Genomic DNA, 53,725 nt, shown 5'->3' with positions numbered 1-53,725 from the left:
GTCACCTCGGCCAGGGCGAGCGCGGCACGCTCCTGCGGCGTGAACAGTTCGGTGTCGCGCCACGCGGGCAACGTGCCCAGGCGCTGCGCGGTGTCACCGGCCTGAAGAGCGGCCCGGGTGTGCACGTTGAGGCAGTAGGCACACCCGTTGATCTGGGACACCCGAAGATTGACCAGCTCCACCAGCCTGCGGTCCAGCCCGGCCTCCGCCGCCCCCACCCCGGCCGCCTCGGCGGTCGCCCGCAACGCCCGGTAGGCCTGAGGGCTCTGCTTGTCGATGAACACCCGCCGGCGCACCGGGGCCGCGGTCACATCGGTGGTCACATCACTCACGGGAACTCCTCTGGCGGATCAGCAGATTAACGGATCACTCGTGGCCGGCATGTCACCGCACCATCATAGTTGAAAGTGAAACCACTTTGGAAGGCGACCGCCCGGGAGGCCGCAACATGACCGTCATCGAAACCGACCCCGCCGACCCACGAGACCGTCTCCGGATGGGACTTTCGCATGTCACAGGCCCTGTGGTACCTCTGATGATCACCAAATGTCGGTCAAGGGGTGGGAATGGACAAGAAAAAGATTCTGATCGGATGCGGGGCGGTACTCGCCCTCGGTGCCGTCCTCTCGCTGTTCGAGGACAAGCCCGATAAGGCGACTGCCGAAGCGAAGCCGTCCGCGAGCTCCCCGGCGGCCCCGGGTCAGCAACCGGCCGACGAGGCCCCGAAGCCGACGTCCGCGATCCCCTCGCCGGACTCGGCGCAGACCGTCGCCCTGATGGCCGCCCTCAAGGCCGTGGACCCGGGTCTGGTTGCCAAGCAGGACCGCGCCGTCTCCCGAGCCCGTAACACGTGCCTGGACGCGCGCGAGAACAAGGACGCGGCGACGGTTCAGAAGAACACCAAGTCACGGTTCGAGGGCGGCACGGTGCCGTCTCTGACGGACGACCAGGCCGCACAGATCGTCGCCGCGGTGAAGTCGACGTTCTGCGGCTGACCTGTGCCGTACAGGCCCCGTCCAGCACCGGGCGGGGCTCTGCTGCGGCGAGGATTGTCGGATAGATCAGTTCATCATGAGCACCCGGTGATGCCAACGGGCGTTCAGAAACCCCGCCCGGTCACGGCCAGGCGGGGTACGGGCGGCCAGGGGCCGGGGGCGGCGGGGGGTGTCGCCGGTCAGGGGGCCTGGGTGTCGGCTGCGGGTGGGGTGGGCGCGTCGTCGGCGTCGTCGGGCTCGTCGGCCTTGGCGCGGACGTCCTTCGGGGTGGGCGCCACGATGTTCCGTTCCTCCGCGGACCGCTCCCGTACGGTGTCGTCGCCGTCCCGCGAGGCGTCGTGTTCCGCGGGGGTGGTGCCCGTGTCGTGCGTGCTCATGGCGTAGCCCTTCTCATCAGGTCAGTCGGCAGATCCGGTGCGCTCTGGGGGCGGCCTCGCGGGCCCGGTGGTTGCTTCCTGCTCGAACCGGCGGGCCTGGCCGCTCCTCCTCGGGGTTGCCCCGGCGTCTACCCCGAACGCCGGTCGCGACGCGTTCGCACGGCCTCGGAGATCCGGTCGGCGGGCCCTGCCGTTCCTGGCGCCGCTCCGGCCACGACGCCACGACGGGATCCGGACCCGTGCAGGACCCCGGCGCTAAGGAGCCGTCCGGCGGGCGGCCGTGCGCCGCAGCACGATCTGGGGCAGGACGAGCCAGGTGGTGGTGAACCAGAGCAGGACGGCTGCGCTGAGGACCCAGGCGGCGACCGGGTTGCCGGTGGCGGTGCGCAGCAGGAGCAGCAGGGCGGCGGCGATGGTCAGGGCCAGGGTGACGAGGCCGGTGGCGATGAGGTGGCCGGCGACGTGGATGAGTTCGGGTTTCATGCCGCGGCCGGCGAGGAGGCGGTGGAAGGCCACGGGGGCGACGAGCGTGCCGGTGGAGAGGGCGCCGAGGATGACGGTGGCGACGTAGAGGTCCTTGTCGAAGTCGGGCAGGCCGGAGAAGCGCGGGGTGAAGGCCACGCTGATGAGGAAGCCGAAGAGGATCTGCGCGCCGGTCTGGCACACCCGCACCTCCTGGAGCATCTCGCTCCAGAGCCGGTCGGCCCGTTCCTGGGGCGTCTCGTCCCTGCCCCCGCCGGGCGACTTGTCGTCCTTCAGCACGGTTTCGTCTCCCTGTGCGCGGATGCGCGGATGCGCGATGCGGGCAGGTCGGCAGGCCCGCAGGTCGGTGCCGGCCCTTCGGGCCGCCGGGTCAGGGGCGGTCTTCGTGGTGGCCGCAGAGCCAGGCCAGCGCTTGGTAGGCGCCCAGGGCGTACGCGGCGTTCGCGCTGTCGTCCGCGCCGTCGCCCTCACCCGAGGCCGAGGCCAAGGCCAAGGCCGAGACGTCGCGCAGACGGACGGCGGCGGCCTGGCACTCGGCCAGGAGCTGCGCCCGGCACGGCCCGGTGGCGCCGAGCGCGGCGGCAGCGGTGAGGGGCGCCGCGACCTGGGCGCCGGCGGCCCATCGGTAGGCCCCCAGGATCCCGTGGTCGAAACCGGTCCACGGCTGCGGGCGGCCGTTGGCCGCCTCGATCGCGTCGAACACCTCGTCCAGCAGGCGCACCCCTACCGCCGGGATCGTCGTCTCGTCACTGGTCATGCCCGCAACCTACGTCGCCCGGACGCGGCCCGCCCCCGGGCGCCCGGTCCGTCCCGGGGCCGGCCGGACGGACGCTGGGCAATCGGGTGAACCCCACGACGGCCGCCGAGGTGGCGCCGGCGGGTCCGGATCAGGCTCGGAGCGCGGTGCGCAGCGCCGGGACCGGGTGGCGGCGGACCACTCAGTCGCCCGTTGCGGGCAAGGCGATGCGGCGCACCTGTCCGGCTTCCAGCTCGACGACGACGGCCAGCACCGGGCGCAGCCAGCGCACCATCGACCGCGCGCCCGGATGCGGCTTTCGCAGCCGCCCGGCGACGGGCGATCCGAGCTCCGCCCGCTCCTGCCCGGACAGCTCGCGCGTCACCAGCCGCCGACCGTCGACGAGTACCACCAGCAACCGCCCCGGCTCGCCTGGTTTGCACGGTTTGCCCGGTTCGCCGACGGCCCCGACCACCCAGCCCCTCACCGCAGCCCGCCCGGACACCGTTCCAGCGCGGGCGGCACGATCATCGACGGACTCCTTCCGTGCACGAGGTGTGATCACCCGAGCATGGCAGCAGGCCCCGACGGGCGCGATCCATGCGGTCGTCGGTCCCGCCGCTCTTCCAGGCGGGGCCGGGCCGAAACGGGGCAAGGGGTGCTCGCCTCGAAAGGCCCACCCCCGGATGTGGGTCCGCCGGCGATGGCCGAGGCTCGGTGCATGGCATCGATCATCGTGCTCTTCGAGCTGGAGCCCGACGGGGCCATCGGGGCCATCAGCGCGGAAAGTGCGGAAGATGCGGAAGGTGCCGAGCCCGCCGTGATCGCGGTGCACGCCGCCGGGGCCGATCCCGACGTGCCCGAGGACCCGCAGCCGTACACGCTGTGCGGGCTGGAGACCGGCCCGATGGAACACACCCACTACCGGCCGCTCCGGCCCGGCGAGCCCTGGTACCCGCCCACGCTCGCCGACCAGCGGTGCCAGGAGTGCGAGCGCGCCCTGCGTACGCAGTGACCGCAGTGACCGCAGTGCCCGCAGTGCCCGCAGTGCCCGCGTACGGCGCTCACAGCCCGGGCGCGTACGGCGCGATGCCGACGATGAGGATGTCGCGGCGGCCGTCGCCCCCGTCGTCGCCGAGGCGGACCGGGCCGACGTAGTGGCTGACGCGCCGGTCGTGGACGCCGTACCCGTCCAGCGGTTCGGTCAGGACGAAGCGGGTGTGGATGGCGTCGGCGGGCAGCGCGTCGGGTTGTCGGCCGGCGCTCTCCGGGGTGGCGATGACGTTCTCGCCCCCCTCGATGTTCCGGCGGCCGACGAGGTGGGCGAAGGTGAACGTGGCCGGTGAACCGCCGTCCTGGTGAAGGCAGTTCGGCGAGGACACCGCGACCTGGCCCCGGTCCTGCACGCCGAGCGCGATCAGGTGGATGCCGACGTAGACGGGCACGCGGTGCAGGTCCTCCAGCCACAGGGCGTGGTCGAGGTCGGCGCGGACGAGGGCGTCGAGCAGCCGGTTGCCGTGCAGGGCGGGCGGGATGTCGGGCAGCCGGCGGCGCATCCGGGGGTACTCGGGGTTGTGCTCGTCCTGCCAGTACTCGGCGACGGTGCCGAACTCGCCGTCGGGGGCACCGGGGATGTAGGACAGCGCACCGGTCCAGGGCAGGTAGACGGCGTGCGAGTAACGGCGGAACCGGTTGGTCTCCCGCGCGTACGGGTCCGGGGGCAGGTCCCGGTAGGCGTCGGCGAGCCGGGCGAAGTCCTCCGCCAGTGCCTCGGGGTCGACGCCGAGGTCGGCGGCGCTCAGGCGGGCGAAGCCGTCGCGGCGCACCAGGCCGCCCCGTTCGGGGGTGCGGCCGTTCGGGTTCGGGGTGGCGTGCATCGGCTTCCCAAGGGGTTCGCGGGCGGCCGTCGGCGCGGGTCCGTCCCCCGGCCGCTCCCTGCCGGCTCCCTCCAAGCTGGCACGCCCGTCGCGGCCGCGCCGCAGTGGGGTCCGCCAGGCGGGTGACTGCGGCGGGGCGGCGTCCGGGGGGATCATGCAGCTCGCCAGGTCGTCCACCACCGCCGGCAGGCCTCCGGCGCGGTGTGCGGCGCGTTGGCGGTGGGCGCCGCTGCCCCGGGTGGCGAGCCGGTCGACGAAGGCGGTGACCCGTTCCAGGTCCCCCATGTCCTCCAATGCGGCGCCGATGTGCTCCAGCAGCCGCCGTGCGCGTTCCGGGGCGGGCAGCATCCGTCCGGTCAGGGCGTCCGTCCCCCGCCCCGGCCAGCCGTCGCGGGTGGCGTACCAGTAGGCGCCGCGCAGCAGCTCACCGCTCAGCCGGGGGCCCTGGTCGCCGTGCTCCGCCAAACGGGCGGAGGTCACCACCAGTCCCCGGACGACGGCCGCCAGGGCCACGGAGTCGACCGCCTCGGCCGGAACGTCCATGCACCGTACTTCCAGGGTCGGCAGGTTCGGGTGCGGGCGGGTGTCCCAGAACGGCAGCTCGGCGAAGGACATTCCACCGACGTCCGCCATGGCGGTGGCGAAGCGCCGGTAGTCGTCGAAGGATTCGACCCTCGGCGGCGGCCCGAGACCGGGGAACCGCAGGCGCAGCACCGACCGCCAGCTCGCGTACGCGGTGTCCCGTCCGGCGTGGAAGGGCGAGTTGGCGCTCATCTCGACCAGCAGCGACAGCCATGGCCGCAGATGGTTACCGACCAGGGCCGCCACCTCCCGGTCGGGCAGGAACACGTGGACGTGCAGGGCGCAGACGGCGAAGTCATCCATCATCGTCCGGAACAGTTTCACCCCGTCGCGGTACCGGGGGTGATCGCCCACCGGCGCCACGTCGCCGCCGATCACGGGCGTCGCGCTGGGACAGACCTTCAGGTTCTCGGCCGTCGCGCACGCGGCCAGTTCGCGGCGCAGTCGCGTCAGCTCGGCGGACAGGTCCTCCATCGTGCTGCACGGCGGTGTCCGCACCTCGATCTGGAGGTCCGTGAACTCCCCGGACACCAGCTCCCCCAGCACGCCGGCGGCGCGGGCGGCCAGCCCCGGCCCGGCGGGCACCGCGGCGCGGGTGGCGGCGTCCACGAGGAAGTACTCCTCCTCCACCCCCACCGTCGGCGCCGGCTGCCGGCCGCGCCCCGCACCGTCCGGCACGGGCCGCCGGGAGCCTTCCGCGCGTACCGCGTCGCTGCCGTCCACCCCACCAGCGTCACTCCCCCGGCCCGCGCCGTCATCCCGTATCTACCGTCATCCCGTACCTGCCATCGGCCCGGCCGCCGCGGAGGTCCCGAAGGATGTGGCCCCGCGGACGAACGCGACGGCGCCGACCGCCGCCACGCCGGTCGGGGCGCCCACGGGGGCACCGGGGTGCCAGGCCTCACCACGCGTCGCCAAGGCCGTTGGAAGCAGGGTCGGGACCCGTCCGCCGGAGGTGGCCCGGGCTGGTCCGGATGCCACCGAGCGGGTGCGGCGGACCGGCCCAGCAGCGACGTTGAGAAGATGGACATCGTCGTCGTACTTGAGCTAGACATGCCGACCAACGTGCGGCTCCTCGGCCCCGACCACACCCCGGCGGACCCGGAGAGCCCGGTGCGCCGCGTGCACGCCGCCCCCGCGGAAGCCTCGGGCACCTGCGGCCGCCGCACCCTGTGCGGCCTGGACACCGACGGAATGACCCTCGCCCCGCACCGCTACGCCCACCAACCTCCAGCGCACTGGCTCACCTGCAGCACGTGCCAGGCCGCCAGACAGGGCCCCGCACCCGACGCCACCGGAGCAGCCGCCCAGGACCACCACGAGGACGACGCCCACCCGGCGGAAACCGCCGCGCGCTGAGCACCGCACCCACCGCGTCGAGCGTGCGGGCGGCGGCCGACGGCCGGTCGCCTCCTCAGCGCGAGCCGACCGCTTCGGACCGTGTGCGCAGCGCGGCGTCGACGCCCCGCAGGAAGTGTTCGAGGTCGTCGGGGTTGCGCGAGGTCACCAGCCGCCAGCCGTCGGCATCGTCCGTGACCAGAGGTTCGTCCGTCCAGGTGGCACCAGCGTTGGCGAGGTCGGTGCGCACGGAGGGGTAGGAGGTGAGCCGCTTGCCGTACGCGACGCCCGCCTCGGCCGGCAGCCACGGCCCGTGGCAGATGGCGGCGACGGGACGCCCGTCGACGGTGAAGGCGACGGGACGTCCAGCGACGGTGAAGGCGAGCACGGTGTGGACGGCCGCCTGGCGGAGCCGGAGGGTGTCCGCGGTGATGGTGCCGCCCGGGACGAGCAGCAGGTCGTAGCCGGCGGGGCGCCACCTCGTCGAGGGTGTGCACGGAGGTGTGCGGGTCCGGCAGGTGTGCGGGTCCGGCAGGTGTGAACGGCGCCGGTGCGGGAAGCCGCCCGGCATGCTGCTGCTGCGACCACCGGGGGTCTATCCGCCGCAGGGGGACACCGAACTGCTGGCCGCCTGTGTGCGCCGGGAGCCGCTGGACGGCTCCAGCCGGGTGCTCGACCTGTGCACGGGGACGGGCGCCGTCGCGCTCGCGGCCGCGCGCAGCGGGGCACGGGTCACGGCGGTCGACCTGTCCGCCCGTGCCGTCGCGGCCGCCTGGTGCAACTCCCGCCTGCACCACCGCCGGATCCGGCTGCACCGGGGCGACCTGCTGGCCCCGCTCTCCGGTGGCCGCTTCGACCTGGTGACCGCCAATCCCCCGTACCTCCCCACCGACCCCGGCAAGGGGTCTCCTGGCCGCGGCGCGGCCCTGGCCTGGGACGCCGGCCCGGACGGGCGGCTGGTCCTGGACCGGATCTGCCGGACGACTCCCCGCGTGCTGGCCGCCGGCGGCGTGCTGCTGATCGTGCAGTCCGCGCTCGCGGACGTCCCGGAAACCCTGGCGCTCCTGCGCGCGGCCGGGCTGCGCACGAGCGTGGCGGCGCGGCAGCGGCAGCCCTTCGGGCCGGTGCTGACGGCCCGCGCCGCCCTGTTCGAGCGACTCGGGCTGATCGGGCCGGGCGAGCGCGAGGAGGAGCTGGCGGTGGTGCGCGGTGTCCGCGAACGCTGACCGGGACGTCACCCGGGTGGTCGTCGTGCCGGGCGGTCCCCTGCTGGTCGAGGGCCCGGTGGAGGTGGTCCTGCCGGACGGCACCCGGCGGGTCTCCGAGCGCCCGGTGGTGGCCCTGTGCGCCTGCCGGCGCAGCCGGACGTATCCGTTCTGCGACACCAGCCACCGGCGGCACGGCCGCCCGCCGCAAGGCTCGGGAGCACAAGAAGGCTCAGGAGCACGGCACGGCTCAGGAGGAGGAGTCGGCGAGGGGTGAGCGCAGGGAGGTCCGTCCGGCGCGCCAGCAGCCGAGCAGGTGGTCGGCGAAGCGGCGGTCGGCCGTCCCGGCGGCGGCGATGCCGAAGGCGATGTCCGGCGCCGACTCCGGTTCGGCGGCGAGCAGTTCCTCGATGACCCCGCGGCGCACCAGTTGCTCGTGGACGGCGTCGGCCTCGATGTGTTCGCGGTAGAACAGCGTGCCGTCCTGGCCGCCACCCAGGCGTTCCAGCGCGGCGGCCAGGCGGGCCGAGCCGGGGGAGGAGGTGATCTCGATGGCGGCGAACTGCCCGATGGCGGCGCCGCGCAGCACGCGGTGCAGGCCGAACAGCGTCATCAGGTTGACCGTCGCCAGCATGGGCGCGGGGACGACGTCCAGGTAGTGGCCGTACTCGGGGTCGAGGCCGAAGGCGGTCATCATCCGGGCGAACAGCAGGCAGTGCGCCCGCTCCGGGCGTCCGGCGCCGTACTCGTCGTAGGCGATCGCCATCAGCACCGCCTGGGCCGGCCCGTGGATCCTCGGCAGGACCCACAGTTGCGGATCGGCCTCCTTGAGGTGGTAGACGGACCGGTGCACCAGGTACTCCCGGGCGTGGTGGCGCTCGCCCTCGGCCAGCAGGAAGTGCGAGGGCCCGGTACCCTCGGGCGGCTGCGTGAGCAGTTGCTCCAGCACCTCGGGCAACGCCGGTACGGGTTCCGTCTCGGCGCGCACCCTCGCCAGGAACGATCGCTCCAGCTCCCGTCGCAGGGCGAGCAGTTCCGGCTCCCACTCCCAGCCGGGGTGGACGCCCGGCAGGCCCCGGTCGTGGAGCTCGTAGCACAGGTGCAGCGCGAGCTGGTGGTCCTCCCCCCAGGGGTCGTGGAGTGGGCCCGGTGGCGCGAGCAGCCGTCCGGCGCCGGGCGGGCCGGCGGTCACCAGCCCGAGCACCGCCGCCGACAGCGGTCCGCGCGGTCCGGGCAGGCCGGGCGGGCCTGGCAGGCCGCTCATCCGCCGCTCCCCCGGCCATCGGCGCAGGCGCAGAGCACGGCGAAGGCGACCGCGAGGGTCAGCGCCCAGCAGCCCGTGAAGGCCCACAGGACAGGTGGCTCCGCCGTCCGGAGTCCGGCCGCGAGCAGGCCGAGCGACAGCAGAGCGAGCCCGAGAACAGGGCCCGGCCGTACCCCGCGCATCATGTCCCAGGCCCTGCTGCGCAGTCCGAGGCCGAACCTGTGCAGCCGTGCTTCCAGGACGCGGTCGCGGCGCAGCTCCCGTTCGATCCCGAGCAGCGCCTCCTGCTCGCGTCCGTCCATGGTGCGTCCTCCTCGCGGGGTCATCCGTCGTGGTCCGGCGGAGCGGCTACCCGGGAAGCGCGAAGGCTAACGCCGCCGCCGGCAGCGTGGCCTTCCGGAGGAGGGCCGCCCGCCCGCCGAGGAGCACTGCGTGCGGGACCGCCCGCCGTTACATTGAGGCGCAGGGGGCGGCAGAAGGGGCGGGAGATCCCGAACGGGGTGGCTGATGCACTCGATCACCGACTGGCTGGACGGCCTGTCCGGCCCGATCGTGTACGCGGTCGTCGCCGCCCTCGTCTTCGCCGAGGACGCCCTCTTCTTCAGCTTCCTCATCCCCGGCGAGAGCGCCGCCGTCCTCGGCGGTTTCCTCGCCCACCAGGGCAGGGTGTCCATCGGCTGGCTGGTCCTCGCCGTGGTCTGCGCGGCCATCCTGGGGGACTCCGTCGCCTACGAGATCGGCCGCCACATCGGCCCGGCGGTCCTCGACACGCGCATGCTGCGGCGTCATGAGGAGCAGGTCGACAAGGCCCGTGACCTGATCCGCCGACGGGGGCCGGCGGCCGTCTTCTTCGGCCGCTTCGTCGCCTTCTTCCGCCCCGTGGTGCCCACGCTGGCCGGCGTCTCCCGCATGCCGTACCGCCGTTTCCTCCTCTTCAACGCCCTCGGCGGCCTCGCCTGGGGCGTCGGGTTCACCCTCCTCGGCTACTTCGCCGGGGCCGCCTACACCAAGGTCGAGGGCACGGTCGGCGGCGTCGTCGCCGCCCTGCTCGCCGCGGTGGTCGTCATCGCCCTCGTCGTCTGGCGCGTGCGCCGCCACAGGTCCTCAGCCCGTACGCGGTCCCGCCGTACGCAGTCCCGCGAGGCCCGGGACGAGAAGCACTGACGGCCGGACCGCCCAACTGACCTCACCGCGCGCGCAGGGGGCCGGGACCCGTCCCCGCCCCGATCCCGGCCCCGCACGTCGCGGTCGGCAGGGCCCCGTCAGTGCTGGTTCTCGGCCTGGAACATCCAGCTGTGCTTCTCCAACTCGGCCGTGAGTCCGATCAGGAGGTCCTGACTGACGGGATCCGCCGGGCCGGTCTCGTCGATGCGCACCCGCATCCGTTCGATCACGGCGGCGAAGGCCTTCACCAGGTTCTGGACGGCCGTCACATCGGCCGTCCAGCCCTCGGGGAAGTCGGGCAGGTTGCTGGTGGCGGCGATCGTGGCGGCCCGTCCGTCCGGGCTGACCCCGATCGCGGCGGCACGCTCGGCCACCTGGTCGGCGTAGTCGCGCGCGGTGGCGACCACGTCGTCGAGCTGGAGGTGGACGGAGCGGAACCGGGGCCCGTAGAGGTTCCAGTGCGTCTGCTTCGCCACCAGGGACAGGTCCAGCAGGTCGACCAGGGTGCCTTGGAGGGCCTCCCCGGTCGTCTTGCGTTCGCTGTCCGGCAGCGGGCTGCTGATGACGATACCCATCGCTGAGTTCCTTCCGGGTCGGGGGAGCCGTCGGCCGGCCCCCGCGGTGCTGGCGGGCCCTCCACCCGGCGGTTCGGCCTCGACGGGCCGTTCTCGGATTCCGGAGGACGGTGCTCCGAGGCGCCGGGGCGTCCGGGACGAGGACGAACGACCGTCCGGGCAGCGGGACCACGCGGCGGCTGCCCCTTCTCGCCGGACGGAAACCACCCGCCTCGCACCGGGAACCGCGCCGGAGCGGTCCGCACGCGATCGAACACGCCGCGCACGCGGGGTTTCCGGGATCAGGGCCATGAATCGGCCCGGGGCGGGTAGCCGAGCGCTGCCGCCGCCGGCGCTCGGTGCCGCTGCGGGCAACCAGGCGCCACTGCCAGAAACGGAGTCCGTCGCATGACCGTCGTCACCTCCTGGTCCACCGCCGTCACGCTGCCCGAAGGCCCGTTCCCCGATGTGACCGTCGAGGCGCAACTGCGCTTCGACACCTCGCTGCCGTACGCGGTGTGCCTGGTCTTCCCGCCCCTCGGGGGCGGCGGGGAGGCGCGGTGGGTCTTCGCGCGTGACCTGCTGAACGAGGGCCGCCACGCCCCCGCCGGCCACGGGGACGTGACGGTCGCGCCCGGGCGGGCGGGCCGGGTCCTGGTCACCCTGTGCGCCGAGAACGGCCGGGCCGTGATCAGCATCCCCGCGGACGCCGTGACGGCCTTCCTCCTCGACTCCTTCACCCTGGTACCGGCCGGCACCGAATCCGACCATCTCGACATCGACGCCGTCCTCGACCGGATCCGGTCCTGACCCGCCACGGCCGACGGCGGCGACCGCTCGGTGAAGGGCCGGGTGTGCCCGGGGAGGGAACCGAACCCATTCCGCCGCGGGCGGGATGGTTTGCCCGGCCCGCAGAGCGGTACACGCGGATCATGGGCGCGGCCGGAGAAACGACGGCTCCACCACCCCCGGACGGTTCCGGCATCACCATCGAACGGCCGGACCGCCCCTCCTGACAACCGTCCCAGTCACCACATGGGAGGACCTCGTGATCGTCCTCGGCGTCATCCTGCTCATCGTCGGTTTCGTCACCGGGATCTCGATCCTGTGGACCATCGGCATCATCCTGGCCGTCATCGGCCTCGTCCTGTGGATCGCGGGCTCCGTCGGACACGCCGTCGGCGGGCGTCGTCACTACTACTGATCCACTCGTCCTATTTTCTGCACCACCCGCCCCATCCCCTGATCCGCCCGTTCACCGGCTCGTGCGGCTGTCGGCCCCGGCACCACGTAGGTGCCGCCGCCGACAGCCGCACGGCGCCGTCAGCCGCACGGTGCCGCCCACCGTCCTCAACGGCAGAGGCGGCCGGCCCTCAGCGGCGGTGGCGGCCGGCGCTGCGGCCGGGCGCCGGGACCACGCCCGGGGCGGGGAGGAACAGCCGGGCGACCTCGCGGCCCAGGTTCACGCCGATCGCCACCGCCATCGCCGTGGCCGTGGCGCGCCCGACACCGACGAGCCCGATCTCGGGCTCGCCCCGGACGAAGGCGAGCAGCCCGAAGTACAGCAACGAGCCGGGCAGCAGCGGCCCCAGTGCCGCGGTGACGTATGGCAGCGAGGAGCTTCCCCGGTAGCGGGCCATGAGCTGGCCGGACAGGCCCACCAGCCCGGCGGCGAGGCCGGTGGCCATGATGGGCTCGCCGCCGGCGTTGACCAGCACGCCGTACGTCGTCCAGCCGACCCCGCTGTTGAGCAGGACGGCCGGCAGCGTGCCCGGCTCGGTGTTGAGCAGCACCGCGAAGGTCAGGGTGAGCAGGAGCGCCGCCACCAGTTGGAGCGGCGGGTTCGACGCCGCGACCGGGACGGGCCGGGCCGCCAGGTCGGCGCCGTTGTTGACGCCGATGTAGAGCACGGTCATCACCCCGACCACCACGCCGGCCATCATGTAGAGCGTTTCCATCAGGCGTGCGGCCGCGGTGAGGTAGAAGCCCGCGAGGCCGTCCTGCGCCGCCGCCACCATGGGCCATCCGGGCAGGAGCGTGTAGAGCCCTCCGGTGATCACCACCGATCCGCCCAGGTTCAACCCGTTGAAGGACAGCAGGATGCCGATCGCCGCCGCCGGGGTCGCGGCCGTCGCGATCCGGTAGAACTCCGGGAGGTCGTGGCGTCCGACCAGCGCCGCGAGCCGGTCGCCGGCCAGTGCCGCGGCGACGGCGCTGACGAACACCAGCCAGGCCCGGGCGTCGGCCCGGCCGCCGACCAGCAGCGTCGCGGCGCCGGCCAGCAGGCCGGAGGACAGGACCAGGAGCCAGGCGGGGTAGCGGCGGCAGTGCCGGCGCACGGCCCTCAGCCGGTGGTGGGCGTCGTCGACGACGAGTCCGCCGGTCGTGATCTCGGTGACCAGCCGGAAGAGCACGGCCAGCCGCGCGTAGTCCCCGGCCGGGTGGCGCACGGACCGCTCGACCGTCACGGGTGGCTCCGAGGGGCCCGGCTGGTACGAGATCGCCACCCGGGTGAAGGTGACCTGGGGGTCGCAGGGCTGGGCCCGGTAGGCCTGCGCGACGGCGAGCATGGCGGCCTCGACGTCCTCAGCGGCCTCGCCGCAGGCCAGCATCAGCTCGCCCACCAGCAGCGCGAGGTCCAGGACGGCGGCCACCGCGGCCGGCCCCGGGTCGTCCGCGCCGGGTTCGCCGGTCACCAGCGGACGGTCGGTGGTCGGGGTGCGCAGCAGCGGCAGCATCAGGTCCGGCCAGGCCGCCGTGCCGTCGGCATCGGCGGATCCGCTCTCCGCCCCGGGCGGCGCCGGCCGGCCGGGAGCTCGGCCCTCCCCCGGAACTCGACCTTCCCCGGGGGCGGGGGCGGCCCCGGGGGCCCCCTCCGGACTCGACTGGGGCGGGACTCTTCCGGTCCGGCTCGCCGGCCCGTCCGCCTCGGCCCGCACGCCGAACTGCTCGTGTTCCGGCATCGTCGCTCCCTGCAACACCCCCCACCTGATGACCTTTCGCACCCATTCGACTACCCGCAGCCATCATTTCGTGAACGTCTCGACCGGAGCGCGGGGGTCCGTTCACGCCCGCCGTTCGTGGGCCGACCCGCCGCGTCCAGGCCGGGGTCCGGGGAGATTCCGCAGTTCAGCGACCTGACACCGGGGCCTGAGAGGGCGAACGGCCATCGAACCGGGGCCGTCCGGGTGAAGCCCGGGACGGAGGGCGAGCCCCGTCCGGCCGTCCCGCCGCCACGGGATATGGCTATCGGGACACACGATCGGAGCGGACGGGAGGAGCGGCGTGCGGCTGTCGAGGTGGAGGGCGCGGGCCGGGCGGCGGGCGGAGCGGGCCGCCCGGAACACGGCGGTCGCGCTGGACCGGCGGCTGCCGCTGTTCGACGGGGCCAAGGGCCTGCTCCGGAAGGTCTTTCCCGACCACTGGTCCTTCCTGCTCGGCGAGTTGGCGCTCTACACCTTCGTGCTGCTGCTGTTGACCGGCGTCTTCCTGACGTTGTTCTTCACACCGTCCATGGCCGAGATCGTGTACGCCGGAACGTACCCGCCGCTTCGCGGGGTGCGGATGTCCCAGGCGTACGCCTCGACGCTGTCGATCAGTTTCGACGTGCGCGGCGGCCTGCTGATCCGCCAGATCCACCACTGGGCGGCGCTGGTGTTCACCGCCGCGATCTGTGCGCACCTGCTGCGCATCTTCCTCACCGGCGCGTTCCGCCGCCCCAGGGAGGTCAACTGGCTGGTGGGACTGACGCTGTTCCAGCTCGCCCTGCTGGAGGGTTTCGCGGGCTACTCGCTGCCCGACGACCTGCTCTCCGGCACCGGCCTGCGCACGGCCCAGGGCTTCATCCTGTCGGTCCCGCTGGTCGGCACCTACCTGAGCTTCTTCCTCTTCGGCGGGGAGCTTCCCGGGCACGACATCATCCCCCGCCTGTACAGCGCGCACATCCTGCTGCTGCCCGGTCTCCTGCTCGGCCTGATCACCGCGCACCTGATCCTGGTCTTCCACCTCAAGCACACCCAGTGGGCCGGGCCCGGACGCACCGACCGCAACGTCGTCGGGAAGCCCCTCTTCCCGCACTTCAGCGTCCAGACGGCGGGCCTGATGGCGATGGTCTTCGGGGTGCTGGCGCTGGCCGCCGCCCTCGCCCAGGTGAACCCGATCTGGCTGTACGGGCCCTACCGCCCCGACCAGGACTCCACCGACGCGCAGCCGGACTGGTACATGGGGTTCATCGAGGGCGCGCTGCGGCTGATGCCCGGGGCCGAGACGCGGCTGTGGGGCCACACCGTCGCCTGGAACCCGCTGATCCCGGCCGTGCTGTTCCCGCTGCTGTTCTTCGCCGCCCTGTACGGCTATCCGTTCTTCGAGCGCTGGATCACCCCGGGCAGCGGCGAGCAGCACCTGTGCGACCGCCCCCGCAACCGGCAGACCCGGACGGCGCTGGGTGTCGCCGGGACGTGCTTCTACGTCGTCCTGCTGGTCGCCGGCGGCCAGGACGTCGTCGCCCGGGCACTGGACGTGCCGGTGGAGGGCCTGAACCGGTTCCTGCGGGTGGGCCTGTTCGTCGGGCCGGTGGCGGCCTTCTGGATCACCCGGCGCCTGTGCCTGGCCTTGCAGGAGCGGGACCTCGAACGGGTGACGGAGGGCGACGAGACCGGGTTCGTGCACGAGGCCGTCGAGGGCGCCTTCCACGGCGAGCACCGGCCGCTCCCCGCCGGCCTGCGCTACACGCTGGCCCTGCGCGACGCCCTGCTTCCCCTGCCGGCGCCGGGCGAGGGCGCCTCGCGGCGCGCACGGCTGCGGGCCGCCCTGAGCTCCTGGTACTACCGGGACAACGTGGAGACGGCGGTGGACGAGCCGCGGCCGGGGCCGCTCGCGTCCACCGACGCGGGACGCTCCGAGCGGTGACGACCGACCGCTCACCACTCAGCGCTCACCGCCGACCGGCCGGACTCACTGCGCGCGCTGGGCGTGCTGGAAGACGAAGCCCAGGACGCCGGCGCCCGTCACACCCGCTCCGATGAGGAAGAGCCACAAGGCGTACACCAGCCCCAGCCCGGTGACCGCGACGCCGGCCGCGGTGAGCAGCGGGTAGTAGCTGCGCGGTGCGAAGAACTCCAGCGGCCCGGCGCCGGTGACGATCTCGGCGTCGGTGCGGTCCTGCGGCCGACGGCCGCGGCGGGAGTACTGGGTCCGGAAGAAGAACGCGATCAGCGTGGACATCATGAAGGCCACGACCAGCGCCGCCTTGCCGGCCGGCTCCCGGGCGAACCAGCCGTAGATCGAAGCGGCGACGGCGAAGAACAGCGCGACGCCCGCGAACAGGTAGGACTCGGTCTTCACCGCGCGTTCTCCTCGCCTTCGAGCGCCGTGCGCGAATACTCCGGGTGGTGCAGGTCGAAGGCCGGGCCTTCGGAGCGGATGCGGGGCAGGGCGTGGAAGTTGTGGCGCGGCGGCGGGCAGGAGGTCGCCCATTCCAGGGAGCGCCCGTAACCCCACGGGTCGTCCTCGGTGACCCGGACCCCGTACCTGGCGGTGCGCCACACGTTGTACAGGAAGGGCAGGGTCGACGCGCCCAGCAGGAACGCACCGACCGAGGAGACGGTGTTCAGGGTGGTGAAGCCGTCCGAGGGCAGGTAGTCGGCGTAGCGGCGCGGCATGCCCTGGGCCCCGAGCCAGTGCTGCACGAGGAAGGTGATCTGGAACGCGGGCAGCAGCATCCAGAAGTGGATCCTTCCGAGGCGTTCGTCCAGCAGCCGGCCGGTGATCTTGGGCCACCAGAAGTAGAAGCCGGCGAACATCGCGAACACGACCGTCCCGAAGAGGACGTAGTGCAGGTGGGCGACCACGAAGTAGCTGTCGGTGACGTGGAAGTCGATCGGGGGCGCGGCCAGCAGGACGCCGGTCAGCCCGCCGAGGAGGAAGGTCACCAGGAAGCCGAGGGAGAACAGCATGGGTGTCTCGAAGGAGAGCGAGCCGTTCCACAGGGTGCCGATCCAGTTGAAGAACTTCACCCCGGTCGGCACCGCGATGAGCAGCGAGGCCAGGGAGAAGAACGGCAGCAGCACCTGGCCGGTGGCGAACATGTGGTGGGCCCAGACGACCGCGGACAGCGCGGTGATCGCGATCGTGGCACCGATCAGTCCGTAGTAGCCGAAGACCGGCTTGCGGCTGAACACCGGGATGACCTCGGAGATGATGCCGAAGAACGGCAGCGCCACGATGTACACCTCGGGGTGGCCGAAGAACCAGAACAGGTGCTGCCACAGCATCGCCCCGCCGTTGGCCGGGTCGAAGACGTGGGCGCCCAGCTTGCGATCCGCCTCCAGCGCGAACAGCGCCGCGGTCAGCGGGGTGAAGGCGAGCAGCGCGAGGATCGAGGTGAACAGCACGTTCCAGGTGAAGACCGGCATCCGGAACAGCGTCATGCCCGGTGCCCGCAGGCAGACGATGGTGGTGATGAAGTTGACGGCTCCCAGGATCGTGCTCAGACCCGCCACGATCAGCCCCACGGCCCACAGGTCGGCGCCCGTTCCCGGGCTGTGGAGCGGCCCGTTCAGCGGGGCGTAGGCGAACCAGCCGAACGACGCGGCGCCGTCGGTGGTCAGGAAGCCCCCGACCACCATCAGGCCGCCGAACAGGTACACCCAGTACGTGAACGCGTTCAGCCGGGGGAACGCCACGTCCGGGGAACCGATCTGCAGCGGCATCACGGCGTTCGCGAAACCGGCGAACGTCGGTGTGGCGAACAGCAGCATCATGATCGTCCCGTGGATGGTGAACAACTGGTTGTACTGCTCGTTGCTCACCACCTGCAGTCCCGGCCGCATGAGCTCCGCGCGCATGAGCATCGCCAGCAGCCCGGCGAACAGGAAGAACCCGAACGCCGTCGTCAGGTACAGGTTGCCGATGGCCTTGTGGTCGGTCGTGCTCAACCACCGCAGCACCGCCGAGCCTTGACGCCGGCGGGCCACGCCGGGCGCCGGGCGGGCGGCGGCCCGCCGCCGGGTCTGCGCCATCCGCTTCCTCCTCCTGCCGGGGCCCGCCCGTACCCGCAGGGGAAAGACGCGGAGACGCTCGCCGGGACACACGCTGTGTCGCCATGCAATCACCCGCCGTCGCGCGGGCCCCTGAACCGGAGTCGGCGTGGCGGCCCCGACCGGGCGCGGATGACGAAGTCGGCGCACTGGTGCGATCCGGTGGGGCGCCGTCCCAGGTCAGCCACGAGTCAGCCGCAGGTCTGCGGCGGATCAGCCGCGGGTCAGCCGCGGGTCTGCGGCGGGTCTGCGGCGGATCAGCCGCGGGTCAGCCGCGAGGCGTCGAACTCGGCCCAGATCGTCTTCCCGTGGCTGTGCGGTTCGGCGCCCCACCGGTCGGCGGTCCGCTCCACGATGAACAGGCCGTGGCCGCCGGGGAGGGCCGGGTTGTGCGGGCGGCGCGGGGTGGGCAGGGTCGGGCTACGGTCGCTGACCTCGGCCCGCAGGCGGGTCCCGGTGGCGTCCAGGACCAGTTCCAGCGGGCCGTCGCCGTGGAGCATGGCGTTGGCGACGAGTTCCGCCACCAGCAGGACGACGTCCGCGAGGGCGCCTTCGCCGGCGCCGGGCCCGGCGGCGGACGCGTACCAGTCGTCGAGGGCGCGGGCGGTGAAGGTCCTGGCGTGGGCGACCGGTTTGGGGATGCCGGACAGGGTCAGCCGCCTGCGCTGGCCGCCGACGGGCAGCACCGGGCCCGGCTGGTGCGGGTCGCCGTCCAGGGTTCCCCGGCTCATCGTCATGTGAGGACACCCTTTCGGATCGACGGCGGTCTCGCACGGTCGGTTTCCCGGCAGTTCTCGGATTATGCCCCGTGCCGGCGTCGAACCGGGGCCGGGGCGGGCGGCCGGCCCCGGGCCGAGGCCCTGGCGGCCCGAGCCGGGGCGGTCAGGCCGCCAGGGCCTCGTCGACCGAGTCGTGGATGGAGAACACCGCCTGCGCGCCGGTCAGTTCGAGGACCCGCATGACGGTGGGCGCCACGGCGGCCAAGTGCAGGTCCAGCCCCTCCTCCGCCGCCGCGAGGCGGGTCTTGAGCAGGAGGTTCAGGCCGGAGGAGTCGCAGAAGCCCACCCCGGCGAGGTCGATCACCACCGCGCCGCGGCGCTGCGCGATCACGCTGGTGAGCAGGTTGGCGGCCGAGGCGAGCGTCTCGATGTCGAGGTCGCCCACGAGGGCGCACACCACCGCGCCGGAGGCCGTGGCACGGGTCTCGACCACCAGTTCCGCGGGCCGCGGGGACGCTGCCGGCGCGGCGGCCGCCCGAACGTCGTCGATTGGCATCATCGTCGTCTCCTCCATGTCCATGCCTTCCGACCATACGGAGGTTGTGCCGGACTGCCAAACACGGGGGTGTGCGCCCGGTTTGGTCCTCCCCGGGGCTCGTGTGGCCACGCATGCTCAGTCGTCCTCCAGCCCGTCGCGCAGGTGCCGCAGGGTGCGGCTGAGCAGTCGGGAGACGTGCATCTGGGACAGCCCGAGGCGGGCGCCGATCTGCGACTGCGTCATGTCCTCGCAGAAGCGCATGGACAGGATGAGCCGTTGCCGCTCCGGCAGGTCGGCGATGAGCGGCTTGAGCGTCACCAGGTCCTCGACGAGGGCGAGGTCCCGGTCGTCCTCGCCGAGCCGGTCGCCCAGGGGGCCGGGGGCGTCGTCGTCGTTGCTGCCGCCGAGGTCCAGGGAGCCGGCGGTGTGCGCGTTCGCGGCGGTCAGCCCTTCGACGACCTCCTCGGGGGAGAGCGCGAGGTGCTCGGCGAGTTCGGCGACCGTGGGGGCCCGGTCCAGGTCCTGCGACAGGCGTTCCTGCGCCTTGGCCAGGAGGATGCGCAGTTCCTGGAGGCGCCGCGGCACGTGGACGGCCCACGTGGTGTCGCGGAAGTGGCGCCGGATCTCGCCGAGGACGGTCGGTATGGCGAAGGTGGTGAACTCGACGCCGAGGTCGGGGTCGAAGCGGTCGATGGCCTTGATCAGGCCGACCGCGCCGACCTGGAGCAGGTCCTCCTGCGGCTCGCGGTGCGAGTTGAAGCGGCGGACCGCGAACCTCACCAGGGACAGGTTCGTCTCGACCAGGGTGGCGCGGACGTAGGAGTACTCCTTCGTCCCCTCCTCCAGCGTGCGGAGCCGGCGCAGCAGCACCTTGTTGAGCTCGCGCGCGTCGGCCGGCGCGATCTCCCGCAGGTCACCGGCGTCGGCGAGCTCCGGCGGGAGCAGGTCCCGAAGCCCTCCGGCGTCGGCGGGTTCCGGCAACGGCAGGTCCCGGGGCTCTCCGGCAGGAGCGGCCGTGCGGGACGGACCTCCCGTCGACGGGTGGGCGGAGGCGGGCAGTTCCCCAGTGGTCGTGGCCATCGGACTCCCTCTCTCGTGCTCTCTCGTGTCGGCGCGGTCTGCCCCCCGGTACCCCGTGTCGGCGGATCGATGCAGCCGCCCCCCGTGGAGGTTTCGTGAAGCCCGCACCGGCGCCGGGGCGCGGACGCGCGTCCGGGCGACGGGCGGGGCGTACGACCGGGTGGCGACCGTTGTCCGGCGGTGTGCGGGCTGGGGTAGCCTCCGAGGGCGGTACAACACCTGGAACGACGGCCAGGTCCCCCGACCCGTCCTTCGGGGTGCCCACGACCGGATTCGGGCCAGTCGGCCCGGCGTTCCACGGAGGCGACGTTCGATGGCTGGCCCGACCACGTCCCGCGACTCACAGCACCACCCGGACGAGGGGGCGGGCGCCGCGCAGGTGGGCGAGCCGGAACTGCGGCTGCTGCTGGCCGGGTTGACGGCGGTGCGCGACGGCGATTTCAGCACCAAGCTGCCGGGCGACGCGGACGGGCTGCTGGGCGAGATCGCCACGGTGTTCAACGGCATGGTCGACCAACTGTCGCGGTTCACCTCGGAGGTGACCAGGGTCGCCCGGGAGGTCGGCACCGAGGGCCGGCTCGGCGGCCAGGCCCAGGTGCCCGGGGTGTCGGGCACCTGGGAGGACCTGACCGACTCGGTCAACGCGATGGCGGGCAATCTCACCACCCAGGTGCGGGACATCGCCCAGGTCGCCACCGCGGTGGCCAAGGGGGACCTGTCGCAGAAGATCACCGTCGACGCCCGGGGCGAGATCCTGGAGCTGAAGAACACCGTCAACACGATGGTCGACCAGCTGTCCTCGTTCGCCGGTGAGGTGACCCGGGTGGCGCGGGAGGTCGGTACCGAGGGCATCCTGGGCGGCCAGGCCGACGTCAAGGGCGTCTCGGGGACGTGGCGCGACCTCACGGACTCGGTGAACTTCATGGCCGGCAACCTCACCGGCCAGGTCCGCGCGATCGCCCAGGTGGCCACGGCGGTCGCGCGCGGGGACCTGTCGCAGAAGATCACCGTCACCGCGCGCGGCGAGATCCTGGAACTGAAGGAGACCATCAACACGATGGTCGACCAGCTGTCCTCCTTCGCCGACGAGGTGACCAGGGTCGCCCGGGAGGTCGGCACCGAGGGCCGGCTCGGCGGCCAGGCCGAGGTGGAGGGCGTCTCCGGCACCTGGAAGCGCCTCACCGAGAACGTCAACGAGCTGGCCGGCAACCTCACCCGGCAGGTCCGCGCGATCGCCGAGGTCACCAGCGCCGTCGCCGCCGGCGACCTCACGCGCTCGATCAGCGTGGACGCCTCCGGCGAGGTCGCCGACCTCAAGGACAACATCAACGCCATGGTCGGGTCCCTGCGCGAGACCACCCGCGCCAACGAGGAGCAGGACTGGCTCAAGACCAACCTCGCCAGCTTCTCGGCCCTGATGCAGGGCCGGCGCGACCTCGGGGTCGTCGCCGAGTCCGTCATGGACGAACTCGCCCCCCTCGTCGGCGCGCAGTGCGGCGTCTTCTACCTCGCCGAGGACAGCCCCGTCGGGACGGTGCTCCAGCTGGTCGGCTCCTACGCCTTCCCCGACGGCGAGCGCCCCACCCGCTTCCGCCTCGGCGAGTCGTTCGTCGGCCAGGCCGCCCGCAGCCGGCGCGCCATCACCGTCGACGCCCTGCCGCCGGACTACCTGGCCGCCGCCTCCGGCCTCGGCCGCACCGGGGCGCTGTCCCTGGTGGTGCTGCCCATCGTGGTCGAGGACCAGGTCCTCGGCGTCATCGAACTGGCCTCCGTCCGGCCGTTCACCCAGGTCCACCTGGACTTCCTCGACCAGCTCATGGAGACCATCGGCGTCAACGTCAACACCATCATCGCCAACGCCCGCACCGACGAGCTGCTCGACGAGTCCCAGCGGCTCACCGCCGAACTCCAGGTCCGCTCACAGGAGTTGCAGTCACGCCGGGACGAGTTGCAGGCCTCCAACGCCGAGCTGGAGGAGAAGGCCGACCTGCTGGCGGCGCAGAACCGCGACATCGAGACCAAGAACCTGGAGATCGAACAGGCCCGCCAGGAACTGGAGGAGCGCGCCCACCAGCTGTCCCTCGCCTCGAAGTACAAGTCGGAGTTCCTGGCCAACATGAGCCACGAACTGCGCACGCCGCTCAACAGCCTGCTCATCCTCGCCCAGCTGCTCGCCCAGAACCCCACCCGCAACCTGACCGCCAAGCAGGTCGAGTACGCCGGGATCATCCACTCCGCCGGCTCCGACCTGCTCCAGTTGATCAACGACATCCTCGACCTGTCCAAGGTCGAGGCCGGAAAGATGGACCTCAACGTCGAGGCGGTGCCGCTGCGCGCGCTGCTCGACTACGTCGAAGCCACCTTCCGCCCGCTGACCAGCCAGAAGAACCTCGCCTTCACGGTGCGGACGGTCCAGCAGATCCCCGCCGAACTCCTCACCGACGACTACCGGTTGCGCCAGGTGCTGCGCAACCTGCTGTCCAACGCCGTCAAGTTCACCGAGCAGGGCCGGGTCGAACTGCGCATCGAGCCCGCCGACGAGACCGACCTGCCCGACGCCGTCCGGCGCGGCGGCCCGGTGCTCGCCTTCCACGTGAGCGACACCGGAGTCGGCATCGCCCCCCAGCACGTGGAGAGCGTCTTCGGCGCCTTCCAGCAGGCCGACGGCACCACCAGCCGCAAGTACGGCGGCACCGGCCTCGGGCTGTCCATCAGCCGCGAGATCGCCTACCTGCTCGGCGGCGCGATCACGGTGGAGAGCACCCTGGGGCGGGGCAGCACCTTCACCCTCTACGTCCCCGCGACCCGCCCCGACCTGGCCGAGACCGGCGCCGACGGGGCCCGCAGGACGCTGGGCACCGGTGGCACCGGCCCGTCCGAGGCCCCGGAGCGCGCCCCCTCGCCTCCCGCCGGTCAGCCACGGCGCCTGCTCGTGGTCGAAGGCCGCCCCAACGGCCTGCTGTCCCTGGTGGCGGAGAACGCCGTCGCCGACGTCGCCCGCTCCGCCGGCGCGCAGCGCCGGGTCGAGATAGTCACCACGGTCGGTGCCCCGGAGGCTGCCACTGCGCTCGCCACCGCCCCGTACCACTGCGTCGTCCTGGAACTCGACCTGCCGGACAGCGCGGCGGCCACGCTCCTGGCGGAGATGGAACGCGACCCGGCCCTGCACACCGTCCCGGTGCTGGCCCACAACAGCCGGGGCGTCACCACCGACGACGAGCACGCCGTCCGCCCGGAGGGGGAGCGGCCGCTGGAGCTCATCTCCAGCCTCGACGAGCTGCGCGAACGCATCGCCCTCCACATGAGCGCCGACGGGCCCGGGCGCGTCCTGCCCCCGGTGCGCCGGACGGACGGGAACCCCGCCCGGGGCCGCGGGGCCGACCCGGTGCTCTCCGGCCGCACCGCGCTGGTGGTCGACGACGACGACCGCAACCTCTTCGCGATCACCAGCATCCTGGAGCTGCGCGGCATGCGGGTCCTCCAGGCCGAGAACGGGCTCGCCGCGCTCCAAGCCCTCCGCGCGCACCCCGGGATCGACGTGATCCTGATGGACGTGATGATGCCCGAGATGGACGGCTACACCGCCACCGCGGCGATCCGCGCCATGCCCGAGCACGAGGGGCTGCCGATCATCGCGGTCACCGCCAAGGCCATGATCGGCGACCGGGAGAAGAGCCTGGCCTCGGGAGCCAGCGACTACATCACCAAGCCGGTCGACGCCGACGCGGTGATCGGCAGGATCAGGGACCACCTCACCCGGTAGTCGCCCTGTCCCATGCCCCCGTGTCCCCTCGCGCCCACCCCGACAGTCCAGACTTCAGGAGCCGACAGCCGTGCACCATCCGCAGGAGCCGCGCGCCACGGACCGTCCCGCAGCGGTCGGACCGGCCGACACGCCGAGGGTCGGAGCGCAGCGGAGCGCTGCCGAGGCGCAGGCAGCGGCCCGGGCCCGCTCCGGAGGCGAGTCCGCGGCGGTCGACCGGCTCGCCACCACGGTGGAGCGGCTCAGGCTGGAACTGGAACAGGCCCAGGCCCAGGCGGCGGGCCGCGCCGTCGTCGAGATGGGCGTCGGAGTGCTGGTGGAGCGCCTGCGGTGCGGGCCCACCGAGGCCGCCAGGCAGCTGGAGAGCCTCGCGGAGCAGGCCGGGGTGACGGTCCTGGCGCTCGCCGCCGACCTGGTCAACCAGGCCGCGGCGGACGAGATCTCCGCCCTCGCCCGCGAGTTCGTCGCGGACGCCTCGGCTCCCCCGGCCGAAGCGGTGGCCGTGCGGCTGCGCAGTGCCGAGGCGGACGTGCTCGCGAGCGGTGACGCGGCGGCGGCGGCGCGTTCCATGCTGGAGCACGCGCTGCGACCGCTCGGCGTGGCCGCCGTCGCCATCTGGGCGGCCCACCCGGACCTCTCCCTGTCGCTGGCGGGCAGCGCCGGTTTCCCCGAGGAGGAGGCACGCCGCTGGCGCCACGTCCCGCCCGGCGTTCCGACCCCCGCCCGCCGTGCCCTGGACGAGCGGGCGGCGGTCGGCTACCCGACGCTCGCCGGCGCCTCGCTGCCCTCGATCGGCCAGCACGAGATCCACGGCGGTCGGCTCGCCGTCCCGGCCGGCGTCGGCGGGCGGCTCATCGGCGTCCTGGAGATCTGCTGGCCCGGCACGCTGCCCGAGCGCTCCCAGCCGCTCCAACGCCAGTTCGAGGCGCTCGCCGAGCTGGCCGCCACCACGCTGGAGTCCTGGAGCGGGCAGGAGCCCTCCGCCTGCGACCCGGCCGACGCGCAGTTCGGCGAACTGCGGCAGCTCACCGACGGCCTGCTCGACCCGTGCATGATCCTGCGGGCGGCGCCGGACAGCGACGAGTTCCCGCCCCGGTTCGTGATCCGGCACCTCAACCCGGCCTTCGTCGACTTCGCCGGCCGGCCCACCGGCGTGATCACCGGCACCCGCCTGCTGGAGGCGTACCCGCTGGCGGCCGAACCGGGCGGCCTGGCCGACAAGGTCGAACACGTCTTCGCCACCGGAGAACCCTTCCGCGCCCAGGACATGCGCCTCGCCGCCCTGGTCGACGGAGTACCGCTGACCACCCGGGCGCAGGTGAGCATCAGCCGGCACGGCAGCCACCTCGCGGTCGTCTGGCGCCTCGACGACGGCACCCCGCGCGTCGCCCGCCTGCTGCAGCACGCCCAGCGGCTCGGCCGGATCGGCGGGTTCGAGGAGAACCTGCGGACCCGGCAGATCGCCTGGAACGAGACGGTGTTCGAACTGCACGGGCTGCCGCCCACCGCCGCGCCCCTGGCCCTCGACCAGCTCCCCGACCACGCCCACCCGGACGACCGCCACGCCATCGACCGGTTCCTGCGCACCCTCCTGCACCACCAGCGCCCGGCCTCCACCGCCTTCCGCCTCCAGCGGCCGGACGGCGTCACCCGCCACATCCGCGTCGTCGCGGAGCCCGTCCGCGATCCCGGCAGCGGTCTCGACGGCGATCCCGGCAGCGCTCCGGACAGCGGTCTCGGCACCGTCCGCGGCGCCTACCAGGACATCTCCGCCCAGCACTGGACGGAGGTCGCACTCGCCGCCACCCGCGACCAGCTCGCGCAGAGCGAACAGCAGGCGGCCGAACGCAGCCGCCTCGCCCTCCAGCTCCAGCACGCCATCATGCCGCCCACCCGGGGCCCGCTGGACCTGCACGACCTGAGCGTCGCCGTGCGCTACCGCCCGGCGGAGAAGGACCACCTGGTCGGCGGGGACTGGTACGACACCCTCGCCCTGCCCTCGGGAGACGTCCTGCTGTGCGTGGGCGACGTCTCCGGGCACGGCATCGAGGCCGCCACCGGCATGGTCGCACTGCGCAACGCCCTGCGCGGCCTGGCCGCCACCGGCGCCGGGCCGGCCCAGTTGCTGAGCTGGCTCAACAGCGTCACCCACCACCTGACCGACAACGTCACGGCCACCGCGGTGTGCGGCCTCTACGAACCCGCGACCCGCCGGTTGCGGTGGGCCCGCGCCGGGCACCCGCCGCCGGTCCTGCTGCGTGGCGGGCGGGCGGACATCCTGCCCCAGCTGGGCGGCATCCTCCTCGGCGCGATCGGCCACGCCGACTACGAGCAGGGCGAGCTCGTCCTGGAGGCCGGCGACACGCTGGTGATGTACACCGACGGGCTCATCGAGCGCCGCGACGAATCCCTCCAGGCGTCGCTGACCAGCCTGACGGCCCTCGCCGAGGACTCCCGTACCGGGTCGGCCACCGGGTCCGCCACCAGGTCCGCCGCCGGGTCGGCCACCGGCTCGGACACCGGCTCGGCCAACCTCGAAGAGCTCCTGGACCACCTGCTGCGCTACAGCAACGCCGACACCGACGACGACACCTGCCTGGTCGGAGTGATGGTGCGGTAGCGGTCGGACGGGCAGGTGCATGTCCGCGGCGAACCGGGGCAGCCGAGGGACGAATCGACGCGTCCCCTGATCGAGGAGGTCCCCGTGCTCGCCCTGGTCCTGGTCCTGCTGCTCGCCCTGCTCCTGTTCGGCTTCGGCTTCGCCCTGAAGGTGCTGTGGTGGGTCGCCCTCGCGGTCCTCGTCGTCTGGCTCCTGGGCTTCCTCGCCCGCGGCACCACCTCCTCCGGCGGACGGGGCCGCTGGTACCGCTGGTAGCCCGCCGTACGCACGGCCCCGTCGCCGGCCGCCGGGGCGCCCGAGCCGCCGCGCAGCCCCTGCGCGGCGGCTCGCGCGTGCGCGCCTCCCGCACCGCCCCCCGGGGGGCGGAACCGGCGGGTGTCGCGGGCGCGGGCCGGGGCAGACGCCGGGGCATGAACCCGATCGAACAAGGCCTGCGGGCCGTGGACCGCTTCCAGCAGCACCGCCGGGTGCCCGCCGTGGTCATCGGCGTCGTGCGCAAGTACGGGGACGACCGGGGCGGGCTGCTGTCCGCCCTGATCACGTACTACGGCTTCGTCGCCCTGATCCCGCTGCTGCTCCTGCTCAGCACCGTTCTCGGCTTCGTCCTGCACGGCCGCCCCGGGGCCCAGCAGTCGGTGCTGAACTCGGCGCTCGCCGACTTCCCGATCATCGGCGACCAACTGCGCCAGAACGTCCACTCCCTCCAGGGCAGCGGTCTGGCACTGGCCATCGGCGCGCTCGGCCTGCTGTACGGGGCGCTCGGCATCACGCAGGTCCTCCAGCACGCCATGGCCGAGGTCTGGAACGTGCCCGGGGTGCAGCGGCCCGGTTACTGGCCCCGGTTGGGGCGCGGCCTGCTGCTGTTCACGGTCCTGGGCGCCGGCCTGGTGCTGGGTACGGCGGCCGCCTCGCTGGTCGGCAGCGCCCTGGGCGGGGTGCCCGCCCGGGTGGGGGGCCTGCTGGTCTCGGCGCTGCTGAACACCGCCCTGTGCCTGGCCTGCTTCCGCGTGCTCACCCCGCACAAGATCCCGACCCGGGCCCTGCTGCCCGGCTGCGCCGTCGCCGGGCCCCTGTTCACCGTCCTCCAGGCGTTCGGTTCGCTCCTGGTGACCCACGAGCTGCGCCACGCGGGCCAGGTCTACGGCTTCTTCGCGACCGTGATCGGCCTGCTCTCCTGGCTCTACCTGGCCGCGCAGATCACCGTGTACGCCGCCGAGGCCAATGCGGTGCTCGCCCGTCGGCTGTGGCCCCGCAGCCTCCTGCAACCGCCGCTCACCGCCGCCGACGAGAAGGTGCTGTCCTCCGTCGCCCGCCAGGAGGAGCGCCGCCCCGAACAGCACGTCGAGGTCTCCTTCCACGACGGGGAGCGGCCCGGCGGGGCCGGTGACGACGGGCCGCGCGGCCCGTCGTCCCCCGACGCCCGGTGACACCCCCTGCGGCTACCGCCCGCCCCCGCTTCGTCCCTCCCGGCCCGGGCGGCGCAGCTCGCTCGCCGGGGCGGCGGTCGCGGGCCGGTACACGGTGAGCCCGGCCGGGACCTTGGACAGTCGCAGGGCGCCGCGCGCGGGGACGCTCTCGCCGTCGACGGCGATGCGGGCGGCGTCGCCGAGGGAGTCCAGGTCCAGGGCGCGCAGCCGGGCGGCCCGGTAGACCCGGGACCGGTCCAGGGTGCCGGACAGGAAGGCGGCGGCCAGGCGGGTGCGGGCGAAGGGCCGGCCGCCGTCGACGACCCGGACGTCGAGCTGTCCGTCGGCCAGGGCGGCGCGGTGGGTGGGGGCGAAGCCCGCCGGTTCGTACGCCCCGTTGCCGGCGAACAGCAGCCACAGCCGGTGCGGGCGGCCGTCGGCGTGGACGGTGACGGGTTCGGCGGTCGGCAGCAGCTTGGCGACGGCCACCGCGAGGGCCGGCCACTTGCCGATGCGCTTCTCCAACTTCTCCCGCTGGTGGACGAGTTCGGGGTAGATGCCGAGGCTGAAGGTGTTCACGAAGGTCCGGGCGCCGGCGTCGTCGGCGGCCAGGCCCAGGTCCACGCCGACGGCGGTGCCCGCCTGGACGGCCTCGGCGGTGGCCTCGTGGGTGGTGGCGCCGAGGTCGAGGGCGAAGTGGTTGAGGGTGCCGCCGGGGAAGACCGCCAACGGCAGCGCGCGCTCGACGGCCAGCGCCGCGGCCAGGTTGACGCTGCCGTCACCGCCGCACACCCCGAGCGCGCCACCGGCCCTGGCGGCCCGGTCGGCGGCTTCCGTCAGTATCTTCGCCAGGTCGTCCTGCGGCCCGCACACCCGGACGTCCGCCTCGGGCAGCAGGGCGCGCAGCGTCCCGGCCACGTCCTCGGCGGTGGGGGCGAGCGGAGAGCCGCTGCCGGAGCCCGAGTTGACCACCACCGACAGCCCCCTCCCCTGCGGCAGGGCCGGGGCCGGACAGGGGGCCGGGGCGGCGGGCGGCGGCACGTCGGACGAGCGCGGCCACCAGTGCAGGGTCGCGGCGGCGGCCGCCGTACCCAGTGCCGCACCGGCCAGGACGTCGCCCGGGTAGTGCACGCCGGTGTAGACGCGCGAGAGGGCCACCGCCGCCGCGACCGGCGCGACGGCCGCGCCCAGCAGCGGGGACTCGATCGCCACACCGGCGGCGAAGGCCGCCGCGGACGCGGAGTGACCGGAGGGGAAGGAGGTGGTGACGGGCTGGCGCAGCAGCCGGCGCACGGCCGGGACGGCGTCCAGCACCGGGCGGGGCCGGCGGGTGGCGTGCTTGGCGACGGTGTTGGCGGTGGCCGAGGCGATGGCGAGCGAGCCGAGGCCGCGCAGGGCCGCGCGTCGCCCGCGGCGTCCGCCGACCGCGCCGAGGACGGCGGCGGTGCCCATCCACAGCACCCCGTGGTCGGCAGCCCGGCTCAGCGCCCGCAGCCAGGGGCGGGTGCCGTGCAGCGGCGCGGCGGCGATGCGGTCGAAGAGGGCTCGGTCTATGGCGTCCAGTCGGGTGGTCTTCAGTCGCTTCATCCGACAAACCTACGGCGGGCGGGCGACAACGCCGGGGAAGAGGCCGAGGGGTGTGTCGCGGCGGCCGGGCGGCCGTGACGGGCCGCGTGCAGGACCCGGAACTCCCCCAGCAGGGGAGCTCGGTGCGACCGCTGTCCCTTCCCTGCTATCCCGCGTCGCGCGGCGGCAGCCCCCGGGTGATCCGGTCGAACAGCTCGGCCAGCGGCTCGCCGAGGTCCTGACCGAACTCGGTCAGCCCGTAGGTGACCTGGGGCGGCGTCGTCGGCTCGACCCTCCGCCAGACCAGGCCGTCCTGGACCAGCGCGCGCAGGGTCTGGGCGAGCATCTTCTCGCTGATGCCGTGGATGCTCTCGCGCAGCTCGTAGAACCGCAGGTCGTTGCTCCGCAAGGAGATCAGCACCCAGATGCCCCACCTGCTGGTCACGTGGTCGACCACCTCGCGCGCGGGGCAGTCGGTGTGAAACACCTCATACCGCTTCCCGGCCTCGCCCTGCCTGTCCTGCACACCTACCACCATGTCCTGAGCTTACGTCAAGGTATGTCCTTACCAAGGGTTAGCCCTGGCTCCTAGCGTGGGGACCACCGAGGCCGCAGCGGCCACGGCGGACGTCGAACGAGGAGCTGACCATGATCGTGGTGACCGGGGCCACCGGCAATGTGGGCCGACCGCTGACGCGGGCACTGGCCGAGGCGGGCCGACAGGTGACGGCGGTGTCGCGGCACGCGGTGGCGGTGCCGGACGGTGTCCGCCACGTGGCGGCCGACCTGGCCGGGCCGGCCGGCCTCGAACCCGCGCTGGACGGGGCGGAGGCGCTCTTCCTGCTGCTGTCCGGCGACCTGCACGCCGCCGGGGCCAACCCGGCCGACCTCATCGGCCAGGCCGTGGCCGGCGGGGTCCGCCGGATCGTCCTGCTCTCCTCGCAGGGCGTGGCGACCAGGCCCTTCGGCCCGACGCGGATCGCGATGAGCGAACTGGAGGACGTCCTGCGGGGGTCCGGTGTGGACTGGAGCATCCTGCGGCCGGGCGGCTTCGCCTCCAACGCCCTGTGGTGGGCCGAGTCCGTCCGCGCGCAGCGGGTCGTCGCCGCGCCCTTCGGCGACGTCGGGGTGCCGATCATCGACCCGGCGGACATCGCCGACGTCGCGGCGGCCTGCCTGCTGGAGGACCGGCACAGCGGCGGCGTGTACGAGCTGACCGGCCCGGAGGTGGTCACCCCGCGCCAGCAGGCGCAGGCCATCGCGGCCGCCCTGGGCTCGCCGGTGCGGTTCCACGACCTCACCCGCGACGAGGCCGCCGCCGCCATGGCCCAGGGCATGCCGGTGGAGCTCGCCGAGGACACCCTGGACATCCTCGGCTCCCCGAACCCGGCCGAGCTGCGCGTCAGCCCGGACGTGCAGCGGGTCCTCGGCACCGCCCCGCGCCCCTTCGCCGACTGGGCCGCCCGCAACGTCGCCGCCTTCCGCTGAGCCTGCCCGACTGGCCCCGTCGGCACCGCGCCGGCTCTCGGCTGGCGGCCGACTCCGGATGTTCCGGGTGTGGAACCGCCGATCCCGGGCAGACGCCGTCCGGGGCGGACCGAGCCCCCACTACCGAGAGGAGTGATCCGATGAGTGCCAAGGACAAGCTGCACAACGCGGCCGAGAAGGTCCACGGCAAGGCCAAGGAAGCCGCCGGACGGGCCACCGGCGACCGGGTCGTCGAGGCCGAGGGCCGGGGCAAACAGATCAAGAGCGACCTGAAGCAGGCCGGCGAGAAGATCAAGGACGTCGGAAAGGACTGACCCGGTGCACGGCGGCCGCGCCCGCGCGGCCGCCCCGCCACGCCCCGGCCGGCTCAACCGTCCCTGCCCGGCCCGTGGGACTCAGGAACCCGTGGAGACGCCGCCGTCCCGCGTGACCGGCGAGAACGCCAGGCCGCCACGCGCCGAGGCCCGAACCCTCTCGGGGTTCGGGCCTCGCGGTCGCGGTCCGCGCACGCGGTGGGTCTGCGGCTGGGGTGTGATCAGCCGATCTGGCCCCACGGAGAGAAAGGACCGCCGGGGGTGGACTGGCTGCTGCCGGCGACGTTGCCGCTGGCGGAGGTCACATAGATGGCGATGGTGTTGAACCGGCTGAACACCGCGCTCGGATCGCTGGCCACACCCGTCGGGTCACCCGCGTCCGCGACCGTGCCCCACGATCCGAACGGGCCGCCCGGAGTGTTCTGGTTGGTGCCCTGGATGGTCCCGGCGGTGGTGCGGGCGTAGACCACCATGAGGCCGCTCGGTGTCTGGAGCGCGGCCGGCTTGCCGACGAACCCACCACCCGTCGAAAGCTGCTGCCAGGGAGAGAAAGGACCACCAGGCGTGCCCTGACCGGCACCGGCGACGTTGCCGCTGGCAGACGTCACATAGACCGCGATGGTGCCGGACTGAGTGAACACCACACTCGGATCACTGGCCACACCCGTCGGATCACCCGCGTCCGCGACCGTGCCCCACGACGCGAACGGACCGCCCGGAGTGTTCTGGTTGGTGCCCTGGATGGTCCCGGCGGTGGTGCGGGCGTAGACCACCATGAGGCCGCTCGGTGTCTGGAGCGCAGCGGGCGTGCCGACGAACCCACCACCCGTCGAAAGCTGCTGCCAGGGAGAGAAAGGACCACCAGGCGTGCCCTGACTGGCACCGGCGACGTTGCCGCTGGCAGACGTCACATAGACCGCGATGGTGCCGGACTGAGTGAACACCACACTCGGGTCACTGGCCACACCCGTCGGGTCACCCGCGTCCGCGACCGTGCCCCACGATCCGAACGGGCCGCCCGGAGTGTTCTGGTTGGTGCCCTGAATGGTGCCCGCGGTGGTGCGGGCGTAGACCACCATGAGGCCGCTCGGTGTCTGGAGCGCGGCCGGCTTGCCGACGAACCCACCACCCGTCGAAAGCTGCGCCCACGGGACGAACGGACCGCCGGGGGTGTTCTGGTTGGTGCCGTACACGTTGCCGTCCGCACCGACCCGGTACAGGGCGATGGTGCCGTTGCTGGTGAGCACCGTCGAGTCGGCGGAGCCCCGGGCGGTGGAGGCCTGCGGCGCGATGGTGAAGACGCCGCCCTGGTAGGTGTGCTCCTGGCCGTCGATCTCGTTGGCGATCATCGAGATGTTGAACGTGCCCGCCGCCAAGGGGGCCGTGTCGAAGGGGACTTGGTAGTTGGTGGCGCCGCCGCTGGTGGCGCGGAAGCGGTTGTAGTAGCCGTTCGGGCCGGTGACCACGTAGTCGAGCCAGTTGATGACGCCGCTCTGCGTCGGGTGTGCCGTGAGGTTCAGCGTGCCGGACACGGTCTGGCCCGAGTTGAAGCCCCACAGCAGGACGTTGAAGTCGGCGGGAATGGCGGGAGCGAGGTTCTTGGAGCGCAGCAGCTCGAAGGAGGAGGTGGGGTAGCCGTCGATGGAGGACCAGTGGGTGTTGGCCGAGTACTCCTTGGTCGGGACGCTGCTGTTGTCCTCGGCGATGTACGTGAAGTCGCCGGCGGCCTGGTTGGTCCAGCCTGCGAAGAGGTTGATGTGCTTGCCGGCGACGGCGAGGGCGTCGCCGGGCTGAAGCTGGGACCAACTGCTGAGCTTGGTGCTGTACTTCGGGTCGTCGATACCGGGTGCGGGGTACGTGACCGGCGGGCTGCCGGGGAGTTGCCAGGCCATGTCGACGAGACCGCCGCAGTCGGTGCGGTACGGGCCGCCGACCGCGCTGTCCGAGAACGACTGCCCCTGGTTGTAGGTGACCCCGTGGGCGACCCAGTCCCGGGCGCGCCGGACCATCTGGGCGCCGGTGAGCTTGTTCCCGACACCGGTGCCGAGGGTGCCGGTGGAGGTCGGCGTCCTGTTGCCGTCCGGGTAGTAGGTGCCGTCCGCCGAGGCGGGGGAGGCGGTGAGAAGACCGGCGGCCACGGCGGTCGCGGCGAGCACGCAGACGCGGCGCAGGGCACGGGCAGGACGGGGCGTGCTGGGCATGGGGGTCCCCTTGGATGTGGGCGGGCGAGCGAGGGTCGGTGCGGGTCAGCGAGGGTCAGCGAGGGTCAGTGCGGATGGACGGCGGCGGCGTACCGGCCGGCCGTTGCTGCGGTGAGGGCCCGGGCCAGCAGGTTCTCGGCCAGGGCGTGCGCGGTGGTCGGGCCGTCCGCGCGGACGAAGAGCACCAGGGCGATGCGGCCCCGGTCCGGTACGGCGCGGACGTGTTCGAGCCCGTGCTCCGGGGTGGCGTGCGCCCACAGGACGTCCTCGACGATCCGCGCCGCGGCGGTCGTGGTGGGCGCACCGCTGGTGTCCACGACGGTGGCCCGGACGGCGAGCACGGCGCTCAGTCCCAGCCGATGCCGCTGGCGGACGGGCCGGCCACGACCGGCGGCACGGTGGTGGTGGAGCCGTCCCAGCCGATACCGTCCCCGTCCCCGGCCCCGCCCGCCACGACCGGCGGCACGGTGGTGGGACCGTCCCAGCCGATGCCCGCCGGCGCCGTGGTCGCGGCGGTGGCCGAGGCCGCGGGCGCCAGGATCCCCGACAGGGCGACGGTGACGGCGGCGGTGGCGAGCAGGCGGGCGGTCTTGGACATGGCGGCACCCCAGGCGGCTTGTGTGGTGGGAGATCTGATCGAGGACCAGAACTTCGGGGAGGCTGTTCGGCGGTTGCCCCGCCGCTCTCCCGGTGACCACCATCCTGCTGGCACCGCCCGCACCCCGGAAGGTGAGAACCCCGTCAGCAACCGGCCTGGCCGCTTCAGGACCCGGCGCCCCGGCGCCCGCCGCGTTGTTCGTGAGATCCCCGCGCCCACCACCGGCTCACAGCGGTCATGGTCACGGACTCCTTCGACAACCGCTTCCACTACGGACTGTCACGGCTGCTGCCCCCGAGGGCCTGAACCCGAGACCGGGAGGCGAGCGCGGGAGGCGAGCGCATCGAATCGGCCGGACCCCGCCCGGGGCAGGACTGCTTGTGGAGTCGAAGCCGGGCTGGGATGATCCCGATGTGTCGCACGGCGGCATGGCACGTTCGACATCGCACCGGGGGGCTGCGCGCATGCTGGACATGCTGGGGTTGGACCGTGTCTCGGAGGCCGTCTACCGGGCCATGCTCGCCGATCCGCAGGGCGGCGTCAGGGAGTTGTGCGACCAGCTGGGCCTGCCCGAGCCCGCCGTACGGGAGGCCCTCGACCGGCTGGCCGATCTGCAACTGCTCCGGGCCTCCCGGGAGGCACCCGGGGTTCTGCTGCCGGTGAGCCCCGCGCTCGGCCTGGAGCTGATCCTGCGCCGCCAGGAGCAGGAACTGCTGCGCCGCCAGCAGGATCTGGAGATCGGCAAGGCCGCGGCCGCCCGGGCGATCGCCGAGTACGCCGACCTGCGGCCGAACACCCCGGTCGAGACCGCCGAGCGCCTGGTGGGCCTGGACGCGATCCAGGCCAAGCTGGAGATCCTCGCCCAGGCGGTCACCGGGGAGTGCCTGTCCGTGATGCCCGGCGGAGCACAGTCCCGGGCCAGCCTGGACGCCTCCCGGCCACTGGACGAGGCGGCCATGCGGCGCGGGGTGGCACTGCTGACGCTCTACCAGGACAGCGTGCGGCACGATCCGGCGACGCTCGCCTACGCCCGCTGGATGACCGAGGAGAGCGGCCTGGTCCGCACCTGCCCGACGCTGCCGCCCCGGATGCTCATCTTCGACCGCCAGGTCGCCGTGGTCCCGATCGACCCGGCCCACACCCGGCTCGGCGCCCTGTGCACGCGCGAGCCCGGGATCGTCGCCTCCCTGGTCGCCCTCTTCGAGCGGACCTGGCAGGCCGCCGTCCCGCTCGGCGCCGACCGGCGCAAGGACACCGAGACCGGCCTCAGCGCCACCGAGCAGGAACTCCTGCGGCTGCTCGCGTCCGGCCTCACCGACGAGGCCGCTGGCCGGAACCTGGGCCTGTCGGCACGCAGCGTCCGCCGCCAGATGGCCGGGCTGATGGAGCGCCTCGACGCGTCGAGCCGCTTCGAGGCCGGCCTCAAGGCGGCGCAGCGCGGCTGGCTCTGAGCGGCCGCTCCCCCGGCACCCGGCCGGCTACGATCGCCGGGCGGCTACGGTTGCAGGCCGGCTACGGTCGCCGGGCGAGCAGGTCCTTGATCACGGTGTCGAACCCCCGTGGGGGGCGACCGAGAAGCTCGGCGACGTCGTTCGTCGCCCGGTCGTACCGGTTCTCGCCGTGCAGCCTGGCCATCGTGGCGATGTGGTCGAACACGTGGTCCGGCAGGCCTTGGCTCTTGAGGTCGTGCTCCAGCCACTCCTGGTAGGGCACGTCGACGTAGGTCACCTCGCGGCCCAGGGCGGCGGAGAACTCGGCCGCGATGGCCGTCATGTCGCGGGATCGAGCCCCGGTCAGTTCGTGGACGCGGCCGGTCCGGGGGGCAGGATCGAGCAGGAGTGCGGTGACGACCTCGGCCACGTCGGCGGCCGCGACCGGTGAGGTCCGGGCCGAGCCGAAGGGGAGGCGGATCGTGCCGTCCCGCCGGATCGAAGCCGCCGCCACCTTGGTGAAGAGCGGATTCTCCATGAACACGGTGGGCCGGACGTGGACGACCGGCGCCCCGGACCAGTCGAGGACGTGTTCGGCGAGGTAGTGCAGTCGCTGCTGCCGGGACTCGGCGTCGCTGGTGAGGTCCATCTGCGAGACGGTCATCTGCGAGATGCTGACCAGCAGTTCCAGGCTGACGCTCTCCCGGGCGGCGACCGCCACCGTCGCCGCGGCCTCCAGGTAGGCGGACGACACGCTCATCCCGAAGTAGGCCCGGTGGCAGCCGGCCAGCGCCTCGACCACGTCCGCACCACGGGTGAGGTCACCGACCATCACCTCCACGCCGCCCATCGTCCTCAGGTCCGAGGCCCGTTCGTCGTCGTGGTGTACGAGAGCCCTGACGGGCACGTTCTGCGCCCGCAACCCCTCCAGGATCCTTCGCCCGACTCCGCCGACCCCACCGCCGGCGCCGGTGACAAGGACAGGTTCTACGAGCACGACGATTGCCTCCCACCTACCTGACCGGGACATCCGGTGCACTGCCAACGCTCCCGCGCCGGGAAGGTTCCGCGGGTCCTTGACGCCAGGGCGGGCGCGTCGGCGTCCGTGAAGGCAGGGCGGGCGCATCAGCCTCCGATCCGGTCCGGATCGCGGGCCTGGCGGGCGGAGGCGGCGAGCCGGTCGGCGAGCGCGATGACGAGGCCGCGGAGTTCGTCCGGCCGCTCGATGACGAACGGCCGGTCGAGCGAGGCGAGGACGGGGGGCAACCAGTCGAGCCGCTCCGCCCGCAGTTCGACGTGCAGCCACCGCTCGGTGTGCGGATCCGTTCCTTCCTCGGGTACGGGTTCCTCGATGCTCGCGACACTGGCGGGGAGCCGGGCGCGGATCTGCTCGACCGTCCCGTGGATCCGCAGGGTCACTTCGTACCGGTACGCGGCCTTGGCGAACCCGGACAGGACGCGCTGGGCCGGATCGAGCCCGGCGGGCGGCTCGAACGAGCCCGGCAGGGGCCTCGCGTCCGCGATGCGATCGAGCCGGAAGGTCCGGTCCTGGCCGGTCCCGGGATCGATCTCGGGATCGGCGCCCGTGACGTACCACCGGCCCGCGTGGGTGACGATCCCGTACGGGTGCAGCGTGCGTTCGCTCCGCCGGCCGTCCCGGGCGGTGTACCTGATCGAGATCGGGCGGCGATGGCGCACCGCGTCGGCGACGGCGAGCAGGACGCCCGTCTCCGGGGTGGCCGCCTCGCCGGGCTCAGCCGTGAAGGCGAGGGATTCCAGGACGGCGTCGAGCCGACGGGCGAGGCGCTCGGGCAGTGCCCGGCGGATCTTGGCCGCCGCCGTCTCGCCCGCGGTCTCGGTCGCGGTCCCGGTCGCCGTCAGCAGCCCCGCCCTGCGGCCCGCGACGAGGCCGAGCAGCACGGCGAGCGCCTCGTCGTCGTTGAGCATGAGCGGAGGCAGGCGGTACCCGGGGGCGAGCCGGTACCCGCCGTAGCGGCCGCGGACCGCCTCGACGGGGATGTCGAGGTCGACCAGGTGGTCCACGTACCGCCGCACGGTGCGCCCGTCGACGCCGAGCCGGTCGGCGAGTTCGGCCACCGTCCTGATGCCGCCCGACTGCAGGAGTTCCAGGAGGGTGAGCACACGGCTGGTAGGTCGGCCCATGTCCACGAGCCTAGCGCTGATACCGGACCGATTCTGTCCACTATTTCCTCTACCGTCCGGAGTGCAACGACTTCACCGACCCGAGGAGAGAGCACCATGGACTTCGTTTCGATCCGGATCATCACGGACGACATCGCACGCCTCGTCGGCTTCTACGAGCGGGCCACGGGGGTACAGGCGCACTGGTCCACCGAGGACTTCGCCGAACTGCGGACCGCCGGCGGGACCCTCGCGATCGGCAGCACCCGGACCGTGGCGCTGTTCGCGCCCGGCTCCGCCCGTCCGGCCGACAACAACAGCGTGATCTTCGAATTCCTCGTCGCCGACGTGGACGGCGTGTACCGGAACCTGACCGGCTTCGTCACCGACTTCGTGACCGAGCCCACCACGATGCCCTGGGGCAACCGGTCGCTCCTGCTCCGTGACCCCGACGGCAACCTGGTCAACTTCTTCACACCCGTCACGCCGGCGGCCGTCGAGAGGTTCGCCCGCTGACGACAGCACGGCCGCCCCGGGCGGGAGCCGGTCCCCGCGGCACGCTCCGCACCGGCTCGCGGGCCCGGGCCGCCGCCGGGGGTGGTCGCGGGCGCAGGGCGGGTGCGGCAACCTGGTACCACCGCCCCGCCCGACCGCGACACCATGGGGCCCGCCCCACCGCCGATCCCCTGAGGAGCACGTCATGAACGACCGCACCCGCGAGCACCTGCTCGCGGCCATCGAGATCGCGGCCGACGCCCGGGCGCACGGCAACCACCCCTTCGGAGCGCTGCTGACCGACTCCGCCGGGAACGTCCTGCTCACGGCCGAGAACTCGGTGCTGACCGACCGCGACGTCACCGCCCACGCGGAGACCAATCTGGTGCGGCAGGCCTCGCGCACCCTGGCCCCGACGCAGCTCGTCGACGCCGTCCTGTACACGAGTACCGAACCGTGCGCGATGTGCGCCGGGGCGATCTACTGGAGCGGCATCCGCAAGGTCGTCTACGCGCTCGCGGGGGCGGAGCTGAACGCCATCGCGGGAGTGGACCCGGAGGAGCCGGTGCTCGACCTGCCGTGCCGCCAGGTCTTCGCCGCCGGCGGCAGCACCGTGGAGGCGTCCGGCCCGCACCTCTTCGAGGAGGCCTCCGCGGTGCACACGGGGTACTGGGGGTAACGCTCTGGCCCACCCCGGGACTCCTCTGTCCGGCTCCTCTGTCCGGCCCGTCAGTCCGGCGGCTCGGGCGGGCGGGGCAGGCCCGGCTCGGGCGGGCGGGGCAGGCCCGGCTCGGGCTCGGGCTCAGGCCCGGGCGGCGCGGGTGACGGCGTAGCGGGGCCCGGGAGCACCGGATCCGGCGGCGGCTCGGGCACGCCGGGCGGCAGCGGAGGATCCGGCACCACCGGCGGACTGACAGGTCCGACGGACTGGGACTGCGGCTGGGGCTGGAGCTGCGTGGAACCGTACGGCATGACTGCTGCTCCCTTTCGTCAGAAGATCCGACCGCCGTAGAACGGGTCGTAGTAGAGCCCGTAGCGGTCGCGGACGTCGGCCGACACGTCGGCCGCGCCGTCGTCGAGGCCGGGACCGTTCCTGATGTCGTCCTTGGACCGGTCGACGTACACCTTCTGCTCGCCGATCTCGATCCGGATCACGGTGCCGGCGGGCAGGAGCACCCGCCTGCCGAGGATCCACGGACCGGTGTCGACGACCAGGTGCTGGGCGCCGACCGCCTCGGACAGCTTGTCGATCTTGCCGATCGCTCCGTCGGTGGCCTCGACGTGGAAGCCGATGAGGTCGGTGCCCGCCGTGTGACCGGCGGTGTCCCGGAACTCCCAGATGTTGACGCGATCACTCACGACCGTCTCCTTCCGTCGTCGGGTCTGGCTGTCAGGTCCGGCTGTCAGGTCTGACTGCCTGATCGGGCTGCCGGTACGCTTCGGCTGCCCCCGATCCGGAGGTTCATGCCACCGTGTCGTCGACCGTGGCCCCGACCGGTCCGCCGCCCTCCTCGACGTGGCGCTTGAAGTCGGTCAGGTCGTCGATCACCCGGCGGTCGACGAACCCGAGCGCCTCGGCGAGGTGCTCCCAGAGCCCGTGCGGTTCGACCTCCAGCTGGAACATCACCCGGGTGGCGGCGTCGCCCACGGCGTGGAAGGTGACCACGCCCTGGTGCCGCACCGGGCCAGGGCCGCTGTCCCACGCCACGCGGTCGTTCTCCACCAGCTCCGTGGTCACGGCGGTGAACTCGCGCGGGCCGGCGGCGGTCCGGACCACCCAGCTGGTGTCCTGGCCCGACCGGTCGACCCTGACCACACCCCGCATGAACTGCGGGAACTCCTCACACCTGACCCAGCTCTCGTAGACCGTGCCGAGCGGCGCCGCCACCTCGACGGACTCCTCGATCCGGTGCATCGCTCCTCCTGACATGTCGGTGCCCGCCCGGGCCGGCGGGCCTTCAGGCTCCGGCTGCCCCGTTCCCGGCCCGGTATGCACCCCGGCTGAACCCTCGACGCGGCCCCTCGGCTCGCCCCCCTCACCCGTCTCCCCCACCTCGTCCGCCTCGTCCGCCTCGTCCCCCCTCACCCGAACGGCCCATCGCCGTGACCGGGCCCCCACCTCACCTCCGGCAGGTGTGAATCCCGCCGAACGGGAAAACGGGCTCCGGGAAGCGGGCCCGGGGAAAGCCCGCCCACAGCGCCGGCCCGGGGAAGGCCGGCCCACAGCGCCGCGCTGCGGCCGTCGCGGAGGGAGAGCGAGCGTGTGGTGGAGCCTGTTCCGTCTGCTCCTGGCAGGTGCGGGGGTGGCCCTGACCACCTACGTCCTGGACCGGACCGCCGAACGGCTGGTCCGCAGATTCGCCCCGCACCGGCCGGGCAGCGTCATGCCGGGGATGCTGCGCAGTTGCCGGCGACCCCTGGTCACCGTGCTCGCCACCTCGCTGTCCCTCGCCGTCCAGCCGTGGGTCGGCGGTTCGCCGGAGACCCGGGAGCAGCTGCACCACCTCCTGGTCCTGCTGGCGATCGCCTCCGGCGGATGGCTCGGCGCCCGGGTGGTCGGGCTCGTCGTCGAAGGCGCCGTCCGCCTCGCCGTCCACCGCCGCGACCCCTCCTCGGCCGGCCGCGCCCGCACCCAGGCGGGCCTGCTCGGCCGGATCTGCCAGGCGATCATCGCGATCGCCGCCCTGGGCGCGATGCTGATGACCTTCCCCTCCGTGCGCGGCATCGGGACCAGTCTGCTCGCGTCCGCGGGCCTGGTCGGCGTGGTCGCGGGCATCGCCGCTCAGAGCGTGCTGGCCAACCTCTTCGCCGGGGTGCAGCTGGCCTTCGGCGACCTGGTCCGGATCGGCCACGTGGTCGTGGTGTCCGGCGAGTGGGGCACCGTGGAGGAGATCACCCTCACCGCGGTGGTGATCGCGACCTGGGACCAGCGCCGCCTGGTGATGCCGATGTCCTACTTCGCCGGCCGCCCGTTCGAGAACTGGTCGCGCCGCTCCAGCCGGATCACCGGCACCGCCTTCCTCCACCTCGACCACCGGGCCCCGGTCCCCCTGCTGCGCAAGGAGTTCGACGCGTTCCTCGCCGACAGCCCCCTCTGGGACGGCCAGGGCAGCGCCCTACAGGTCGTCGACACCACGCCCACCACCATCGTGGTCCGGCTCCTGGCGACCGCCGCCAACGCCGACGACGCGTTCTCCCTCCGCTGCCAGCTCCGCGAACACCTGGTGACGCACATCTGCGAACACCACCCCGAAGCGCTCCCCCGGGTGTCCGTCACCCCGGCGCCCCGGACCCAGCCTGACACCCCGCGCGCCCCCTTCCCCCCACCCGCTCAGTAGTCACTCAGTAGCCGCTCAGCAGGGCACGCACCCGTCGCAGCTCCTCCGGACCGACCGTGCTGTGCCAGCGACCCGGGTCCGCCGGACGCCGCCCCCACAACAGCAGGACGCGCACCGCGGCGTCGCTCTCGATGGTGGCCGGGCCCTCGGGCGGAGCCAGGGCGATGGACGCGCCGCCCGCGTCCGCGGTCACCAGGACGTCGTCGGTCCCGGGGACGCGCAGGCGGGCCTCGACGCGCCCCCCGGGCCCGAGGTCGAGTCCGGCCACGCCCCGGGCCAGCAGCGGCCGGCCGACCAGCCGCACGCTGTGCGACGTCATCCACGGTTCGGCGAGCGCCTCCCGGGCCGTACGGTCGTCGCCGGTGAGGTCCCACCGGTGGAGGATCAGTTCCTCGCGCAGGTGCTCGGCGAAGAACGGCACCGTCACGGTCCGGCCGGTCCACCGCACCTCGGTGTCCGGGGGCAGGTCGCTCTCCGCGGCCGCGGCGACCTCGGCCAGTTCGGCGCAGCGGGCGGCGAAGGCCTCCCACAGCTGCGCGTCGGACATCCGCCGGTACGGCTCCTCCCGATCGAAGCCGCGGGTCTCCACGGGCTCGCCCGCGTGGAAGGCGCGCAGGACGCGGGCGAGTTCCTCGGCGTTGCCGGTCTGGTGGGCGAGGACGTCCCGCACCGTCCACGCCTCGCACCACGTCCCGTCGTCGGGCCTGCGTTCCTGGACCGCCCGTACGAACGGGACGAGTTCCGGCAGGACGTCACTGACCTCAGCGGGAATCATGCGCCATGGGTATCCCGGCCGCCGCGCCGGGCAAACCTGCCGCCGGACTGTTCGGCCGCCGGATGGTCACCTGGCGCCCCAGCCTGTGTCCGTCGGCCCTCGTGGTGACCAGACGACAAATGTTGATTCTTAAACTATAGTAGCGGTGCCGCGCCACCCCGCCACCGGCCCTCCCGGGCCGCCCCCCATCTTGCGGAGGAAACCATGGACGAGCTCGTCACCGACAACACCGAGAAGTCGCGCTTCGAGATCCAGGACGGCGGAGAACTCGCCGGCTTCGCCGAGTACCACCGCTCCGACGACGAGATCGCCTTCATCCACACCGAGATCGACCCCCGCTTCGAGGGCCGCGGCCTGGCCGGCCGACTGGCACGCGCGGCACTGGACACGGCCCGCGAGCAGGCACTCGCCGTCCTCCCCTACTGCCCCTTCATCCGCGGCTGGATCACCAAGCACCCCGAGTACACCGACCTGGTCCCCGCCTCCCACCGCGCCCGCTTCGGCCTCTGAGCCGCCCGCCGGCCGGCGCCCCGGCGAGAAGCGGGAGGCCCCCCGGCCCCGGATTGCCAACTCCCCCGCCGGGGAGGCGGCTTGCCGGACGCGATGACGCCTCGCACAATCACTGTTATGTCCACAACCAACTCGGGAAGTCACTCCGCGCCGCCCCCAGCCCCGGCCCCTGGCAGGCGCGTGCTCCTGATCGGCGCGTCCCGGGGCCTCGGGCTCGCCCTCGCCCAGGAATGGGCGAGAGCCGGCTGGCAGGTCGTGGCCACCGTACGCGGCTCGGGCCGGACCGGGCTGCACGAGCTCGCCGACGCCCACGCCGGGCAGGTCGAGGTCGAGACCGTCGACATCACCGAGCCCGAGCAGGTCGCGACGCTGAGCGCTCGCCTGGCCGGCCGGACGTTCGACCTGCTCTTCGTGAACGCCGGCGTCACGAACCAGCCCGAGGGCACGGTGGCGCAGACCTCCACCGAGGAGTTCGTCCGGGTCATGGTCACCAACGCGCTGAGCCCGCTGCGCGTCATCGAGGCCCTTCAGGACCTCGTCGAGCCCGCGGGCACGATCGCGGTGATGTCCTCGGGCCAGGGCAGCGTGGCCAACAACGAGCGCGGCGGCCACGAGGTGTACCGCGGCAGCAAGGCCGCGCTCAACACGTTCATGCGCAGCTACGCGGCGCGGCACAGCGGCGAACCCCGGCCCCTGGTCCTCATGGCCCCCGGCTGGGTGCGCACCGACCTGGGCGGCTCGGACGCCCTGCTCGGCATCGACGAGAGCATCCCGAACGTGGTCAGGACGCTCGACGCCCTCCGGAGCAGCCCGGGCCTGCACTACGTCGACTACCTCGGCCGAACCGTGGCCTGGTGAGCGCGGCGCTCCGGAGCACCACGGCGCGGATGGGCCGCGAGTTCGACCCGACCGTCGAGCCCGCGCAGCACCCTGCTCCCCTCGCTCAGGAGGGGAGGGACGCGAGCCAGTCGGTCAGGATCCGGTTGACCTCGGTGGGGCGTTCCTGCTGGACCCAGTGCCCACAGCCGTCGAGGATGTGGCAGGAGAGCAGGCCGGGCAGGGTCGCGGGGTAGGCCGCGATCGCATCGGCCAGCCAGGTGGTGGAGGCGTCCCGGCTCCCGCCGATGAACAGGGACGGCTGGGTGACGGGGGCGCCGTCGAAGTCGGCGAGGTCCTCCCAGTCCCGGTCCATGTTCCGGTAGCGGCCCAGCGCTCCGCTCATGCCGGTTCGCTCGAACTCTCCGGCGTAGACGTCGAGTTCCTCCGCGCTGAGCCAGCCGGGCCGCCGTCCGACGGGGAACCGGTCACGAAGTGTCCCGCCACGGCTGACGAAGTGCGGGTCGGGCGCGCCGGGCGCCGGCATGGTGTCGGCGGACAGCGCGGCGTAGAAGCCCGCGAGCCAGCCGCGCACGTCCGGTTCGATCTCGGCCTCGGCCCGACCCGGCTCCTGGAAGTAGGAGACGTAGAACTCCTCGTCGCCGCCCAGTTGGGCGAAGACCTCGCCGGGCCTCGGTCCGCCCCGCGGGAGGTAGGGAACGCTCAGCAGCCCCACGGCGCGGAAGACGTCCGGTCGGATCAGGGCGGAGTCGGCGGCGATGGTCGATCCCCAGTCGTGGCCGACGATCACCGCGGACCGTTCACCCAGGGCGTGCACCACCGCGACGTTGTCCTCGACCAGGTCGAACATCCGGTACGCGGCCACCTCCTCGGGCCTGGAGGAGCGCCCGTACCCGCGGACATCGATGGCGACCGCGCGGTATCCGGCAGCGGCCAGCACCGGCAACTGGTGGCGCCAGGAGTACCAGGACTCCGGGAACCCGTGCAGCAGCAGGACCAGCGGCCCGGTGCCCTGCTCCACCAGGTGGATCCGGCCGGCGGGCGAGGGGACCAGCCGGTGAGTGGGGCCCGTGGTCCGCGACGGTGACATGTGTCCTCCTGGTATCTCGATCCGACGTACACCAAGTTCGGTTCGGCAAGCTGATGTTCGGCGGCACGATGCCGATGCGGTGCCGATTCAGGTGCCGACGCAGTGCCGATCATGCTGCGCGCGCACCGAGGAGGGCGAGGCCTGTTGCCATTTCGGCAAAGCGGCCCGCGCCCCGCCCGTGGCGATGCTCCGATCGGTCACCCCGATGGCCCGCACAGCTACGCCCTCGCGAGCAACGCGCTCAGCCGGCCACCGCGGTCTCCCCCGCACCCGCACCCGCACCCGCACGCACCGCCCAGACCGACGCGGTGTGCCGCTGTTTCTCTCCACCCGGGCACTGTCAGGGCATGGGGTTCTCCCGTGACATCGCCGCCGGTTCCGCGTCTCACCGATGTTTGACGGACCGCGGGGGCCCAGTAGTTCTCGCGACTGGGCCTACCCGTGTGCTTCTGTCGCGCACCTGCCCGTTCTTGACGCTTCGGACACTATCCCTCCCATTGGCATGTACGCGAGAATCACTCGGGTGAACATCATCAGCGAACACTCAACGCCCCGCGGACGAGCCCGCCGACAGGGAGCGAAGATCTCGCTCCTGCTCACCGCCCTTCTCGCCGGCTCCGCCCTCTGCCCGGCGACGGCCTCCGCCGCCGGGCAGGACCCGGAACAGATCTGTGGCCACACGGTCCAGGGCCGCATCCTGGAAAAGTACCGGGAGTACCGAACCACGCTCGGCTGCCCCCGGACCGACGAACAGACCGCTCCCGACGGGGTGGGCCGGTTCAGTGTCTTCGACGGCGGCTCGATCTACTGGAGCCCCTCCACCGACGCCCACGCCATCTGGGGCCTCATCCGCGACAAGTGGGCCGCCATAGGCTGGGAGAAGGGCTCCCTCGGCTACCCCACCAGCGACGAAATCTCCCTCCCCGACGGCGCCGGGAAGCGCCAGGTGTTCCAGGGCGGCTCGCTCTACTGGCATCCCACGCGCTCCAACGGCGTCCACCCCGTCTGGGGCCTCATCGGCCAGCGCTGGGGACAGGCGGGCTGGGAAGGCGGGGTGTACGGCTACCCCGTCACCGACGAACTCCAGCAGGAGGGCGTCACCCAGATGTTCGAGCACGGCCCCATCCGGTGGTCGCCGAACGAGACCGCGAACCCGCTGATCCCCCGCGCGAACGCCCAGTTCTTCCAGGGCAGCCCGGCCCCGGGCGATCTGAAGGAGAGCGCCACGCTGCTGCCCAAGGGCCCCGACCGGGGCGTCGTCGTGGTGCGCGGCTACATCGGCGACGACGGCAACCCGGTCAACCACGCCCTGGGCAACCACCGCCTGTGGAGCACCGAACCCGAAGCCAGCTCCAAGGTGGCCATCGCCTGGGACACCGCCACGGGCCAGGTCGGGATCTACGTCGACCAGTCCTGCGTCGGGGATCTGACGTGCCGCAATGCCAAGCCCCTGGTGCGTACCGAGCACGCCAAGGTGGTCCAGGACGACCGGACCCCGCAGAACGAGTACTGGGCGGAGCCCTACGGTGACGGCGGCATCCGGGTGGACGTGTCAGCGGTCAACTCGTTCGTGGACGTCCCGGGCTCGCAGTACGCGGATCTCGGCCGGATCAACGCGACGTTCCACATCTACCCGCACGGCTACGACGACAAGAACAAGAACTTCACCGGCTTCGACGTCGACACGAACAAGGACAAGTACCCGTCCTGGGAGGTCCTGCGCTACCCGCGCCTGCTGAAGAACTCCGGTTCCCCGCAGGCTCTGTGGCAGGGCGCCGTGTGGCAGGGTTCCATCACGGACCTGAAGGCCCCGCAGCACCTGTGCTACCGGAACGACCCGGACCACGCACCCGTCAACATGACCTGCAACTGATCAACGCGGGAGGCCGGTCCGTCCGGTCTCCCGCTCGGTCCGCCGGCACGATGTACGCCCTGGCGCAGTGGGCGCCGATTCCGGCGCTGCGGAGGTGGCCGGGCGCGGGCCGGCAAGCCTCGGTCAGCGCACGATGAAGGCCTCGGTGACGTGCACCGCGGTGCGCCTCCCTCCCCGACGGGAAGGAAGGGGCACCGCGCGTCACGGCCGGCCGCTCAGCACCGCATGGCTTCGGCCTTCTCCAGGGCGAGTACTTGGAGGCTCCGCGGTACGGCGACCGTGTGGACGGGGTGGCGCACGCCGTCGCCCGCGAGAACAGCACCGGGTCTCGCAGGGAAGCACGTCATGCGACTCATTCTCCTCCTACCGTCCAACTCATCGCTGCCAGCGCTGGATTCACGATGCTGTGACCCTACGGTTCGTCGATGTCCTCGACCGCCCCGGGGTTGTCGTAGAGCGGCCGGCCCCCACTCGTAGGCGGTGACCGTGGTGGCGGAGCCGGCGACGAGGTCGGGGTTCGGGCGGACGGCCACCGTGACGACCGGGTACCGCAGGAACCAGCCGGCCACCAGCGCGGCCACACCCGGGTGTTGCCGTCTGCCGAGGACGGCATCTTGCCCGTGGTGTGCCAGGTGTGCGAGGAGTTCAGAAGTCTGAACGCCCAGAGCGCCGCCCCGCTCACTGGCGGGCAGGCCGGGGCAGTTCGTCGAGCCAGGCGCCGATGAGGCCCTGGACGGTCTCGGCGCACTCGACCTGCGGGTTGTGGCCGACGCCGTCGAGCACCGTCGCCGCCATCCGGGGGTAGTGGTCGAGCAGGGCGAGTTGGTCGCGCCAGCCCACCAAAGCGTCCTGCCGGGTGGTGACCAGCAGGTGCCGGCCCTGGTGCTCCGGCGCGCGGTGTTCGGGCCAGTGCGGCAGCAGGAAGTCGGCTTCGAGTTCGGCGGCGGCCGCCGGGTCGTGCGCGCGCCATCCCGGCCGGACGTACTGTTCGAAGAGCTTCCAGTTGCGCGCGGTGTGACGGGCCATGACGAGGCCGAAGAGTTCGCGGTCGGCGGGCGGGAGCCGGTCGAGGAGCTCGTCGTTGCGCTCGGACACGGTCACGCCGGGCAGGGTCCGGTCGGGGCCCCAGTGCACGACCGGTACGAGCAGCGCCGAGCCCAGGACCTGCGCCCCGAACCTCGCCGTCACCGCCCGGGCCAGCTGTCCACCGAACGACTGCCCGAGCACGGCGAAGGGCTGCTCACCCAGTTCGGCGTGGATCCAGTCGAGGACGGCGTCGGCCAGGGTGGCCGCCGAGGTCGTCCCCGGCAGCCGGGGGCTGGTGCCGTGGCCGGGGAGGTCGAGGTAGAGCCGCCGCCACCCGGGGCGGTCGGCGAAGGCGGGTTCGACGGGGAGCAGGACCCGGTGGTCGACGGTGTAGCCGTGGATCATGACGAGCGGTGTGCCGTCGCCGAATTCGAGGTGCCGGATGGCGGAGTCGGTCATGACGGAAGGGTCCAACCATCACACCAATGGCAAGGTCAAGCCGACCGCCCGGCAGGCCGACAGACCGACAGGCCGCCCGCAGCGCCTCCCGACATCGGCTCACGCCCCGGGCTCACACCAACAGACACACACCTCGGGCTCACGCCTCAGGCCCGGCTCTTGACCTCGGTGAGGTACTCCCGGATGGCATCACGGTTACGGGTCAGGCACTGGATCCGACGGGTCATCCGCTCCGTCTCGGACTCCAGAGTGCCGATCATCTCCGGTGTGGCGTCGGCGAAGTGGATCGTCCGCGGGCTGTCCAGGCAGGGCAGGATCTGCCTGATGATCCGCGTGGGCAGTCCGGCGTCCAGGAGTCCGCGGATTTGCAGGACCCGGTCGACGAGGTAGTCGTCGTAGGCCCGGTAGCCGTTCGCCTCGCGGTGCGCGGTGATCAGGCCCTGCTGCTCGTAGTACCGCAGCAGGCGCGGAGGAGTGTCCGTCAACCGGGCGAGTTCGCCGATACGCATGTGACCACCCTCACGCCCGACCGGTGCCGTTCCGGGCTGGACCTTGACATGGATGTCAAGGATAGACGATCGGGCCCATGCCCGAACTTCACTCCCCCAGCCCCTCGAACCCGCCCGCCACCCGGCTTCCCCAACCCTCGGACCCGCCCGCCGCCCGGCTGCCCTGGCCCAGCCTGCTGGCCCTGAGCACCGCCGGATTCGTCACCATCATGACCGAGGCCCTGCCCGCCGGCGTGCTGCCCGCGATGAGTGCGGACCTCGGCGTCAGCCAGTCCGGCGCCGGGCAGTCCGTCACGCTCTACGCGGCCGGTTCCATCGCGGCCGCCATACCGCTGACCGCCGCTACCGCCGGCTGGCCGCGCAAGCGCCTGCTGCTGCTGTCCGTCGGCGGCTTCGCCGCGGCCAACGCCGTCACCGCGGTCTCGACGAACTACCCCCTCACCATGGCGGCGCGCTTCGCCGCGGGCCTGGTCGCAGGCCTGCTCTGGGCCCTGCTGGCCGGGTACGCCCGCAGTGTCGTCGCGCCGGAGCAGCGCGGCAGGGCGATGGCCGTCGCCATGGGCGGCTCGACGGTCGCCCTGTCGGTGGGCGTGCCCGCCGGCACCCTGGTCGCCGCGCTGGTGGGCTGGCGCACCACCTTCGGACTGATGAGCGCCGTCGCCGTGGCGCTCGCCGCCTGGATGCTCGTCGCGCTCCCGGCCGTCCCGGGGCGGCCCGGCCACGCCCGCACCCCCGTCCGGCAGGTGCTGCGCATCCCGGGGGTGGCGGCCGTCCTCACCGTCACGGTGGCCTTCGTCCTCGCCCACAACCTGCTCTACACGTACGTCGCGGCGCTGCTCGCGCCCCTGGGCCTCGGCGGCCGGACCGACACCGTCCTGCTCGTCCTCGGACTGTCCTCCCTGGTGAGCATCCTCGGTACCGGGGCGCTGATCGACCGCCACCTGCGCACCCTGACGGTCGCCGCCTGCGCCCTCCTCTCCGCCGCGGCCCTGTCCGTCGCCGCCGCCCTGCTCACCGGCACCTCCTGGCCCGTCTACGGCAGCGCCGCGGTCTGGGGTCTCGCCTTCGGTGGCGCCGCCACCCTCCTGCAGACGGCGGTGGCCGACGCGGCCGGCCCGGCCGGGGACATCGCCCAGTCCCTGCTCGTCACGTGCTGGAACCTCGGCATCGCCGGCGCCGCGCTCGCCGGCGGTCTCCTCCTCGACCACGGCGGCCCGAGCACGCTGCCCTGGTCCGCCCTGGCCCTGCTCGCCACCGCCCTGACCGTCACTGTCGCCGCCCACCGCCACGGCTTCCCCCGCCCCACCGGCCACCCGACCGGCTGAACGGTCCGGGCGTCCGGTCGACTCTGCTGCGGCAATCCCCGAGGCCGTGGTGACGGGAGTGCTGCTGGTTGCGCACGCATGTCCGCCGGACTCGACCTCCGGATGCATCGTCAGCTGCCGCAGGCACAGTCTGCGGCAACCGTCTCCTCGGTACCGGTGCGGCAGCCCCGCGGTGCGGCGTCGATCGCCCCCTTGCCCTGCGGTGCGGCGTCGACACTCTTGCCCAGGGTGTCGGCGTCGGCCTTGACGACGTAGACCTCCCAGGGCTCCTTGCCGGGGCCGGTGACCCAGACCTTGTTCTGGAGGGCGTAGCAGCAGGAGGTGTCGTTCTCCTCATCGAGGTGCCCGTCCTCATCGGCCTCGTCCACGTCGCCCTCGCCGCCCGCCGCCTCTTCCCCCAGCCCGCCAGTCCCGGAGGTTCCGCCCGTGCCTGAGCCCAAGCCGTCCGTACTCTTCGTCTGCGTCCACAACGCCGGGCGCTCCCAGATGGCCGCCGCATTCCTCAGCCACCTCGGAGGCCGCCGGGTCGAGGTCCGCTCCGCCGGCTCCGCCCCCGCCGACACCGTCAACCCCGCCGTGGTCGAGGCCATGGCCGAGGTCGGCATCGACCTCTCCGCCGAGGTTCCGAAGATCCTCACCACCGAGGCCGTACAGGCCTCCGACGTGGTGATCACCATGGGCTGCGGCGACACCTGCCCGTACTTCCCCGGCACCCGCTACCTCGACTGGAAGCTCGACGACCCGGCCGGGCAGGGCCTCGACGCCGTACGCCCGATCCGCGACCAGATCGAGACCCGGATCCGCGGCCTGCTCACCGACCTCGGCATCCAGCCCAGCGTGTGAGAGCCCACCGGTAGCCCGGGGCAGTCCTCCAGGCCGGGCACACCCCGGCGGTGGCGTCCCGACACCGGGCCTTCGGCTGCCGGGCCTTCGGCTGCCGGGTGTTCGGCCGCCGGGTGTTCGGCCGCCGGGTGTTCGGCCGCCGGCCGCCGAGATCCGGACAACTCGGGCCCGCAACCGTCCGAATTCGCCGGGATCGTCGGCGGCCGGGCGGCGGCTGCTTCTACGCTCGCGTCCACACCGTGGTCCGAGGGGGGACGCCGTGGCCCGAAGGCCCGTACGACGACGCCGGTCCACTGCCGCCCGCCGCGCGCAACAGGCCCGGGACAACGCGCTGACGCTGGGCATCGCGGCTCTGGTCGCGGTCACCGTGGTGTCGTTCGTGCTGACGTGGCTGGCCCGCCACCTGCTCCTGGTCGCCGCGCTGCTGGCCACCGGCGTGGTGGTGGGCGCCGTCGTGCTGCGCCTGCGGCAGCTGGCCCGGCGGCGGGAGCTGGCTGCGCGCACGGCGCAGCTGCGGCACATCGGCCCGTTCCTGAGCATGACTCCGAAGGCGTTCGAGCACGCGCTGGCGGACCTGTGCAGGCGGGACGGCTGCACAAAGGTGACGGTGGTCGGCGGGGCCGGCGACCTCGCGGCGGACGTCCTGGCCACCACCCCGTCCGGGCAGCGGCTCCTCATCCAGGCCAAACGGTACGGGCCACGGACCTCCGTCGGCTCCCAGGACGTCCAGAAGGTCAACGGCACCTACCGCGACGTCCACCGCTGCGACCTGGCGGCCGTGGTGACGACCAGCTCGTTCACCAAGGCCGCCGCCGCGTTCTGCGCGAACGTCGGCATCCACGCCATCGACCGGCGGGCACTGGCCCTGTGGGCCGAGGGAACCGGCAAACCCCCCTGGGCCTGACGCCTGACCGCCCGGGCCCGCACCGTCGTGGGGCTCGGGCGGCCTCGTCGCGCGCCTGCGCCGTCCTGGTGCGTGTGACGGGGTCAGGTGGTGCAGGTGGGGACGTTGTCGAGCCAGGCCGGGCCCTGGACGTAGATGTTGCTGATCCAGCCGCGGTAGTCCGGCAGGTAGGACCAGGCGTCGTTGACGTAGCCCTCGGCCTCGACCTTCTCGGCGTGCTGCTGGCACTGGATGCGGACCGTCGTGGGGCCGGGCAGGACGGCGACGGGCGGGTTGGCGGTCGACGGGGTGGGGCGGATGTTCACCCCGCTGTTCCAGGTCCGGCGGTCGGCGCCCGCGGGGACGTCCGGCGTGTAGCGCAGGGCGCCGGCGTAGTCGGCGGCCGTGTGGCTGGAGAAGTCGGAGACCATGAGGCGGGTGTCCGATTCGCGGGCCTCGACGATCTTTCCGCCGCCGAGGTAGATCGCCACGTGGTGGACGTGGGACAGGCCCCAGAAGACCAGGTCGCCGGGGCGCAGCACACCCTGGTCGCGGCCGAGTTGCTGTCCGGGCAGGCGGGAGATCTCGGCGGCGTCCTGCTGCCCGACGACGTCGCTGCCGACGGCCTGGGACCAGGCCCAGCGGACGAAGCCGGAGCAGTCGAAACCGACCCGGAAGGGGTCGTTCCCGGAGCGCTCGGGGTCGCTGGGGTCGACTTGGCCGTACGTCGCGCCGGGGGTGGTGCCGTGCCCGCCGCCCCAGGTGTACCAGGTACCGGCGGCGACCTGGCCGCAGGCGGCGGCGATGGCCCGGCCGGCGGCCTCCGATATCGGGGCGCCCTGCGCGGCACACGCGGCGTCGGCCGGCCCGGCCGGGGCGTCGGCGCGGGCCGGGGGCGTCACCGCCGCCAGCAGGGCGACCACCAGGCAGACCAGCAGACTGGCCAGAGCGATACCACGAGTGTTCGTTCTCAACGGAGGTCCTCTTTCACCGAGCCGGGACGAAGCTGAACGGAACGGAACGGAGCGGAACGGAACGGGTTACGGGACTGACCATCCTCCTGCGGAAGCCCGGCATCAACGCCCCTGCCGAATCGGACAGTTGACGAAACACCGTCGCCCCGCCCCCAGACGGGCCCCTCGCTTGTCGGGGCAGAGGGCGTCCTGATACGCCACCTGTGAACGTTCACCGCGCGCCGGTACCGTCCTTGTAACAGCGCGGTCCTGCGGGGCCGGTGTGGCCGCGATCTCGGGAGAGCAGCCGCGCTTGAGGAACACCACACACATGTTGAGGACCTTCACCAAGACGTTCGCGGACCCCCACACCCAGCAGCGCTCCCTGGCCCACCACCGCTGGATCGCCCGCACCAACCCCGACGTACGCATCCCCCACGTCGTCCACGTCCACCCCACCGCGATCGACTACGAGCACCTCGACGGCCACCACGGCACCCCCGACGACCTACTGACCCTGGCCGACCTCCTCGGCCACCAGCACACCACCGCCCACACCCACGACCTGCACGCCGCCCGCCTGAACGCACCCCACACCAGCACCGACGACACCAGCGCCGACGACACCAGCCATGACCACACCAGCGGCGCCGTCACGACCGCCGACGTCACGACCGCCGACGTCACGATCGACGACTTCGCCGACAGCCGCCGCGAGCGCCTCCACCGGCTGCTGGCCACCGGCACCGTACCGTCCCCACTCCTGACCCCCGGCGCGATCGACGACTGGCTGGAGCAGGCCGCCACCATGCCCGCCGCCTTCTACAAGGACGCCAACCCGCGCAACTTCCTCATCACCGACACCACGGTCGCCGTCGTCGACTTCGACTCCCTCACCCTCGCTCCCTTCGGCTACGACCTCGCCAAGATCATCGTCACCATCTCCATGACCGCCGGCCCCCTGCCCGAGGACACCATCCGTCGGGCCGTAGCCGCCTACAACCGCCATCCCGAGCAGCGCGGTCTTCCCGGATGCTCCTGGCGCGAGTTCGCCGCATGGTGCGAGTTCCACCACATCCTCACCACGCCCCACCACGGCACCAACGGCTACCGGTACAGCTGGCACGCGATCAGGCCGGCCTGGACCACCGACATCCTTCGGAACTCCGACAACAAGTGAACACCATGACGAACACCAGCATGACGCTCCATTCGGTCTATCAACCGACAATGTGACACATCTGCGTGATGATCCGATTTCAGACGGTGATCGACACGTTCTCGACAGTCCCACCGATCCACTCATCGCGGACGGGCCCTTGCCGCCACGCT

Annotated in this window: 56 protein-coding genes and 1 pseudogene (1 of these 57 running past the window's edge); 26 read left to right on the top strand and 31 right to left on the bottom strand. The window is 72.9% G+C overall.

The window, feature by feature from the left end; all coding sequences use genetic code 11:
* On the bottom strand, window positions 1–332 hold the 5' portion of the coding sequence (locus AB0O82_RS17130) for a carboxymuconolactone decarboxylase family protein (protein WP_363584402.1). 169 nt of this gene lie to the left of the window's left edge; only the first 332 of its 501 coding nucleotides appear in the window; the start codon lies at window positions 330–332; its stop codon lies off the left edge, out of view.
* A gap of 234 nt (window positions 333–566) precedes the next feature.
* Here AB0O82_RS17130 and AB0O82_RS17125 point away from each other — a divergent pair, with 234 nt between their 5' ends.
* Complete coding sequence (locus AB0O82_RS17125) at window positions 567–995, top strand: DUF732 domain-containing protein (RefSeq protein WP_363584455.1); 429 nt, start codon at window positions 567–569, stop codon at window positions 993–995.
* Between the two features lie 179 nt (window positions 996–1,174).
* Here AB0O82_RS17125 and AB0O82_RS17120 read toward each other — a convergent pair whose 3' ends face one another.
* The 4 genes from AB0O82_RS17120 to AB0O82_RS17105 all read right to left on the bottom strand — a co-directional run bounded on the left by AB0O82_RS17120 (window position 1,175) and on the right by AB0O82_RS17105 (window position 3,003).
* Complete coding sequence (locus tag AB0O82_RS17120; protein ID WP_363584400.1) at window positions 1,175–1,372, bottom strand: hypothetical protein; 198 nt, start codon at window positions 1,370–1,372, stop codon at window positions 1,175–1,177.
* Between the two features lie 255 nt (window positions 1,373–1,627).
* Entirely contained in the window at window positions 1,628–2,134 is a 507-nt protein-coding gene (locus tag AB0O82_RS17115) for a DUF6328 family protein (RefSeq protein ID WP_363584399.1), read from the bottom strand.
* A 91-nt stretch (window positions 2,135–2,225) separates the two neighbouring features.
* Window positions 2,226–2,612, bottom strand: a complete 387-nt coding sequence (locus AB0O82_RS17110; protein WP_363584397.1) for a hypothetical protein — start codon at window positions 2,610–2,612, stop codon at window positions 2,226–2,228.
* A gap of 181 nt (window positions 2,613–2,793) precedes the next feature.
* Window positions 2,794–3,003, bottom strand: a complete 210-nt coding sequence (locus AB0O82_RS17105) for a hypothetical protein (protein WP_363584395.1) — start codon at window positions 3,001–3,003, stop codon at window positions 2,794–2,796.
* 309 nt (window positions 3,004–3,312) lie between these two features.
* On the opposite strand from AB0O82_RS17105, the gene AB0O82_RS17100 reads away from it, so the two are divergent.
* A complete protein-coding gene (locus AB0O82_RS17100) occupies window positions 3,313–3,606 on the top strand; it encodes a hypothetical protein (protein WP_363584393.1) in 294 nt (97 codons plus the stop codon).
* A 49-nt stretch (window positions 3,607–3,655) separates the two neighbouring features.
* Here the strand turns inward: AB0O82_RS17100 and AB0O82_RS17095 are convergent, their stop codons facing one another.
* Window positions 3,656–5,773: a YbdK family carboxylate-amine ligase gene (locus AB0O82_RS17095; protein WP_363584391.1), complete on the bottom strand. Its 2,118-nt coding sequence runs from the start codon at window positions 5,771–5,773 to the stop codon at window positions 3,656–3,658.
* 330 nt (window positions 5,774–6,103) lie between these two features.
* On the opposite strand from AB0O82_RS17095, the gene AB0O82_RS17090 reads away from it, so the two are divergent.
* Entirely contained in the window at window positions 6,104–6,409 is a 306-nt protein-coding gene (locus AB0O82_RS17090; RefSeq protein ID WP_363584389.1) for a hypothetical protein, read from the top strand.
* Between the two features lie 55 nt (window positions 6,410–6,464).
* Here AB0O82_RS17090 and AB0O82_RS17085 read toward each other — a convergent pair whose 3' ends face one another.
* Entirely contained in the window at window positions 6,465–6,959 is a 495-nt protein-coding gene (locus AB0O82_RS17085; RefSeq protein ID WP_363584387.1) for a DJ-1/PfpI family protein, read from the bottom strand.
* Here AB0O82_RS17085 and AB0O82_RS17080 point away from each other — a divergent pair.
* Both AB0O82_RS17080 and AB0O82_RS17075 read left to right on the top strand, forming a co-directional pair.
* Window positions 6,958–7,614 carry a HemK2/MTQ2 family protein methyltransferase gene (locus AB0O82_RS17080; protein ID WP_363584385.1) on the top strand — a complete coding sequence of 219 codons (657 nt, stop codon included), beginning with the start codon at window positions 6,958–6,960 and terminating at the stop codon, window positions 7,612–7,614. The genes AB0O82_RS17085 and AB0O82_RS17080 overlap by 2 nt on opposite strands.
* Window positions 7,598–7,870 carry a CDGSH iron-sulfur domain-containing protein gene (locus AB0O82_RS17075; protein WP_363584383.1) on the top strand — a complete coding sequence of 91 codons (273 nt, stop codon included), beginning with the start codon at window positions 7,598–7,600 and terminating at the stop codon, window positions 7,868–7,870. The genes AB0O82_RS17080 and AB0O82_RS17075 overlap by 17 nt, the downstream gene beginning before the upstream one ends.
* Here the strand turns inward: AB0O82_RS17075 and AB0O82_RS17070 are convergent.
* Together AB0O82_RS17070 and AB0O82_RS17065 are read right to left on the bottom strand one after the other, a co-directional pair.
* A complete protein-coding gene (locus AB0O82_RS17070) occupies window positions 7,844–8,857 on the bottom strand; it encodes an iron-containing redox enzyme family protein (RefSeq protein WP_363584381.1) in 1,014 nt (337 codons plus the stop codon). The genes AB0O82_RS17075 and AB0O82_RS17070 overlap by 27 nt on opposite strands.
* Window positions 8,854–9,159, bottom strand: a complete 306-nt coding sequence (locus AB0O82_RS17065) for a hypothetical protein (RefSeq protein ID WP_363584379.1) — start codon at window positions 9,157–9,159, stop codon at window positions 8,854–8,856. The genes AB0O82_RS17070 and AB0O82_RS17065 overlap by 4 nt, the downstream gene beginning before the upstream one ends.
* 205 nt (window positions 9,160–9,364) lie before the next feature.
* On the opposite strand from AB0O82_RS17065, the gene AB0O82_RS17060 reads away from it, so the two are divergent.
* Window positions 9,365–10,021 (top strand): DedA family protein, encoded by a 657-nt coding sequence (locus AB0O82_RS17060; protein WP_363584377.1) that lies wholly within the window; start codon window positions 9,365–9,367, stop codon window positions 10,019–10,021.
* A 98-nt stretch (window positions 10,022–10,119) separates the two neighbouring features.
* Here AB0O82_RS17060 and AB0O82_RS17055 read toward each other — a convergent pair whose 3' ends face one another.
* On the bottom strand, window positions 10,120–10,596 hold the full coding sequence (locus tag AB0O82_RS17055) for a DNA starvation/stationary phase protection protein (protein ID WP_363584375.1): 477 nt from the start codon (window positions 10,594–10,596) through the stop codon (window positions 10,120–10,122).
* A 387-nt stretch (window positions 10,597–10,983) separates the two neighbouring features.
* Here AB0O82_RS17055 and AB0O82_RS17050 point away from each other — a divergent pair, with 387 nt between their 5' ends.
* Both AB0O82_RS17050 and AB0O82_RS17045 read left to right on the top strand, forming a co-directional pair.
* Window positions 10,984–11,385 (top strand): SsgA family sporulation/cell division regulator, encoded by a 402-nt coding sequence (locus AB0O82_RS17050; RefSeq protein ID WP_363584373.1) that lies wholly within the window; start codon window positions 10,984–10,986, stop codon window positions 11,383–11,385.
* A 238-nt stretch (window positions 11,386–11,623) separates the two neighbouring features.
* Window positions 11,624–11,779: a DUF6131 family protein gene (locus AB0O82_RS17045; protein WP_363584371.1), complete on the top strand. Its 156-nt coding sequence runs from the start codon at window positions 11,624–11,626 to the stop codon at window positions 11,777–11,779.
* 169 nt (window positions 11,780–11,948) lie between these two features.
* Here the strand turns inward: AB0O82_RS17045 and AB0O82_RS17040 are convergent, their stop codons facing one another.
* Window positions 11,949–13,538, bottom strand: a complete 1,590-nt coding sequence (locus tag AB0O82_RS17040; protein ID WP_363584369.1) for a threonine/serine exporter family protein — start codon at window positions 13,536–13,538, stop codon at window positions 11,949–11,951.
* A gap of 322 nt (window positions 13,539–13,860) precedes the next feature.
* On the opposite strand from AB0O82_RS17040, the gene AB0O82_RS17035 reads away from it, so the two are divergent.
* Window positions 13,861–15,483: a ubiquinol-cytochrome c reductase cytochrome b subunit gene (locus tag AB0O82_RS17035; protein WP_363584367.1), complete on the top strand. Its 1,623-nt coding sequence runs from the start codon at window positions 13,861–13,863 to the stop codon at window positions 15,481–15,483.
* 45 nt (window positions 15,484–15,528) lie between these two features.
* Here AB0O82_RS17035 and AB0O82_RS17030 read toward each other — a convergent pair whose 3' ends face one another.
* The 5 genes from AB0O82_RS17030 to AB0O82_RS17010 form a co-directional block, all read right to left on the bottom strand.
* Window positions 15,529–15,918 carry a cytochrome c oxidase subunit 4 gene (locus AB0O82_RS17030; RefSeq protein ID WP_363584365.1) on the bottom strand — a complete coding sequence of 130 codons (390 nt, stop codon included), beginning with the start codon at window positions 15,916–15,918 and terminating at the stop codon, window positions 15,529–15,531.
* Window positions 15,915–17,594 (bottom strand): cytochrome c oxidase subunit I, encoded by a 1,680-nt coding sequence (gene ctaD / locus AB0O82_RS17025; RefSeq protein ID WP_363584363.1) that lies wholly within the window; start codon window positions 17,592–17,594, stop codon window positions 15,915–15,917. Before ctaD ends, AB0O82_RS17030 begins: the two co-directional genes overlap by 4 nt.
* A 275-nt stretch (window positions 17,595–17,869) precedes the next feature.
* Window positions 17,870–18,349: an ATP-binding protein gene (locus AB0O82_RS17020; protein ID WP_363584361.1), complete on the bottom strand. Its 480-nt coding sequence runs from the start codon at window positions 18,347–18,349 to the stop codon at window positions 17,870–17,872.
* Window positions 18,350–18,494: 145 nt separating this feature from the next.
* Complete coding sequence (locus AB0O82_RS17015) at window positions 18,495–18,887, bottom strand: STAS domain-containing protein (protein ID WP_363584359.1); 393 nt, start codon at window positions 18,885–18,887, stop codon at window positions 18,495–18,497.
* Between the two features lie 117 nt (window positions 18,888–19,004).
* Window positions 19,005–19,949: an RNA polymerase sigma factor SigF gene (locus tag AB0O82_RS17010; protein WP_363584357.1), complete on the bottom strand. Its 945-nt coding sequence runs from the start codon at window positions 19,947–19,949 to the stop codon at window positions 19,005–19,007.
* 313 nt (window positions 19,950–20,262) lie between these two features.
* Here AB0O82_RS17010 and AB0O82_RS17005 point away from each other — a divergent pair, with 313 nt between their 5' ends.
* From AB0O82_RS17005 to AB0O82_RS16990, 4 genes are all read left to right on the top strand, one after another.
* Window positions 20,263–23,712, top strand: coding sequence for a HAMP domain-containing protein (locus AB0O82_RS17005; RefSeq protein WP_363584355.1), 3,450 nt, complete (start codon window positions 20,263–20,265; stop codon window positions 23,710–23,712).
* Between the two features lie 70 nt (window positions 23,713–23,782).
* On the top strand, window positions 23,783–26,332 hold the full coding sequence (locus AB0O82_RS17000; RefSeq protein WP_363584353.1) for a SpoIIE family protein phosphatase: 2,550 nt from the start codon (window positions 23,783–23,785) through the stop codon (window positions 26,330–26,332).
* 84 nt (window positions 26,333–26,416) lie between these two features.
* Window positions 26,417–26,587 carry a hydrophobic protein gene (locus tag AB0O82_RS16995; protein WP_331744879.1) on the top strand — a complete coding sequence of 57 codons (171 nt, stop codon included), beginning with the start codon at window positions 26,417–26,419 and terminating at the stop codon, window positions 26,585–26,587.
* Between the two features lie 155 nt (window positions 26,588–26,742).
* Window positions 26,743–27,759 (top strand): YihY/virulence factor BrkB family protein, encoded by a 1,017-nt coding sequence (locus AB0O82_RS16990; protein WP_363584351.1) that lies wholly within the window; start codon window positions 26,743–26,745, stop codon window positions 27,757–27,759.
* 12 nt (window positions 27,760–27,771) lie between these two features.
* On the opposite strand, the gene AB0O82_RS16985 is transcribed toward AB0O82_RS16990, so the two are convergent.
* Window positions 27,772–29,325 (bottom strand): phosphatase PAP2 family protein, encoded by a 1,554-nt coding sequence (locus tag AB0O82_RS16985; protein WP_363584349.1) that lies wholly within the window; start codon window positions 29,323–29,325, stop codon window positions 27,772–27,774.
* A gap of 145 nt (window positions 29,326–29,470) precedes the next feature.
* On the bottom strand, window positions 29,471–29,842 hold the full coding sequence (locus AB0O82_RS16980; protein WP_363584348.1) for a helix-turn-helix domain-containing protein: 372 nt from the start codon (window positions 29,840–29,842) through the stop codon (window positions 29,471–29,473).
* A 110-nt stretch (window positions 29,843–29,952) separates the two neighbouring features.
* On the opposite strand from AB0O82_RS16980, the gene AB0O82_RS16975 reads away from it, so the two are divergent.
* Both AB0O82_RS16975 and AB0O82_RS16970 read left to right on the top strand, forming a co-directional pair.
* Window positions 29,953–30,792 carry an NAD(P)H-binding protein gene (locus AB0O82_RS16975; RefSeq protein ID WP_363584346.1) on the top strand — a complete coding sequence of 280 codons (840 nt, stop codon included), beginning with the start codon at window positions 29,953–29,955 and terminating at the stop codon, window positions 30,790–30,792.
* 140 nt (window positions 30,793–30,932) lie between these two features.
* A complete protein-coding gene (locus AB0O82_RS16970) occupies window positions 30,933–31,106 on the top strand; it encodes a CsbD family protein (RefSeq protein WP_063352486.1) in 174 nt (57 codons plus the stop codon).
* Window positions 31,107–31,327: 221 nt separating this feature from the next.
* Here AB0O82_RS16970 and AB0O82_RS16965 read toward each other — a convergent pair whose 3' ends face one another.
* From AB0O82_RS16965 to AB0O82_RS16955, 3 genes are all read right to left on the bottom strand, one after another.
* Window positions 31,328–33,307, bottom strand: coding sequence for a hypothetical protein (locus AB0O82_RS16965; protein ID WP_363584344.1), 1,980 nt, complete (start codon window positions 33,305–33,307; stop codon window positions 31,328–31,330).
* 65 nt (window positions 33,308–33,372) lie between these two features.
* Window positions 33,373–33,648 carry a hypothetical protein gene (locus AB0O82_RS16960; RefSeq protein WP_363584342.1) on the bottom strand — a complete coding sequence of 92 codons (276 nt, stop codon included), beginning with the start codon at window positions 33,646–33,648 and terminating at the stop codon, window positions 33,373–33,375.
* A 5-nt stretch (window positions 33,649–33,653) separates the two neighbouring features.
* A complete protein-coding gene (locus AB0O82_RS16955) occupies window positions 33,654–33,905 on the bottom strand; it encodes a hypothetical protein (protein WP_363584340.1) in 252 nt (83 codons plus the stop codon).
* A gap of 464 nt (window positions 33,906–34,369) precedes the next feature.
* On the opposite strand from AB0O82_RS16955, the gene AB0O82_RS16950 reads away from it, so the two are divergent.
* A complete protein-coding gene (locus tag AB0O82_RS16950; protein WP_363584338.1) occupies window positions 34,370–35,356 on the top strand; it encodes a LuxR C-terminal-related transcriptional regulator in 987 nt (328 codons plus the stop codon).
* Window positions 35,357–35,417: 61 nt separating this feature from the next.
* Here AB0O82_RS16950 and AB0O82_RS16945 read toward each other — a convergent pair whose 3' ends face one another.
* Together AB0O82_RS16945 and AB0O82_RS16940 are read right to left on the bottom strand one after the other, a co-directional pair.
* A complete protein-coding gene (locus AB0O82_RS16945; RefSeq protein WP_363584453.1) occupies window positions 35,418–36,365 on the bottom strand; it encodes an NAD(P)H-binding protein in 948 nt (315 codons plus the stop codon).
* Between the two features lie 95 nt (window positions 36,366–36,460).
* On the bottom strand, window positions 36,461–37,498 hold the full coding sequence (locus tag AB0O82_RS16940) for a YafY family protein (protein WP_363584336.1): 1,038 nt from the start codon (window positions 37,496–37,498) through the stop codon (window positions 36,461–36,463).
* A 96-nt stretch (window positions 37,499–37,594) separates the two neighbouring features.
* Here AB0O82_RS16940 and AB0O82_RS16935 point away from each other — a divergent pair, with 96 nt between their 5' ends.
* Window positions 37,595–37,993 (top strand): VOC family protein, encoded by a 399-nt coding sequence (locus AB0O82_RS16935; RefSeq protein WP_363584334.1) that lies wholly within the window; start codon window positions 37,595–37,597, stop codon window positions 37,991–37,993.
* 184 nt (window positions 37,994–38,177) lie between these two features.
* A complete protein-coding gene (locus tag AB0O82_RS16930; protein WP_363584332.1) occupies window positions 38,178–38,651 on the top strand; it encodes a nucleoside deaminase in 474 nt (157 codons plus the stop codon).
* Between the two features lie 311 nt (window positions 38,652–38,962).
* Here AB0O82_RS16930 and AB0O82_RS16925 read toward each other — a convergent pair whose 3' ends face one another.
* The gene (locus tag AB0O82_RS16925) at window positions 38,963–39,331 is read right to left on the bottom strand and encodes a hypothetical protein (protein ID WP_063352503.1); all 369 of its coding nucleotides are present in this window, start codon (window positions 39,329–39,331) and stop codon (window positions 38,963–38,965) included.
* Between the two features lie 103 nt (window positions 39,332–39,434).
* Window positions 39,435–39,887, bottom strand: a complete 453-nt coding sequence (locus AB0O82_RS16920; protein ID WP_363584330.1) for an SRPBCC family protein — start codon at window positions 39,885–39,887, stop codon at window positions 39,435–39,437.
* 388 nt (window positions 39,888–40,275) lie between these two features.
* Here AB0O82_RS16920 and AB0O82_RS16915 point away from each other — a divergent pair, with 388 nt between their 5' ends.
* Complete coding sequence (locus tag AB0O82_RS16915; RefSeq protein WP_363584328.1) at window positions 40,276–41,310, top strand: mechanosensitive ion channel domain-containing protein; 1,035 nt, start codon at window positions 40,276–40,278, stop codon at window positions 41,308–41,310.
* Between the two features lie 4 nt (window positions 41,311–41,314).
* Here the strand turns inward: AB0O82_RS16915 and AB0O82_RS16910 are convergent, their stop codons facing one another.
* Window positions 41,315–42,085 carry a maleylpyruvate isomerase N-terminal domain-containing protein gene (locus tag AB0O82_RS16910; protein WP_363584326.1) on the bottom strand — a complete coding sequence of 257 codons (771 nt, stop codon included), beginning with the start codon at window positions 42,083–42,085 and terminating at the stop codon, window positions 41,315–41,317.
* A gap of 204 nt (window positions 42,086–42,289) precedes the next feature.
* On the opposite strand from AB0O82_RS16910, the gene AB0O82_RS16905 reads away from it, so the two are divergent.
* Both AB0O82_RS16905 and AB0O82_RS16900 read left to right on the top strand, forming a co-directional pair.
* Window positions 42,290–42,595 (top strand): GNAT family N-acetyltransferase, encoded by a 306-nt coding sequence (locus AB0O82_RS16905; protein WP_363584324.1) that lies wholly within the window; start codon window positions 42,290–42,292, stop codon window positions 42,593–42,595.
* A 117-nt stretch (window positions 42,596–42,712) separates the two neighbouring features.
* Window positions 42,713–43,453, top strand: a complete 741-nt coding sequence (locus tag AB0O82_RS16900) for an SDR family NAD(P)-dependent oxidoreductase (RefSeq protein WP_363584322.1) — start codon at window positions 42,713–42,715, stop codon at window positions 43,451–43,453.
* A gap of 85 nt (window positions 43,454–43,538) precedes the next feature.
* Here the strand turns inward: AB0O82_RS16900 and AB0O82_RS16895 are convergent, their stop codons facing one another.
* Entirely contained in the window at window positions 43,539–44,522 is a 984-nt protein-coding gene (locus AB0O82_RS16895; RefSeq protein ID WP_363584320.1) for an alpha/beta hydrolase, read from the bottom strand.
* A 523-nt stretch (window positions 44,523–45,045) separates the two neighbouring features.
* Between AB0O82_RS16895 and AB0O82_RS16890 the strand changes: the two genes are divergently transcribed.
* The gene (locus tag AB0O82_RS16890; RefSeq protein ID WP_363584318.1) at window positions 45,046–46,395 is read left to right on the top strand and encodes a hypothetical protein; all 1,350 of its coding nucleotides are present in this window, start codon (window positions 45,046–45,048) and stop codon (window positions 46,393–46,395) included.
* 678 nt (window positions 46,396–47,073) lie between these two features.
* Here the strand turns inward: AB0O82_RS16890 and AB0O82_RS16885 are convergent.
* Together AB0O82_RS16885 and AB0O82_RS16880 are read right to left on the bottom strand one after the other, a co-directional pair.
* Window positions 47,074–47,880 carry an alpha/beta hydrolase gene (locus AB0O82_RS16885; RefSeq protein ID WP_363584316.1) on the bottom strand — a complete coding sequence of 269 codons (807 nt, stop codon included), beginning with the start codon at window positions 47,878–47,880 and terminating at the stop codon, window positions 47,074–47,076.
* A 146-nt stretch (window positions 47,881–48,026) separates the two neighbouring features.
* Window positions 48,027–48,389 carry a MerR family transcriptional regulator gene (locus tag AB0O82_RS16880; protein ID WP_363584314.1) on the bottom strand — a complete coding sequence of 121 codons (363 nt, stop codon included), beginning with the start codon at window positions 48,387–48,389 and terminating at the stop codon, window positions 48,027–48,029.
* 77 nt (window positions 48,390–48,466) lie between these two features.
* On the opposite strand from AB0O82_RS16880, the gene AB0O82_RS16875 reads away from it, so the two are divergent.
* Window positions 48,467–49,714, top strand: coding sequence for an MFS transporter (locus AB0O82_RS16875; protein ID WP_363584312.1), 1,248 nt, complete (start codon window positions 48,467–48,469; stop codon window positions 49,712–49,714).
* A 110-nt stretch (window positions 49,715–49,824) separates the two neighbouring features.
* On the opposite strand, the pseudogene AB0O82_RS16870 reads toward AB0O82_RS16875, so the two are convergent.
* Window positions 49,825–50,049: pseudogene (locus AB0O82_RS16870) on the bottom strand (glyoxalase/bleomycin resistance/dioxygenase family protein); the annotation flags it as partial.
* A gap of 151 nt (window positions 50,050–50,200) precedes the next feature.
* Here AB0O82_RS16870 and AB0O82_RS16865 point away from each other — a divergent pair.
* Together AB0O82_RS16865 and AB0O82_RS16860 are read left to right on the top strand one after the other, a co-directional pair.
* Window positions 50,201–50,557 (top strand): arsenate reductase ArsC, encoded by a 357-nt coding sequence (locus AB0O82_RS16865; protein ID WP_363584451.1) that lies wholly within the window; start codon window positions 50,201–50,203, stop codon window positions 50,555–50,557.
* 259 nt (window positions 50,558–50,816) lie between these two features.
* Window positions 50,817–51,461: a restriction endonuclease gene (locus AB0O82_RS16860; protein ID WP_363584310.1), complete on the top strand. Its 645-nt coding sequence runs from the start codon at window positions 50,817–50,819 to the stop codon at window positions 51,459–51,461.
* A gap of 83 nt (window positions 51,462–51,544) precedes the next feature.
* Here the strand turns inward: AB0O82_RS16860 and AB0O82_RS16855 are convergent, their stop codons facing one another.
* A complete protein-coding gene (locus AB0O82_RS16855) occupies window positions 51,545–52,414 on the bottom strand; it encodes an NlpC/P60 family protein (RefSeq protein WP_363584308.1) in 870 nt (289 codons plus the stop codon).
* Between the two features lie 310 nt (window positions 52,415–52,724).
* On the opposite strand from AB0O82_RS16855, the gene AB0O82_RS16850 reads away from it, so the two are divergent.
* Complete coding sequence (locus AB0O82_RS16850; protein WP_363584306.1) at window positions 52,725–53,573, top strand: phosphotransferase; 849 nt, start codon at window positions 52,725–52,727, stop codon at window positions 53,571–53,573.
* The last annotated feature ends 152 nt before the right edge of the window (window positions 53,574–53,725 follow it).

This window comes from Kitasatospora sp. NPDC088264 (assembly GCF_040685715.1).
Taxonomy (GTDB): Bacteria; Actinomycetota; Actinomycetes; order Streptomycetales; family Streptomycetaceae; genus Kitasatospora.
This window is presented reverse-complemented; position numbering and strand designations above follow the sequence as displayed.

What these genes read in the sequence shown, in the direction of transcription:
- AB0O82_RS17125 (WP_363584455.1), top strand. Translation starts at nt 567, where the DNA reads ATGGACAAGAAAAAGATTCTGATCGGATGCGGGGCGGTACTCGCCCTC.
- AB0O82_RS17120 (WP_363584400.1), bottom strand. Translation starts at nt 1,372, where the DNA reads ATGAGCACGCACGACACGGGCACCACCCCCGCGGAACACGACGCCTCG.
- AB0O82_RS17110 (WP_363584397.1), bottom strand. Translation starts at nt 2,612, where the DNA reads ATGACCAGTGACGAGACGACGATCCCGGCGGTAGGGGTGCGCCTGCTG.
- AB0O82_RS17100 (WP_363584393.1), top strand. Translation starts at nt 3,313, where the DNA reads ATGGCATCGATCATCGTGCTCTTCGAGCTGGAGCCCGACGGGGCCATC.
- AB0O82_RS17090 (WP_363584389.1), top strand. Translation starts at nt 6,104, where the DNA reads ATGCCGACCAACGTGCGGCTCCTCGGCCCCGACCACACCCCGGCGGAC.
- AB0O82_RS17080 (WP_363584385.1), top strand. Translation starts at nt 6,958, where the DNA reads ATGCTGCTGCTGCGACCACCGGGGGTCTATCCGCCGCAGGGGGACACC.
- AB0O82_RS17085 (WP_363584387.1), bottom strand. Translation starts at nt 6,959, where the DNA reads ATGCCGGGCGGCTTCCCGCACCGGCGCCGTTCACACCTGCCGGACCCG.
- AB0O82_RS17070 (WP_363584381.1), bottom strand. Translation starts at nt 8,857, where the DNA reads ATGAGCGGCCTGCCAGGCCCGCCCGGCCTGCCCGGACCGCGCGGACCG.
- AB0O82_RS17065 (WP_363584379.1), bottom strand. Translation starts at nt 9,159, where the DNA reads ATGGACGGACGCGAGCAGGAGGCGCTGCTCGGGATCGAACGGGAGCTG.
- AB0O82_RS17060 (WP_363584377.1), top strand. Translation starts at nt 9,365, where the DNA reads ATGCACTCGATCACCGACTGGCTGGACGGCCTGTCCGGCCCGATCGTG.
- AB0O82_RS17055 (WP_363584375.1), bottom strand. Translation starts at nt 10,596, where the DNA reads ATGGGTATCGTCATCAGCAGCCCGCTGCCGGACAGCGAACGCAAGACG.
- AB0O82_RS17050 (WP_363584373.1), top strand. Translation starts at nt 10,984, where the DNA reads ATGACCGTCGTCACCTCCTGGTCCACCGCCGTCACGCTGCCCGAAGGC.
- AB0O82_RS17040 (WP_363584369.1), bottom strand. Translation starts at nt 13,538, where the DNA reads ATGCCGGAACACGAGCAGTTCGGCGTGCGGGCCGAGGCGGACGGGCCG.
- ctaD (WP_363584363.1), bottom strand. Translation starts at nt 17,594, where the DNA reads ATGGCGCAGACCCGGCGGCGGGCCGCCGCCCGCCCGGCGCCCGGCGTG.
- AB0O82_RS17020 (WP_363584361.1), bottom strand. Translation starts at nt 18,349, where the DNA reads ATGACGATGAGCCGGGGAACCCTGGACGGCGACCCGCACCAGCCGGGC.
- AB0O82_RS17015 (WP_363584359.1), bottom strand. Translation starts at nt 18,887, where the DNA reads ATGCCAATCGACGACGTTCGGGCGGCCGCCGCGCCGGCAGCGTCCCCG.
- AB0O82_RS17010 (WP_363584357.1), bottom strand. Translation starts at nt 19,949, where the DNA reads ATGGCCACGACCACTGGGGAACTGCCCGCCTCCGCCCACCCGTCGACG.
- AB0O82_RS17005 (WP_363584355.1), top strand. Translation starts at nt 20,263, where the DNA reads ATGGCTGGCCCGACCACGTCCCGCGACTCACAGCACCACCCGGACGAG.
- AB0O82_RS16990 (WP_363584351.1), top strand. Translation starts at nt 26,743, where the DNA reads ATGAACCCGATCGAACAAGGCCTGCGGGCCGTGGACCGCTTCCAGCAG.
- AB0O82_RS16985 (WP_363584349.1), bottom strand. Translation starts at nt 29,325, where the DNA reads ATGAAGCGACTGAAGACCACCCGACTGGACGCCATAGACCGAGCCCTC.
- AB0O82_RS16980 (WP_363584348.1), bottom strand. Translation starts at nt 29,842, where the DNA reads ATGGTGGTAGGTGTGCAGGACAGGCAGGGCGAGGCCGGGAAGCGGTAT.
- AB0O82_RS16975 (WP_363584346.1), top strand. Translation starts at nt 29,953, where the DNA reads ATGATCGTGGTGACCGGGGCCACCGGCAATGTGGGCCGACCGCTGACG.
- AB0O82_RS16970 (WP_063352486.1), top strand. Translation starts at nt 30,933, where the DNA reads ATGAGTGCCAAGGACAAGCTGCACAACGCGGCCGAGAAGGTCCACGGC.
- AB0O82_RS16965 (WP_363584344.1), bottom strand. Translation starts at nt 33,307, where the DNA reads ATGCCCAGCACGCCCCGTCCTGCCCGTGCCCTGCGCCGCGTCTGCGTG.
- AB0O82_RS16955 (WP_363584340.1), bottom strand. Translation starts at nt 33,905, where the DNA reads ATGTCCAAGACCGCCCGCCTGCTCGCCACCGCCGCCGTCACCGTCGCC.
- AB0O82_RS16950 (WP_363584338.1), top strand. Translation starts at nt 34,370, where the DNA reads ATGCTGGACATGCTGGGGTTGGACCGTGTCTCGGAGGCCGTCTACCGG.
- AB0O82_RS16945 (WP_363584453.1), bottom strand. Translation starts at nt 36,365, where the DNA reads ATGTCCCGGTCAGGTAGGTGGGAGGCAATCGTCGTGCTCGTAGAACCT.
- AB0O82_RS16940 (WP_363584336.1), bottom strand. Translation starts at nt 37,498, where the DNA reads ATGGGCCGACCTACCAGCCGTGTGCTCACCCTCCTGGAACTCCTGCAG.
- AB0O82_RS16935 (WP_363584334.1), top strand. Translation starts at nt 37,595, where the DNA reads ATGGACTTCGTTTCGATCCGGATCATCACGGACGACATCGCACGCCTC.
- AB0O82_RS16930 (WP_363584332.1), top strand. Translation starts at nt 38,178, where the DNA reads ATGAACGACCGCACCCGCGAGCACCTGCTCGCGGCCATCGAGATCGCG.
- AB0O82_RS16920 (WP_363584330.1), bottom strand. Translation starts at nt 39,887, where the DNA reads ATGCACCGGATCGAGGAGTCCGTCGAGGTGGCGGCGCCGCTCGGCACG.
- AB0O82_RS16910 (WP_363584326.1), bottom strand. Translation starts at nt 42,085, where the DNA reads ATGATTCCCGCTGAGGTCAGTGACGTCCTGCCGGAACTCGTCCCGTTC.
- AB0O82_RS16905 (WP_363584324.1), top strand. Translation starts at nt 42,290, where the DNA reads ATGGACGAGCTCGTCACCGACAACACCGAGAAGTCGCGCTTCGAGATC.
- AB0O82_RS16900 (WP_363584322.1), top strand. Translation starts at nt 42,713, where the DNA reads ATGTCCACAACCAACTCGGGAAGTCACTCCGCGCCGCCCCCAGCCCCG.
- AB0O82_RS16895 (WP_363584320.1), bottom strand. Translation starts at nt 44,522, where the DNA reads ATGTCACCGTCGCGGACCACGGGCCCCACTCACCGGCTGGTCCCCTCG.
- AB0O82_RS16885 (WP_363584316.1), bottom strand. Translation starts at nt 47,880, where the DNA reads ATGACCGACTCCGCCATCCGGCACCTCGAATTCGGCGACGGCACACCG.
- AB0O82_RS16880 (WP_363584314.1), bottom strand. Translation starts at nt 48,389, where the DNA reads ATGCGTATCGGCGAACTCGCCCGGTTGACGGACACTCCTCCGCGCCTG.
- AB0O82_RS16875 (WP_363584312.1), top strand. Translation starts at nt 48,467, where the DNA reads ATGCCCGAACTTCACTCCCCCAGCCCCTCGAACCCGCCCGCCACCCGG.
- AB0O82_RS16865 (WP_363584451.1), top strand. Translation starts at nt 50,201, where the DNA reads ATGGCCGCCGCATTCCTCAGCCACCTCGGAGGCCGCCGGGTCGAGGTC.
- AB0O82_RS16850 (WP_363584306.1), top strand. Translation starts at nt 52,725, where the DNA reads ATGTTGAGGACCTTCACCAAGACGTTCGCGGACCCCCACACCCAGCAG.